A 47,951-nucleotide genomic window follows, 5' to 3' on the forward strand; every position below is an offset into this window, starting at 1 on the left:
TGGAGATGCTCATACAGCAGAAGGATTTGCATCATTTTACGAAGGACTCAAGAGACAGCTTCCATCGGGTGTATCTATTGGCGTTGTTCGCATGGATAAAGGGTTTACAGGAGAGAAAGTGTTTGAAACGCTAGAGACGGACGCGCAAGACTACGTCATCAAGATGAAGTGGACAAAGCCCTTAGCGGAGATTGCGACGACGCTCAAGTGGAAGTGCCTCACCCCGAACGACGACACTCAACATATAGACGTGGCTTCGACGACGTATCAGGCAACGACATGGAAGAAGCCACGACGGGTGGTCTTCGTTAGAAAGCTGGACATTGATCCACAAGAAGTCCTATGTGCGGATTGGTTCTGGGAGTACGAGGCCATTGTCACGACGCTCGATTGGGATGCGGAAGATGTGTGGAGATTCTACAACTTTCGAGGCAACGCAGAAAACCACATCAAAGAAGCGAAATATGGCTTTGCCATCGACCAGTTCTCAAGCCGAGATTTTGGCGCAAATCAGGCGCAGCACAGTTTGAAGCTGTTGGCGTACAATCTGATGCTACTGTACAAGCATACGGAATTGAAGCCGGGTGTGCGAAACTGGACGGCCAACCGGTTACGCCGCTCCCTTATGTTCCTGCCTGGTCTTCTCGTGCATCATGCCAGACGATGGTCTATCCGCTTACCCAAACATACACAAGAACGCACGGAAAAGATGTTGCTCGCTGTCACATAGTCAAGCGACAACAGAATGCAGAGTAGGATGCCCGTTTGGGGAGGGGGGAGTTGTGCTTTCGAGCGGATGAACTGCTTGAAATTCACCGAGATCGGAGACTATAATTCCAAAATATTCATTGGAAACCTAACGAGACTCCATCAAGCAAAAACCGTCGAAATCCGGGATAATGTTTGTCGTATGCGGAATCGACCTAATGGGTTAACGGGTCAGTTACGCTTCAAGTGCCGACCGACTATCCATCAATTGCATCCGTAGACCCGTGACTTAAGCGATGAATACCTTCCGAATCGACCGTGGATAGGTTTGAACGAATAACGCGCAGTTTTGTATGTTCGGTACGTCTTGTCTCGGTCGAGGCCCTATCAACTCGGCCCCACATCCTCCGTCGCAGCCATCGCAGCCTTTTAATCAGGGTGTCGCGCGTTCGAGTCGCGGATGGCTCACCATTGAAAACCGCGCGGTTGCGCGGTTTTTTGCTGTGTAGAGGGGCGGGGAAGCGGTAGGGATTGTGTTTTGGTGCAACTTTGGTGCAACTGGGATGGGCGGATGCGAAAAGTTGTGGGAGTGAGTTTGGGGGTGTGGTGGGGAGAAGAGTTTACTTCGTTCGAGTGTATTGCATCGGACGGTCATGTCAAACATGAAAAACTGCGAATGAGCTAGAATGAAGGAGAAAACGAAAGATCATAGAGAGAGCAATGTTGAGCTGGGGTGCAGTAATCCAGCATCAGTTTTTATACCAAATTGAGCACGAATCCCTTGCTTCGTGGCTTACTCCAGGGCATATTATATTCAAACAATCGTTTGAAGGAAGTGACTTAAGATGCCAAAACGACACATGTGCTAGATCGAATGTGTGGACATGTCGAAAGTGGAACGACTCCGTTCTGTTATTCCACAGACCGACTTGCTGTCAGTGATTTTTAAGGCACTGGCAGACTCAACACGATTAAAAGTAGCATTTGCTCTTGCGAATGATGAATTATGTGTTTGTGAGGTCGCAGCACTGCTTGACACAACTGTTCAGAATGCATCTCACCATTTAAGATGGCTTAAACGTTCAGGACTTGCCTCATATCGTAAAGATGGGAAACTTGTCTATTATAGATTGTTACCCGCAGCATTCACGATTTTGAATTCGATTCAACAATGGCAAGGGGGTGGAAATGTTGTCGGTGCAAGCTATGCAGGTTAAAAAGGGCATCAATATTGAAATCGTCAGTATTTTTTGGATGATCGTAGAAGCAGCAGTAGCAATTGGAGCAGGTATCGTGGCTCACTCACTAGCTCTCACTGCATTTGGTGCCGATAGTATTATTGAATTAGTAGCAGGAGGAATCCTGCTGTGGCGTCTTTATGTCGAGTCAAATGGTGCGAGTATTGAGCGGGTTGAGCAAGCTGAGAAACGTGCCTCTTGGGTTGTTGGAGTCTCTTTACTTGCATTGGCTATATACATTTTCGTGATGGCTGGATACGATCTCTGGACACGTTCAGGTTCAGAAACCAGCATGCTTGGATTGGCGCTTGCAGTTGCTTCCGGCATCATCATGCCTTACCTTTCTCGTGCGAAAAAGAAAATTGGCACGCAAATTGGTAGCAAGGCACTTGGAGCCGACGGTTCCTGTAGTATCGTTTGCGCTTATATGGCTTGGACACTAATTGTAGGACTCGTTCTAACCGCATTTTTAGGCTGGTGGTGGCTAAATGCATTGGCAGGACTTGCGCTCGTGTATTTCATTGTGAAAGAAGGTATAGAGGCGATACAGGAAGCCCGTGGTGTTGAGGATGCTTGTGGTTGTTGTCATTAAAGTGCTCAGTATCTTCTGTCGCTATTGGGCGCGAATGCGACAGAAGCCTAGTCTCGGAAAATCGTATAAATACACGGAATGCGGTATATTCACAAACGCGTTTCTTAATGTTAGCGTAGGAAAAAACAAAGATTCGAATCCATAAATTGTCTTAGCGTTGGTTTTGCGTCATTTTGTTGGCGGTACCCCAGATAGGTGAGAAACCCCTTCCGGACGCACGAACGCAGTCCGTTGACGTTCCACGACATCAGTTTCAATGTTTCTACCTCCAGGCAAGTTCTCGCTATCACCAGCGCAATTGTACCACAGGCCAGCGCGTGTGCCAGGGATGCTCGCGCAGTCTTAGACGTGCACTTCGCGGCATGGTCTCAACCTGTATGCCCACAGAGCGGCGGCGGCTCGAAAGCCAACGGCGATCCAGAAGGTGCCGCGCAGGCCGATGTCGCCCGCCAGCAGACCGCCTGCTACAACGCCGAGCACAACCGCCGTGGAACGCGCCACATGCCAGGCAGAATTGACCCGGCCCATTTGCGAGTTCTCGATGAGAGTCTGTCGCAAACTCGTGGCGTGGATGTGATAGAGGGTGTCCGCGCCGTCGCCGAAAATTTGTTGACCGAGGACAAACAAAATCACAAGCCAATCGGGACCGGCTGCGAGGGGCAACAGTGCGGTACCCATCAAGCCGACCCAACTGACTGCGATCAAGGTGCCTCTGATCCCCAAATGGCGCGCGGTGCGGCCGGCCAACGCGGCTGCCGCGAGAGCGCCGAGGCCGCCCACCGCGTACAAGATTCCCTGTATACCAGGCGCGACACCGAGCCCGCGGCTGACCAGTAGCATGTACACGGTACTGGATATGCCGCTGTAAGCCCCGAGAAGGACGCCCATCGCGGTCAAGGTCACGAGTTGCGGGTCAGCGTTTAGCGTCGTCAAGCCTTGGACGAGTTCTGTTCGCCAGTGCACGCGTGTCTGGCGCGACTGTGTCGTCTTGGGTGCTGTGGTTGCGGTGGCTCGAATGGTCAGCAGAGACCAGGCGGACAGGACATACGTCATCGCATCTACTGAAAGGGTCCACGCGCCTCCTGTACTTTCAAATAACAAGCCCGCCACGGCGAAACCCATGACTTCGGCCACAGAACCTCCTGCCGAGAGGTAGCGATTGGCCGTAACGAGATCGCGGCCCGGCACGAGTTCTGGAAGATAGGCTTCGTAGGCGACGTCAAAACTCACAGTGAACAAAGACATGAGGCCCGCGACGACCACGACCAAGAGAAGCGTCAGGTGGTCAAACGCAATCGCCAGCGGAACCGTGAAGGCCAGACAGGCGCGTGCGACGTCCGATACTACGAGGATGAGTCTGCGCGCGAGTCGGTCCACCCAGACTCCGACGAAAAGGCCCACCAAGGCACCCGGCACCATTTCGGCCAGTCGGACCCAAGCTATGTCCAGCGCCGACGCCTTCAGGATGTAGATGACAACAAACGGCAAAGCCAGGCGGCCAATCAGGGTGCCGAACCAAGAGACGGTTTGACCGAGTAGAAGTTTGTAGAATGACGGCGACATCATGGCCATGGTTATAGACTCTCCTCAAACGATGGGTGCTGCAGGATAACCGACTGAAAGTCGAGATCGTCCGAATGTGGCAAGACACGAAACGACCGAACCGAGAAGTAGGGCTCCAGTTGTGACACCAGGTCCTGCGCTCGAAAAAAGGAAAAGAAATGTTTGGGATCGTAGTGATCACGTTCGCAAATCCCCTCGGAGTTGTTCCGGCCATAGACACCCATGTAAAACAGGCCGCCGGGCTTGAGGATGCGTCAGATCTCCTGGAGGACCGCAGGAAGTTGTGCCTTCGGCGTGCAGAAGAGAGTTGAGAGCCCAGATCGCATCAAACGCTTCGTCTGCGAGACTCATCGCACAAAATTCTATCACGGATGCATCCAAGCCCTTGTCGCGACACAATTGTACATGCCGACTCGAGAGATCGATGCAGCGAACCGCCAGCCCGTGATCGCGAAAAAACTGGGAGTCGTGGCACGGTCCTGCGCCGATCTCCAGGAGCGTATGTCCGCCTCGACTCCGTACGCGTTCCAGAAATTCTTCCCGTTCTTGCAACTTCCAGGGGGCTTTCACAGCTGCCTCTCGTGTCGTCGCCTGCAGGTCATACGCGATAACCAGTTGTTCCTTGATCCGATCCATGTCTGAGGGTTCCACTCTCTCGTAGTCTTGTGGACTGAGGTGTTCACTCGCTTGCATGATAGTATACTATACACTACGGTTGACACGGATTGTCCACCATGGGGTTGAGAAGGTGGATGTCAAATGGGGATGAGAAGCACTACGGGGTCCAACCAACAAAACGCGGATTTACCCCTTGTTTGCCGGTCCGGTTTGACCGCGTCAATCAGGAGTGACACGAACTCCAGCCGCCCTTTTTGATTTCGCGGATCATAGCGCAGCGTGCGGTAAATGAGCCCTTGTGCGGGATCCCAATCGGTGGAGTGAAAAGCGCCCGTTTCGTCACAGTACTCCAGCCATCGGACTTCGAACCCGGCTCGCGCAAATACGTCGGTCAGCGTCCGGTAGTTGTACACGACCTTGTGACTGGCCGCCGGGTGATCGGGGATGTCCGGGGGACCGCCCACTTGCACGATGTGCTGATAGGCCGCGTTGGGGAAATAGCCATCGGGCACCGCGCAGCGCACGTATCCGCCGGGCTTCAGAAATTCAAAGCAGATGCGAGCCGCCCTTGTTCCCTCGTCCTCGGTCAGGTGCTCCCATACATGCTCGGCCAGGATGGCCGTCAGCGATCCGGGAGCAAACTGGCGTAGCCAGTCATCGCGCCGAAGAAGGTTCAAGTCGTCTTCCTGGGTGGAAAACCAGCCTGGGTTGTTGTGCGCATAATCGCCAGCGCCGATTACGACGCGAATGTCACTGCTGTTTGTCATTCCTGACACCTCTTACAGCATTGTATCACGCGACAATGGCCTCTTCGGTCAATGTGTCTGCCGTGACCGTCCACAGTCTACTGCTGCTGACCCACGTTCCACACGGCGTTGGCCAATTCCTCTATTGTGCGCGCCAGAGCGAAAGCTGGGCTTGTGGCATACAGATCCTTCACGACACAACTCTCATACAACCAGGTATAATCCATCGCGCGCTATGAAAAATCACACAGCCACTGGGAACAGATCACCAGACCCCACGAGTGGAGCAGGGTGCACGAATGAATCCACAGTCAGTCGATCATACACGGCTTTTTCTGTGATCGCAGATCGCGAGCCCTGGAAAAAGTGGGTGAAGAACTTCACCACAAAGTGCTCATCGACGACAAATGGGGCTCAGGAATACGCATTTGGGGCAATCGGCATGTTCGCGTATTGGAAATGTCGTTTGTTCCCCAATGGCGCCTTTTTCTCATGGATGTAGCCACGCTGTTGCAATACGAATCGGCAATGGCCAACCGTCAGCGCCGATTATGCGGAACAGCTTCGGCAAGCGATCCAGGATCCTCAATACGTCAGTCCCTTTCGCTAAGAATCATCTATCGACCACGTCGAATCGACGGATTCCTACACATGGAAATCATTTCAATCGGTCCAAGAGACAGGGAGGAAGTGTATCGAGAAGCGACAAGGAAAGTCTTGCGTTTTCGTCGCGAGGCAAGAATAGCACTTCAGCGCCTCTGCGGTAAATCGTTCGAACGGTGATGTGAGACGTGTCCCCTAATTTGCTGGCGGTCTACACGTTCGGTTCATGCGATCTTGATCAAAAATTCTCCGAATTACTTTCATGCTCCGATGACTGCAGCCACTCTTCCCATCTTTCAGTCAGCTTGAGCCGTCTTTGCCGGTGTACGTCCGAATCTCCGCATTCAACCATCTGAAATGGAGGGTCAGGCATGAAAAATTGGTTGGTCACCTGTCTCAAGGATAGGATACGTCCCCAAAAGTGTATGTCGCGGTCTTCCACTGCTTCATTTCGGAGACCTGTGACGAGAGCGGAAACGAATAGAGACAGTTTAGTCATTCCTGAAATTTGAATGGCCAGCAAACTGACATCAGGATCCTCATCTTCAAACCTTTTGATGATGGCTTCTACATAATGACCCCGAAGAGCGGGGCGACATAAAATGTGGTACAGCGCGGCGGAACGAACCCGGGCGTCTCTGTCCTGCAAAGCAGACGTCAAATAGGAGTCATCGAGTTTGTACTTTCCTTGTGCTGATTTACACAGCGCAGTAGCGCGAATGATTGGCGACGCGTTCGAAAATCCGTCAGAAAGCAGGCGCAACCCATATGGCCAAAATGGCGTAGCCAGGGAGAGCCAAAAACGTACGGGCAAAATCCGACATCAGCAGAATCGTTTTTCGATTGAACCGATCCGCCAGGATCCCGCCAATTGGCCCCATAACGAGATAGGGAAGCGTCCGCACAGCCAAGGTCAGGCCTACGGCCAAGCCGGATGCTGTGAGGGCAGGAGCAGTCTAAGCAATGCGACACTGTTAAACCAGTCACCCAATCCGCTGATGAGGCTGGCGGATAACAAGCGACGGTAGGGTACTTGAGATCGCAAGAGGTAAATGACGTCTTTCATCGACCAGAGTCCGGCTTAGATTCGCTACCAATCCTCCAGTACACGCCATTCTCCCGCAACATCAGCTTATTCCCGATAAATTCACGGCGGATGGTAGCGAAGTCGGGATGGTGGCGTTTGAGGGTCTCGTTGACCTCCGACTCCGGATAGCGCACATCCCACTCAAACTTCTGTACAAGCCATTTCAATATCACCAGTCGCTTTTTCCGGCTCGCCGGAATCTCCTTGAGCTGCTCGCCGATGAGGAAATCGTTCAGCACTTTCTGTTCCCAGGCGTCACCCTCGGCGGTTGCCATCGCAGCCAACTTTTCCGGCTGGAGGAGGCGATTCAATCTACGAAGAGATTCGTTCTGAAACTTGTAAAAATGAACATTCCCGTCAGCACGCATGCTGACCAGTCCCAACTCCCGAAGCCGACTTAAATGATGAGATACCGTAGGGGGTTTAAGGCCTGTATAAGCGGACAGTTCATCGACACTGGTTTCGTGTTGGGTCAGAATTCCAAGAATGCGGATCCGGCTCTCGTCTGCCAGTGCCTTAAGTAACTGTATAAGAACTTGACTGTCTTTATCGGTCATGGACGATACCTCCGAGACGAATGTATGTTGATGATTACAAATATATATGAATGATGAAATTCGATCAATGTCGAATGTCTATGTAATGTCATACAGTATCGACAACGGAGCAGGGACGTAGCAAGCGAGGTGAACATCTTGGCGAGTACCACTTTCCCCATGGGTGGAGACGACAACCAGTGCGGTAATGTGGCGGGGAAGCCTCACGGCACTTGATGGTGTCACAAAGAGGTCTAATCCCTGGCGTCGTCAAGAAAATCTCGTCAGCGAATTAGAAAATCATGAAATTACAAAGAATTCCTTGGTACGTATAAGAGAATTGGCGACCTTAGAACCGGAAACAAGAGTGGATCCGATGACAGTGGAGAAGTAGTGGGTGATGTCGAAGTGAGCATCTCAACTAGGGGTCAAGCAAATACTTTCCGCCACCTGGGTGTATACTAACGGTAAATCTCACCAGAGAGGATGATTCAACCGTGAACTCCAACAACGGCGGCCACAAACACACCAACCGCCTCATCCACGAGAAATCACCATACTTACTCCAACATGCCCATAACCCGGTCGACTGGTACCCTTGGTGCGACGAAGCGTTCCGCATCGCTCGCAGGTTCAACCGGCCCATCCTTTTGTCCATAGGCTACTCGTAGCCCTGCGGGGCTACGAGTGGCAATATACGGTAATGGAGTAATATATGGACCTGTCACTGGTGTCATGTCATGGAGCGAGAATCTTTTGAAGATGAGGTAGTTGCGGAGCTTTTAAATGAGAGGTTTGTCGCCATCAAAGTCGACCGGGAGGAGCGTCCCGATGTCGATCACGTTTACATGACTGCTTGCCAAGCGCTTACGGGCGAAGGTGGATGGCCCTTGACCGTGCTGATGACGCCGGATCGCAAGCCATTTTTTGTTGGAACATACTTCCCCAAGACGGCTCGATACGGACGTCCGGGCTTCGTGGATATTTTGCAAAGAATGGGAAAGATGTGGGACGAGCAGCGGGAGCGGTTGTTGGAGAACGCAGATCGACTGGTGTCCGCCCTTTCGGAGCGAAGCGAGGGAGCCCGAGCGAGTGGTGGTGCATCGGTCGATCCGTTGATGTCCGAGCACATTCTGTCTTCTTCCGAATGGTCCGGCGGCGAGGTGGAGATAGGCTTGACAGACATGCGCTCGGCCTACGACGAACTTCGCGCGGAGTTTGATTCAGAGTTCGGGGGATTTGGATGGGAACCGAAGTTTCCCATGCCGCACAATCTGCTTTTCTTGCTTCGCTATGGTGTCTTGGCCCGGGAGCCGGAGGCAGTTTCTATGGTGGTTCGCACTCTGGATGGTATGCGGCAAGGTGGTTTGTTCGATCACGTTGGGTTTGGCTTCTCCCGCTATTCTGTGGACCGACGCTGGGAGATTCCCCACTTCGAGAAAATGCTCTACGATAATGCCTTGCTTGGACTGGCTTATGCCGAAGCCTTTCAGGTTACTGGGATGCCTCGATTCAAAAATGTGGCGGAAGACGTGTTGTCTTATGTGAAACGGGAGTTGACGTCTCCTGATGGAGCGTTTTATTGTGCGCAGGATGCGGATTCTGAAGGGGAAGAGGGAAAGTTTTATGCCTGGACGCCGGAGGAGATTTGCGCGGTTCTGGGGAACGAGGCTGGCAGTCGCGTCATGAGGCATTTTGGTGTCTCAAAAGGTGGTAACCTCGACGGACGTTCGATATTACATACGATTCGCCGCGCGGATTCCACAGATGGGAAAGAGTCTCTTTCCCCCGCAGCACCGATGCTTCTTGAGGAAGAGTGGGAAGCGTATCGCCAGAAGCTATTTGTGGCGCGAGAACGACGGATTCATCCGGCGTTGGATGACAAAATTTTGACAGCCTGGAACGCACTCATGATGGTCGCCTTGGCGACGTCCGGACGACTGTTTGAGCAGCAGGAGTACGTGAACCGTGCGGCGAGCGCAGATGCCTTTTTGTGGCGGCACATGCGGCGAGGCGATGGGCGCCTCTTGGCAAGGTACCGCGATGGAGAGGCAGCGCATCTCGGGTGCTTGCATGACTATTCGTTCTATGCTTGGGCTTTGATGGAATTGTATGATGCCACGCTTCATGTCGACTATGTGGTGCGTGCAAACGCTTTGCTGGAGGAGATGCTGCATTTGTTTGCCGATCCGTTGGGAGGATTTTACCTGACGGCGAGCGATGCAGAGGCACTGTTTGTACGTCCGAAAGACACATCGGACGGCGCTCTTCCGTCCGGCTATAGTGTGGCGGTTGCGTGCCTCTTCAAAATGGGCCGGATGACTGGCAACGATGCGCTCACCGAAGCGGCGCGCCGCGCGGTCCGAGTTGTGTTGCCAGAGATGCGGCAGTACCCGAGCGCGCACACGTTTCTTTTCTCTGCACTGTGCAGCGAAGTGTATCCGGGAACTGAATTGGTCGTGGTTGGGCCATCGGAGGATTCGCGTACGATAGAAATGCTTCGCATTTGGCAGCGGGCAGGCATACAAAATGGCACCCTTCTTCACTGGGACGCATCGCAACGACCCTCGATATTTGACCGTTTACCAGAGTATCCGATGGTCGACGGTCAACCTACAGCTTATCTCTGTCGGAATTTTGCTTGTCAGGCGCCAGTCACCGAACCGTCTCGTCTTGCCGCCGACGTCAAGAACTTGTTTCTTTAACGTGGGCTTATTTCGGGCATTCTAAACAAGTGTTGTGACGTTGAACAGAGCCGGAATGGAAAGGGGCATGGATGTGAATTCAGACAGGCAACAACAGCGAGCGATGGAGAAATCCTACGAAGCCATTAGTCCATTCGAATTTAAGAACAAGTTGATAGAGTTGGCCAATGACGGGCAGGAAAAGAGTGCACATGCACTGCTGAATGCGGGCCGTGGTAACCCCAATTGGATTGCCGCAACCCCCCGTGACGCATTCTTCCAGTTGGGACAGTTTGCCCTGATGGAGAGTCGGCGAGTCTGGAAGGAAGGGCACCTTGCTGGCAAGCCCAAGAAGGCTGGGATAGCAGAAAGAATGCATCAGTTTATGGCGGATCGGCCCGATGATTTAGGCATTTCATTCCTGAGACAAGTCGTCGCTTACGGAACAACCAAGCACGGCTGGAAGGAAGAAGATTGGGTGTTCGAGTTGGTCGACGGTATTGTTGGAGACAACTACCCCGTGCCCGACCGCATGTTGCACTTTGTGGAGACTGTGGTTCACGACTACTTGATGAAGGCCATGTGCCGCGGCAACGCTTCCTGTGGGTCGTTTCATCTGTTTGCGGTCGAAGGCGCAACGGCCGCCATGTGTTATATTTTTGATACGCTCCTGAAGAATCATCTCCTACATCGGGGTGACAAAGTGGCTATCATGGTTCCAATTTTTCCTCCGTATGTAGAAATCCCGCATCTTCGCGAATACGACTTCGAGGTTGTGGAGATTGTGGCTAGCGGTCGAGCTAGCGATGGGCAGCACACGTGGCAATATCCGGATGAAGAGTTGGATAAATTGGCGGATCCCGCTGTCAAAGCCCTTTTTCTGGTCAACCCAAGTAACCCTCCTTCAGTTGCGTTGGCGAAGTCGTCGATGGACCGTCTGGTGCGGATTGTGCGAGAGTCGAATCCAGGCTTGATTGTGGTCTCGGATGATGTCTATGGGACATTTGTGGATGACTACGAGTCACTTTTGGTGTATCTGCCGGAAAACACGATTGGCGTGTATTCGTTCTCGAAGTACTTTGGCGTGACCGGATGGCGACTTGGAGTTGTGGCGGTGCATCAGAATAGCCGTCTTGATGAGGCGCTTCGAAATCTACCGCGAGACACGGTTCAAGAGTTGAATCAGCGGTATGCATCGCTGACTCAGCATCCGGAAGAGATGCTTTTTATCGACCGACTGGTGGCGGACAGCCGTCAAGTGGCGCTGAATCACACGGCTGGACTGTCTACGCCACAGCAGGTACAGATGGCACTTTTTGCAATCTTTGACTTGGTGGACGATGGTGGCTATCGACAACAGACGAAGGACATTTGCCGGCGCAGAATGCGACTTTTGTACGATGGGCTGGGATTGCCAGTGCCTACGCTCGATCACGCAGCGAGCTATTATACAGAGTTTGATTTAGCAGACTGGGCGAGGAGCAAACACGGCGAGGATTTCACACGTTTTTTGCAAGAACATTATGAGCCCGTGGACATTTTGTTCCGATTGGCGGAAAAATCATCCATCGTGCTGTTAAACGGGGGAGGGTTTCATGGACCTGCCTGGTCGATTCGTGTTTCGCTCGCCAACTTGGACGACGAGGCGTACACGCAGATAGGACATTACTTGCATGAAACTTTATTAGAGTATGTCTCTGAGTGGCAAGAACAGAAGGACAGAAAATAGTCGTCGGGACGAGACGCAGAAGCATCGTGAAGGATGAGATTAACTGCAGAGAGGGCTCGGGCGCTATGGCGAGCAACGAGCCCTGTTCTAAAATTGACCAGTATCTCTCGCGCTTTAGTCGGGCATAATCCAAACTATTTTTTGGATGCGTACGAAGAAAGTCGACTTGCCTTCCGGTTCTTGCAAGACAATATGGTCTGGTTTGACGGCGTTCAGTCGGCCACGAAGAGTGCCGTGACCCGTGTTGACCACAAGAACTTTTCCCATTACCGATTGCAACGTTTGGACGACGTATGGGTCGACCATGTAGCGAGGCGTGGACATTGGTGCTTGGTGGGTTGCCGCCTCCGTGTGCGCTCGAACGGGGACAAAATAGGGATTCTCCCATGGCTGTAGGTAATACGGAGATTCATTGGGTGGATACCCCATGTCTGTTTCCTCCTTCATTGGGTGAGTGCATTGGGTGAGTGCATTGGGTGAGTGCATTGGGTGAGTGCATTGGGTGAGTGCCCTATATTGTATGCGGATGCCCACCATGGGTATGGGCAGGAGCGGATGGATGTGTATTGTGTCTATATGGTGCGTTGCCGCGATGGCTCACTTTATACAGGTTTCACGGCAGATTTGGAAGAGCGTATTCGGCAACACAATGAGAGCCCGCGCGGTGCAAAGTATACGCGCTCACGGCGACCGGTAGAGTTGGCTTATGCGGAAGTGCAAGCGACGAAAGTGGCGGCCATGGCGAGAGAACGCGCCATCAAACGTTTGTCGAAAGAAGAGAAGGAGCGGCTGGTCGCCTTGGCACTTCAGAAAAGGGTCGACGAGGTCGATGGCCGCTAGAGAGACCAAGATAACGCAAAGTAAGCGAACAGCCATCGCTCGTTTTGGAGCAGATGGCTGTTCTTCAAGTCGGAAGGGAGATAGTCTGCACCGAATGCGCCGACGCGCATTCGAGTTTAACTTACTCCGCTAAGCGGACGAATTCCTCGGCGTCGTTGACGGCAAGTTGAACGGCCCGATTCCAGAAATCGGGTTGCGTCAGGTCGGCGCCGAGGTGTTTTGCAGCGAGATCTTCCACCCGCATCTGTCCTGTATCGCGTAGCAGTCCGACGTAGCGGTCCGCAAACGAGTCTCCTCCTGCTTGCGCCAAGGCGTAGATGCCGGTGCTGAAGAGATATCCGAAGGTATAGGGGAAGTTGTAAAACGGCGTACCCGTGATGTAAAAGTGTAGTTTTGAGGTCCAAAAGTGTGGATGGTAGGAGCCGAGAGCGTCCCCATAAGCTTCTCGCTGAGCCGCTACCATGAGTTCGTTCAAGCGCTCGGTACTGACGATGCCTCGTTTCCGTTCTTCGTAAAAGCGCGTTTCAAACAGGAATCGCGCGTGAATATTCATCAGCATACTGATACTGCGTCCGACTTTGTCTTCGATTAAGTTAAGACGCTCTTGCGGCGAATTGGCCGACTGGACGGAGGCGTCGGAAACAATCATTTCAGCGAACGTCGATGCGGTCTCCGCGACGTTCATTGCGTAATTGGTCAACAGTTGAGGAAGACCGCGCATGACGTGTTGATGGTAGGCATGCCCCAGTTCATGCGCGAGCGTGGCCACGTTTGACGCAGTGCCGGAGAAGGTCATGAAAATGCGCGTCTGTGCGCTCACCGGGAAACTGGTACAAAAGCCTCCCGGACGTTTTCCTGGACGGTCTTCGGCTTCAATCCAGCGCCGTTCGAAACATTGGTCTGCAAAGTCGGCCATTTGAGGGCTGAAACTCCGAAAATGATGAACAATGAATTCGCGCGCCTCTGCAAATGTGAATGATTTCTCACTGTTGCCAAGCGGCGCGTCCACATCTGGCCAATTCAAGCGAGGTACGCCGAGACGTTTCGCCTTCGCTTTTAGAACGCGTACGAAAGGCTCTTTGTGCTCTTCAATCACTTTCCACATGGTTTCCAGAGTTTCGTGACGCATGCGATTGATTTCGAGAGGTTCGCGTAGTACAGAGTCCCATTGGCGCTCCTTGTACAGCGCGAGGCGAAAGCCAGCCAAGTGGTTGATGGCAGGCTGGCAGAGGTCTGCTTCTTTCGCCCACGTCTCTTCCCACTTTGCAAAGAGTGCAGCGCGATCCGCTTGTGAGGCGGACCGGAGCCGATTGCTCGCTTGACCCATGGACAGGCGGTCCACTTTTCCGTCTTTCTCCACTTCCATGTGCATTCGGCCCACGATGGTGTCGTACAGTTCCCCCCACCCGTTGTAGCCGTCGACCGATAGTGACGCAACCAGGGCTTCCTGTTCTGCAGGAAGTTTGTCGGCGGCACGCTGACGGCGCTCCGTGATAGCGAACGCGACTTCAGCAATTCCTGGGTGGTTAAGAACATCAGCCATCTCTTGGTCGCTTAGGTGGAGCAAGATGGCATCGTACTGGGTGAGCGCAGCCTGAAAGGCGGCGCGCGATTGATTGAGATGACCTTGTAGCTGCCGGGCGGCAGTGTCATGAACATTTTGCGCCGTCAGGCAGGAAATAAAAGCACCAGCTTCGCGAATACGGCTGGCGATATCTTGAAACTGATGTGTGGCCGTGACAAAGCCGTCGAGTTGAAATGCTTTTGCCTGCTCGCGAATGTGCTGATGGAAGGCCGCAACATCCTCGTCCAAGACGGTCAGAAAGGTGGTGAATTCGGCAGAGGCACTGCCTCCCTTGAAGATTACATCGAGATCCCACGTCATGTCCGTGCTCATGGTCTAGTCTGCCTCCTTCTCTGCTGTCCATTATAGCGAATTGGCGAGGCACTTTCTGGGATGCGCGAGGGATTTGCCCATCCTGCCGCGAGGGTTGGAAGCTCAGATGGCACCGTCGTGATAAAATGAGGGAGGAAGGGAAGCAGCGGAGGTGTATGGAATGGAGCAAGGAGATTCGGCACTCACTGAGAACCAACCGTCGTCGGAAGTCGCGACGTTTGCAGGGGGATGTTTTTGGTGCATGGTCAAACCGTTTGAGGAGTGGCCGGGAATTTTTTCGGTCACGTCTGGCTACACCGGTGGTCATGTCGTCAATCCAACGTATGAGCAGGTGTGTTCGGAGAGAACGGGTCACTATGAAGCGGTGCAAATTCGCTTTAATCCTAAAGAGTTTCCGTACTCTAAACTGTTGGAGGTGTATTGGCAACAGGTCGATCCGACCGATGCAGGGGGACAATTTTATGACCGTGGTCCGTCCTATCGCACGGCCATTTTCTATCATTCAGAAGAACAACGCTTGGCCGCAGAGCAATCGAAAGCGGAGTTGGCCGCGAGTGGCAGGTTTCATCGGCCGATTGTGACGGAAATTCTTCCGGCGGCCCCGTTTTATCCGGCGGAAGACTATCATCAGCAGTACCACCGCAAAAATCCTGGCCACTATCAGAGGTATCGGCAGGCGTCGGGGCGCGACGCATTCATTGACAAACACTGGTAGTCGTCTCGCTTCGATGGGTAGGGTGAACATGAATATTGTGTCTGTAGAATCCCTGACGAAGAGCCACGGGGAGAAAGTGCTGTTTGACAAGATTTCGTTTGGCATCGACAGCGAAGACCGGATTGGGTTGCTCGGTGTCAATGGGACGGGCAAATCCACTTTGCTGAGGGTCATTGCTGGCCTTGACACTCCAGATGCTGGGTCGGTCACGGTTGGAGGTTCGGTGAACATTCACTACATGCCGCAGGAACCTTGGTTTGCAACAGATCGGACGGCGCTTGCGGCTGTACTCGATGGCGATTTGCCTGCTATGCGACTGTTGCGCGAGTACTACGAGGTCTTGGAACGGACAGAGGCATCTCCGGCGGATAGCAAGGCGGCACAGCAGTTGATAGGTCTTCAAGACAAAATGGAACGATTTGGGTCTTGGCAACTGGAATTTGAGGCAAAGCGCATTCTAAGCCATGTGGGAATTTCCAATCCCTCGCTGATGACGTCGTCGATGTCTGGAGGTCAGCGCAAGCGGGTGGCGCTGGCGAGGGCCTTGATTCAACCTTGCCAGCTGTTGATTCTGGACGAACCCACCAACCATCTTGATGAGGAAACGGCTCACTGGCTTGAATCGTATCTACAAAACCGCAAAGGTGCGCTGTTGATGGTGACGCATGACCGTTATTTTTTGCAGCGTGTGACCAATCGCATTTTTGAATTGGACCGGGCCCATCTTTATTCCTACGTGGGGGGTTACGAAGCGTTTCTTGCCGAAAAGTTGAGCCGCGAAGAAGGGCAGAGGGCAACCGAAGCCAAACGACAAAATTTTTTGCGGACGGAATTGGAGTGGATTCGCAGGGGGCCACGAGCGCGCGGAACCAAACAGAAAGCGCGTACGGACAAGTTTTATGAAGTACTGGAAGCGGTTCCGGAAAACACACCTGCGGCGGTCGAGATGGCCTCTGTAAGTTCGCGTTTGGGCAGAAAAGTCATCGAACTCTCCCATGTTGCGAAAAGCTATGGAGAGCGGCTCCTGTTTTCGGATTTCTCTTACAGCATGGTGCGTCAGGACCGCATCGGCATCGTTGGCCCGAACGGAGTCGGCAAGTCTACCTTGTTGCGTCTCATGGCAGGAAAAATCGCGCCGGATGTCGGTGAGGTAGAGATCGGATCGACCGTGCGCATCGGTTACTTCGCTCAAGAGTTGGACGATTTGAATGACCGGCAGCGCGTCCTCGATTATGTTCGAGAAGAGCATGAATCGATAGAGTTGACGGACGGTAAACGCGTCAGCGCGAGTCAGATGCTCGAGCGTTTTTTGTTCCCGGGGACTTCTCAGTATGCGCCGATTGGCAAACTTTCGGGTGGCGAACGGCGGCGCTTGGTGTTGTTGAAGATTCTGATGTCTGCGCCGAATGTGCTTTTATTGGACGAGCCGACGAACGATCTCGACGTCAGCACGCTATCGGTTCTCGAGGCGTTCTTGGACGATTTTTCGGGTGCGGTGGTCGCAGTCTCTCACGACCGCTACTTTCTTGACCGTGTTACCGACAAATTGTTTGTGCTGGATGGTAGCGGTCGCGTGGAAGAGACGTTGCAAAGTTATTCGGAACTTCTAGCGCGCTTTGCGGGCGTTGCTTCCAACCGAAGTGAGCCGCAGAAGTCTTCTTCCGGAGCGCCTCTGCCGACGTTGCCTGAGGAGAAACAGAAAGAGGCGGGGCCTCTACGACGTAAACTGACTTATGCAGAACAGATGGAATATCGGGATATGGAAGCGAACATTGCGCAGACGGAAAGTCTTTTGGCGGAAGTTCAACAACAGATGGAACGTCACTCTGGTGACTATGTGACGTTGCAGAAACTGTTTGATGAACAGACCACTTTGAATGAACAGTTGGATCAACTTCTCGAACGATGGACATTCCTTCAAGAATTGCAGGAGAGGGTGTAGGAGCGTCTATGGCGGTCTTTGTCGATGCGGATGCTGCTCCGCGAGATGTGGTTGCATCTACTCGAGAGTTGGGGCGTCACTATGGAATTCCGGTGTGGGTCGTGAGTTCTGTCAATCATCAACTGACAGGCCCCGACTGCATACAGGTAGATGCCCATCCGCAGGCGACAGACCTGGAAATTGTGAAGCGTCTGAATGGGCAGGTTCGTGCCCTCGTGATTACCCAAGACTATGGGCTAGCGGTCCTCGCGCTGGCGAAAGGGGCCCAAGCACTGTCCCCCTGCGGACGGGAGTATACGGCGCAAAATATTGACCTCCTGCTCTTCGAGCGAGAACTGCATGCCCACGAACGGAAAGTTTCTGGAAAAAGTCGTGGCCCGCGAGCGCGGACGGAGGCAGATAGAATAGAATTCAAGAGGGCGCTACAGCGAGTTCTCTCAGAGTGGGCGACCCAGCAAAGAAAATAGTGGAAAACAGATAGAGGGGGAAACGTTGTATGCGCAAAGGACTTCAGACCAAGCTCATCCACTTACCAGATTCTCGCGAGGAAGGGCATTTGCTTGGCAGTATTTCACCACCCTTGTTTCAGACCTCGACCTTTATTTTTGATTCCGCGGAATCGGGCGGTCGGCGCTTTGCTGGAGAGGAAAGCGGTTACATTTATACGAGACTGGGCAATCCGACCGTTCGGCTATTTGAGGAGTCCATCGCTGAGTTGGAAGGGGGAGAAGATGCTGCTGCTTTTTCGAGTGGCATGGGTGCTATCTCTGCCGTGATGCTCGCCCTTGTCCATTCGGGCGACCACGTGCTCGTGTCGCAAGGAGTCTATGGATGCACGTATGGACTGCTGGAGTTTTTAAAAAATCGATTCCAGGTCGATTACACGCTGGCGGATTTGACCGATGAATCTTCCATTCGCGCCCAGGTTCGCGAAAATACGCGCGTTATCTATGTGGAGACGCCTATCAATCCAACGATGGAGTTAGTCGACTTGGCTGCCTCTGCTCGTGCGGCCAAAGAAGTGGGTGCGCGATTGGTTGTGGACAACACATTTGCCACGCCCGTCTTGCAGAGGCCGATAGAGCACGGGGCAGATGTCGTGGTGCATAGCGCCACGAAGTATCTTGGCGGACACGGAGACGTCATTTTCGGATGTGCCGTGGGGACTGCAGAGTTTATCGGGGAGGTCCGGCGCACCACTCAAAAAGATTTTGGAGGGATTGCTGCTCCGTTTGACGCTTGGTTGGTGCTGCGTGGAATGAAGACGCTCGGTCTTCGCATGGACCGTCACAATGCTTCCGCAAAGGCCGTTGTGGAGTGGCTGCAAAAGCATCCTGCTGTAGAACAAGTGTATTACCCTGGATGCACGAGTACCGCTCAAAACCTGCTCTTTCAACGCCAGATGCTTGGAGGTGGCGGGGTTGTCGGCTTTGTTCTGAAAGGCGGGCTGGAGGGTGGCATTCGATTCATGAACGCATTGACGCTTTGTAAGCGAGCAGTTTCCTTGGGAGAAGTGCATACGCTCGTGGAGCATCCGGCGAGCATGACACATTCGGGCATTCCCGCCGACGTGCGCCACCAGATGAAGATTGCAGACGGACTGATTCGCCTCGCGGTTGGGTTGGAAGACGTCGAAGATATTCTGGCGGATCTCGATACGGCCCTTCAAGCTTCGCAACGATAACGCCCGATAACCGGGCTCTCCCGCCAACCGATATCGGATGCCTTGGGCATAATTCTCTGTAACTCGGGGGATATGGATACGGATGGAGGGGGCGTTGTGCATGCAACAGGCAAAGCTGAAGGGAAGTTTGCGGAGGATACCTTCGCGAGAAGACTCTTCTTCGACTAAGTCCGGATTGGGCATTTTTGGACTCGTCATGATTGGGATAGGCGGTATTATTGGTGCTGGTTTTTTCCTTGGATGCGGTGTTCCGATTCAAGCGGCTGGTCCGGCGGTCCTGATTTCTTTCTTGGTCGGCGGTTTGATGACCGCGCAAGTGACAGGGGCCTTGACGTCCGTCGCCGTCAAACACCCGGTGATTGGCTCGTTCAAAGTATACGCGGACGATTACATCGGCCCTTTTGTGGGATATTTGCAGGGGTGGATTTACTATCTCACGGGCGTTTTAACCATTGCGAGCGAAGCCGTGGCGATGGGGGTGTTTACGAAGGTCTGGTTTCCTGAGATACCTTTATGGGTTTCCTCGTTGACGTACTCGGCCATTATTGTCGTCATCAACGCGTTTGGTGTCCGCAGCTTTGACCGGGTGGAGTCGTTTATGACGGTGGTCAAAATTTCTGCGCTTGTGGCCTTTATCCTCTTTGCCGCATTTGTCTTGCTGCACGGCCCGGTAGTTAGCAGTACCAGTTCCGCCACTGCCAGCGGATCGTTCGGTGGTAAGTTCTTTGCGCATGGGGTCAGCGGCATTCTTCGGTCGATGTTGATTGTCATCTTTGCCTATGCGGGCATTGGGGTGTTTGCGACGGCTGCAGTCGACGTGAAAAATGGACAGAAAGTCGAGCGCAGTGCTGTCTGGACGGTGGTTTTATTGACCGTGCTGTACGTTCTGTCCATTTTTTTGCTCCTGTCTATTGAGTCGTGGACCAAAATGTCCACGGCCACGAGCCCGTTTGTTTTGGCTTTGATGCATAACGAAGGTTCTTGGCTCGCTGAGGGCATTAACGGTGCGATTTTAATGGCATCGTTCAGCGTCATGGCGGGTTCCGTGTTTTCTTCCACGCAGATATTGGTCAGTCTTGGTCAATCGGGCGAAGCACCTCGTCTGGTGAACCATGTCTCCAAGCGCGGTATTTCCTACGGAGGCTTGGCCATCACCGCTGCTGGGATTGGGGTGGCCATTGGCGCTGCCTATGCGCTACCATCGAGCGTCTACAACTTTCTCATCAGTGCATCGAGTTTCATGACATTTTTCTATTGGGCCGTGATGCTTTGGACGTTTTTGAGATGGAGAAAAACGCAGGAAGGACGCACAGCGCGTATTTCTCGACTTGCTTTCGGTGCACCTTATTCCACTTACCTGACGTTGGGACTATTTGTCCTTTTGACCATTTACGCACTGTTCGAACCAAGTCAGAGAATTGCCTTCTACGCATTTCTGGTGCTTGTCGCCTTGCTGGTCATTGGGTACTGGTTTGTGCGCGCGTCCCGCAAGTCGGCGTGATGAGACAAAATTTTTGTCAATTCCGAACATACCTCTCTTCTTAGGCGACGGATTTGTCGTTACAATAAGGTCGATAGGGAGACGAGGAAAGTAGGGAGAAAGATGGATAGGTGGCTGTTTAGTTCCATTTCGGAACTGCAGAAAGGTATGGATGCGGGAGAACTGACGGCGACCGCTCTGGTCGAATTGTTTTTGAAACAAATTGCCGCATGGAATCACCGCGGACCCTGTCTCAACGCAGTCCTAGAGATCAATCCGGATGCCTGGTTTGCGGCTGAAGCTCTAGATGCAGAGAGGAAGCAACAAGGACCGCGGGGGCCCCTCCATGGCATCCCGATTCTCTTAAAAGACAACGTTGATACGGGCGATAAGATGCATACGAGTGCTGGTTCCTTGGCGCTTGCAAACTCGTATGCGACCCGTGATTCGGCTGTTGCAGCGAAATTGCGGGCTGCTGGTGCCATCCTGCTTGGCAAGGCGAATATGACCGAGTGGGCTAATTTCATGACGGATGGCATGCCGAATGGGTTTAGTTCGCGCGGGGGACAAGTTCTCAATCCTTATGGACCCGGACGATTCGATGTAGGTGGTTCCAGTTCTGGCTCGGCTGCTGCAGTGGCAGCGAGTTTCGCGGTGGCCGCTATCGGTACGGAGACATCCGGGTCCATACTCAGCCCGTCCAGTCAAAATTCGCTGGTTGGTCTCAAGCCCACGGTGGGGCTCATTAGTCGTCGCGGTATCATCCCCATCTCCTTTAGTCAAGATACGGCAGGTCCTATGGCCAAGACGGTGGAGGATGTGGCATGGCTGCTTGGCGAGTTAGTTGGAGAAGACGTGGACGACATAGCGACATTGGTAGGGCGCGGCAAAGTGCGAAGGGACTATAGTCAATGCTTGACGCCAGATGGCCTGCAAGGTGCGCGTCTCGGTGTACCGGTCGACGTAGGTCATGAGGAGATGTCACCGGGACAACAGCATCTGTTTCAGACGGCGCTTCGAGCTTTGACCGAAGCAGGAGCGGAATTGACCACGCACCTGTCTCTCTCCGCTGCGACAGCGAATCGACAATATACAGTCTTGACGTATGAGTTTAAAGCATCCCTGAATGCTTATCTCGCTAACTTGTCGCGAGACGTTTTGGTGCATTCGCTGGCAGAAGTACTACAATTTAACGCAGCCCATGCCGATGTCGCTCTGAAATATGGACAGAGTCGGCTTGTAGCCAGCGACCAGGTGTCTGGATGTTTGACGGAACCGGAGTACATTGAAGCCCGTTTGGACGACTTGCGCTTGTCTCGCAGGGAAGGACTCGATGTGTTCTTCGCACAACACGGGCTGGATGCGGTCGTGTTTGCCAGCACCTATGGCGCGGCCATCGGTGCCAAGGCCGGTTATCCTTCGCTGACGGTCCCCGCGGGTTACGAAGATTCGGGAGAACCGTTTGGTATCACGTTCTGTGGCCCAGCCTTCAGTGAAGCTACGCTGTTGAAAATTGGGTATGCCTACGAACAAGCGACTCATTGCCGTGTGGCACCTCGATTACAAGTGTGACAGGGTAAAGTTTGAGAAGACGAGCGAATTCTCATCTAGAGAACAAATGACCATTGGACGAGAGTGGCGCAATTGGGCACGTCGTGCAGGCAAGTCGCCGGATTTTCCACTTGTCGTCAGGTCGAGGTGCGGCCAGCTTTTCGCAAGAGGAGACCGATGAATAGGATGGTCGCAGCGATTAGACATTGAAACGTGGGAATGGATGCGTCGTCGAGAGAGATTATCCAATGCCGAATCCACGGAATTTCTGTGGTCATAGATGCGGCAGCCCAAGCCATCATGCCAGCACCGAGCGGGCGTATCCATCGCTGCTCGGCTAATTTTTTGGACAAAAACAGGGCGGTGACATAAAAGACAGGGAACGTAAAAATGGAATATACAGTGAGCAGTCGATATTGTCGATGAACCGCTGAGCCAAACCAAATGATATTGTCAATATTCCCAAAGTAGGTTATCAACCAGAGCGGAACTACGCGAAAACCTCGGGGGCGTGAGCGTAGCGGTGGGGCGGTCAACGTGCGAATGGACATGAAGGCGAGGATGAAGATAGAAGTCACTTGAAAGATGAGGTGGTGAGCTATGAGGTGGATGGCTCCGACGCTGACAATTTGAGCTGCGACCAGAAGAATGCCGAGGGATGCGAGCAACCCGTATGGACGCGGGTTATGCTCGTCCGACACCATAATTCCAGCCAACAGAGCGTTGTCTATGGCGGTGACCATCGCGATGATGAGAATGGTTGCATGAATGTTCACGGATGCACCTCTTTTGCCAAAACGCACGCAAAGGTCAATAGTTGACTGTATGCCCGTCAGTGGACAAACATGAGGATTGAACCGGGCACGGTGGACAGGACAAATACCGCTCCGCGCTTCGGCTGCGGCTCATACACTGGGGATAGATTCTCGATTGGCGCGGGCTGACGAGGTAGGCGCCGAGCTATCGAGATCTCCATTTGGCTGTGTGGCTGTGGCGAAGGGAGGGAATCTCATGGCAGGTGTAACGCGGGCGCAGGTCATGCCGCACATGGGTCGGCACGTGTCGGTGCGCACCATTGATGGGCAACTTCATCACGGGATATTGCACTCTGTGACCGATGAAGGGATTTATTTGCGGCCAGTGCAGCGACCGGTGCGGTTGACAGATGGTGAGGAGGGAACTTCTGAACTCCTTAGCGAGTTGCCGCAAGAAGCTGGCGATGAAACGCTTGTCTGGTGGCCGTTTTTGTTCTTTCCTTGGTTCTGGTTGGCGTGGTTCTGGTAATGGCGAGTGGGGACCGCTGTTCGTGTTCGGCGCTCTGAGTATCGAAGAGATGGATGTCTCTCCGGTACTCTTTTTTATGTCGAAACTCAGGGGCGGCGCTCGTTTCCGGTTCATGTTATACTAATGCGATGATGAATTTGTGAGATGAGGAGACGAAGAGATGATTCGCGTAAAGGACCTGTCGGTGTCCTTTGGTAGCCGCATATTGTTTGAAGGCGTCAACCTGAGTTTCGATGAAGGAAATCGATATGGACTGATTGGTGCAAACGGCTCCGGGAAGTCGACGTTTATGAAAATATTGGTGGGTGAGTTTGAACCCAGCACTGGCTCTGTCTCTATCGCTCCTGGTCTCAGGGTGGGTGTGCTTCGTCAAGACCATTATCAATACGACGAGTGCACTGTACTGGATACCGTTCTCATGGGATACCCGGAGTTGTGGGAAGTGATGCAGGAACGCAATCGCATGTACGCTCTGCCGGAAATGTCAGAAGAAGACGGCATGCGCGTGGGCGAATTGGAAAGTCAGTTCGCGGATATGGATGGGTACTCTGCGGAGTACTTTGCGGCGGAGTTGCTCGAGGGTCTCGGCATAGGGGTGGAACATCACCATCAACCCATGAGTTCTTTGAATGGCGGATTCAAATTGCGCGTGTTGTTAGCCCAAGTGCTCTTCGGACGACCGGATGTCCTGTTGTTGGACGAGCCTACAAACCATTTGGACTTGGATACCATCCGCTGGCTGGAAAGTTTCCTGTTGACGCATCGCGGGACGATGGTCATCATCTCCCACGACCGGCACTTCTTAAACACCGTCTGCACTCACATGGTGGACGTGGACTATAAGGAAATCTCGATGTTTTCTGGGAACTACGACTACTTCGTGGCGGCCAGTTCTCTAGCCCGTGAACAGCTGTTGGCAGAGAATGCGAAGAATTTGGAAAAAATCGCGGAATTGAAGGAGTTTGTCGCACGGTTTTCTGCCAATAAGAGTAAAGCAAAGCAGGCCACCAGCCGACAAAAGCAAATTGACAAGATTGAAATTCAAGAAGTTCGCCCGTCTTCCCGGGTATCTCCCTATATCAAATTCGTGGCGAAACAGCCGCTTGGAAAACAGGTTGTGGAGGTCAGTCATCTCAGCAAAGCGTTCGACCAGCAGACCGTGTTTCACAACTTGGCGTTTCAGGTAGTGGGTGGAGACAAGGTTGCTCTCATTGGGGCGAATGGTATTGGAAAAACGACCTTGTTGAATGTACTCCTGGGAGAATTAGCCCCGACGGAAGGAACGGTTGAATGGGGTACGTCGGCACTTCCAACATACTTTACGCAAGACCACAACGACACGATTCCTAAAGACACCACCGTTTACGACTGGCTGTCCTCGTTTGACGTGGAGACGGACCAGCAGACCATCCGAAGTATCCTTGGCCGAATGTTGTTTTCTAAAGATGAAGTGCACAAGTCGACGGCAGTGTTGTCCGGGGGCGAGACAGCTCGGTTGATGATTGCAAAGATGCTGTTGCTGCAAGGGAATGTCCTGGTGCTGGATGAACCAACTAACCACTTGGACCTGGAGTCGATTGATGCGTTGACGAAAGCGCTCCAGGAGTTTTCTGGAAGTGTACTCTTCGTGTCCCACGCTCGCCAGTTGGTCAGTGACGTAGCCAACCGCATTTTTGAACTAACGGGGCATGGTCTGATTGACTTTCGGGGTACCTATGAGGAGTATCTTGAAAAACGCGATGCTCTGATGGAAGCTGTGTCCGTTGCCAAGTAGGTCCTTTGTGGGAATTGTGAGGCGAGCGATTTGGCGGATGGACTCCATTTGTATCAACCGTCAGCCATGGGATCCTGCGTTTCGAGAATCGGCAGCACAAACTGCGACTTGTGTGTTTAGCACAAGTCGCAGTATCTTTAGAGGAACGATTCGCTAGCGGGATCGGCCGAGAGTTTGAGAGGAGGCTTGGCAGATGCCTATCAAATTGCCGACAGCTTTGCCCGCAAAGGCGGTGCTGGAGCGCGAGCATATCTTTGTGATGGATGAGGACCGTGCTTTTCATCAAGACATTCGCCCGCTACGCATTGCCATTTTGAATCTCATGCCGCGCAAGGAAGCCACGGAAACGCAGTTGTTGCGCCTTCTTGGCAATACCCCTTTGCAATTGGAGATTACCTTGCTGCGAATGGCTACGCATGAACCGAAAAATACCGCCTTTGAGCATCTTGCACTTTTTTATTCGACGTTTGAACAAATGGAAGATAGCAACTTAGATGGTTTGATTATCACCGGGGCTCCGATAGAACATTTGGACTACGAAGAAGTGGGTTACTGGCCGGAGTTAGCGCGCATCTTTGATTGGAGTAAGGAACACGTGACCTCCACCATGCATATCTGCTGGGGCGCGCAGGCGGGGTTGTACCACCACTACGGCATTCCTAAGTATCCTTTGGAGAACAAAATGTTTGGCATCTTTCAGCATCAAGTCCTCACGGAGACACCGCTGGTGCGCGGGTTTGATGAAGGGTTCATGGCCCCGCACTCGCGACATTCAGAAGTGCGCGCAGAAGATATTCGCCGCCATGATCAATTGGAAATTTTGGCGTCATCCCGAGAAGCCGGAGTCTATGTGGTCGCCAATAAGAAGGGAACGCAAATTTTTGTCATGGGCCACTCCGAATACGATTGTCTGACGCTGGCAGAAGAATACCATCGGGACCGCGCGCGCGGATTGTCGGTTGATGTGCCAAAGAACTATTTTCCATCGGACGATCCGACACAAAAACCACTGCACAACTGGCGCTCGCACGCGTATCTGCTCTACTCTAACTGGCTCAATTACTGTGTCTATCAGGAGACCCCGTATCACTGGGCTCAACATGTCAAAGCGGTGGAGCGTGCATAGGAGATGTCGGAGTTTGTGGTCCGTTCGCACCTTCACTTTGACCATGTGGTTCACGTCGTCGAACTTCCAGAGGAAGTCGCTTTGCAGTGTGAACAGCGCTTTGGCTTTGTCACGGCGGCGGGGGGAGAGCATCCCGGCTTTGGGACGTACAACCGGCTTGCTTATTTCGGGTTGTCGTATCTTGAGTGGGTAGGTTTGAAATCTGCGGAAGTGGCCCGGGAGAGCGTCTTTGGTCGGCACGTATTGCACGGGCTGGCCAATGGAGGTGGGTCGCGGTGGTTTGCATTTCGAACTGACCGCATGGATAGCGTGGTGGCGGCATGGAGCAGACAAGGCTTAACTTACGTGGGCCCAGTTGCGGCCTCACGAACGCGCCCCGATGGTCGCGTGTTACGCTGGAGAATGCTCTTCCCGAGGCGCCAAACCGCAGGATTAGAGCTGCCGTTTTTGATTGAATGGGAAGAGGACGACGAGACAAGATGGGCCTCTTTGGCCGGCACCAACAAGGGTGGGGTGCGGACCTTCGGCAATTCTGCTCGCATTGTGGCGCTCACCCTCGGCCTTTGGAATGTGGAACTGTATCAGCAAGATTTCGAGAGGTATTTCAACACGTCCTCGACTTTGCGGAAAGAAAGTACGAGGACAGCCGATTCGACTGGTTTAGTCCTAGACTGCGGTGGAATTTCTCTGTTTCTTCGCGCGCTCGATGGCTCTCCTTCGGACCGGCGCGACGAGGGTATGGGTGATGCTTCTGTGGCTCGGGAGCGGATAACTACAGTTCACTTTAGTGATGGAGAACAAGGTAGTTCGAGCCAGACGCTGTCGGCTCTGGGGCATGCGTCAGACTTCTTTGGTTCGAGGTATTGCCACGCGGAACCGTTCTCAAAGACTGCGGGGGTCTACTCGCTTTAGCCAAAGGACAATTCGATGGCTCGCACGCAGCGGAGGAGCCGACGCCACTTGTCTGTCCACGGGCTAGCAGGCTGTTGCCAAATTGCTCGGTACTCCCAGCCCATCATCATCAGGAGTGCGTCGGCAAGTTGGCAGAGGTACTGAAGTCGAAAGGTCGGCGAGGAGGTGTCCCATCCGGCCTGCTCGAGTGTCTGGCAGTAGAGTGTGTAAATGCTTTCGGCACCTTGCTTTTCAGGGAAATCCTGTACGAGGGTGGCAATGTCACGGGCTGGAGAGGCGTAACGAGCCGCCTCCCAGTCTACGAGCCGTAGCTGGTCGGTGTCTTGGACAATCCAATTGCCGCGGTGCGGGTCTCCATGAGTTATGGTCTTGCGGCCATCTAAGGAGCGCTGAAAGAGAGGTTCTAGTGCGTACCATCGTTGGCGAAAGCGGCGCGCCTCGCCAGTTGCAGCGTGTACGCCAGAAACGTCTTCAAGCGCTTTTGCTTCGTGTTCGATGATAGCAAAAGAGGACTCGCGCCATTCACTGCATTCCGCGTATGTCAGGCTTGGCAAGTAGCCGGCGCGGTGCCACTGTAGAGCGGACGATTCGTGACGGCTATGAAGTTCCGCCAGTGTTACAGCGCAGCGTTGAAACCACGAGAGCGTATGAGCTAGGGATTGACGGCGGCATTGGTTGGTAAGCGAAGGGCCACCATGAACGCTGAGAATTCCGGGAGTCTCTGCGCCTTCAAAGACGTGTACAATGTGCGGTGAGAAGTTTTGTAAGTGGGGAAGTACATGTTTCGCCACGGTTTGTTCCGTATGTTGCGCCATCGTTAACTCCTTGTATACCCACGCTCTCTCTTCGAGTCCCCGCACAACCGTGCATTCGTGAACGGTCGCTTGGTGCGTGCCTTCCACGAGCCGCCAATCGGTCAGTGTCCATCCGGAGCTGTTCAGCCAATTCCTCAAACATTCCGGAATGATATCGGTCATGTTCGCTTCCATCCTCGTTTGAGCCCTCACGGCCGCAAACTGCGGTCGTTTGGCAATAAAGTGCATGCGCAGGAGACGTGCATTGGTGAACCGAGCAAGAAAATGTTTCTATCGTGCACGGACTCCCGGTGTCATGTGGTATACTGAGAAGATTCCAATAGAACGATGTCCTAGTTGTCCGCAGGTTGGTTAGAACAGTACAAGAGGAGGTTGAAAGACATGCATGCGTTGCTCATCGTCGTGCTCGTACTCCTCAGTTTGTTGGTCATATTCTTCGCTATTATCGCGTTTGTCGCGCTGTCTGTCTACTTTACCTTGCAACCGATTCTCGATATCTTAGGGAAAATTGCAATGGTCGTGGGCTTCGCGGAGTTTGGTGAGCGACTGTTGTCTCGGCGTGCTCGAAAACGAGCACAACGGCAGCGTTCCGATAGCGCACGATATCGTCAGTAGTCTTTTCAGTCGCTGAGGAGGATACTGTTGGACGCATCAATCAAGTCACGACGCACAGATACGGCCTCTCCACTCGTTGAAGAAGAGAATGCTCGACTGCAAAAGATTTTAAGAGAAGTAGACATCATGGTGGAAAAATGGGCAACTCTCCCCAAAGAATTTTCGGAAGACAGAAATGAACCTCAGACGGCAGATGAAGTCGCGAGTTTGGCAGTCGACCGAATTCGCGAACGACAATTGGAAGACTTGCGCGTGGTGGCCAGAGAGCCATACTTCGGTCGCCTTGATTTTCAAGAGGATGGGTCTTTGCGACCGGAAGTATTCTACATTGGCAAACGTGGTCTTAAGGCGCCAGAGACAGGCGAGCAACTTATCATGGATTGGCGTGCTCCGGCTGCCAGCCTTTTTTATTCGGCCAGCGGACAATCAAAAAATTCTTACAATGCACCCCAGGGTATCATTGAGGGGACAGTCCACCGCAAGCGCAACATCGTCGTTCGCGAGCGAGTACTCGAACGAGTGGTGGACAGTTATGTTCTCGGGGAAGATTTTCTCGGCGTACAAGACGAATTTTTGCTGTATCGATTACAGGAAGGTCGAGACCATCGCTTGCGCGATATTGTTTCGACCATTCAGTCTGAACAGGACGCCATCATCCGTGCTCCACGCCAGTCGGCCATCGTCATTCAAGGTGTGGCGGGCAGTGGCAAGACGACCGTCGCGCTCCATCGCCTCGCTTATTTGATTTATCAGCATCCAGAACAACTGGACACGCGAAGAATGGTCATCTTTGCACCGAGTGAAATGTTTGTAGACTACATTTCTGAGGTTTTGCCCGAACTGGGTGTGGGTGGCATTCAGCAGACGACGTTTGCCGCATTTGCATGGACTCAATTGAGCGGTGTTGTTCGGCGGACCGATGACGTCAAGCATCTGCCTAAGCCGCTCGATGGTCATGAAGCAGAATGGGACGGTAAAATGGATGTCGTCTTTGCAAAGAGTCGGGCTTCCTTCTTGAGGCAGATCGACGCAGTCGTTCAGGAGATTGAGCAGCGGGCCGTTCCTCAGATTGATTTTGAACCGTGGGCCGGCACAATTCTCTCCTACAACGAAGTTCACACGTGGTTTACTGTGGACTATGCTAGGTACCCGTTGGCTCATCGGATCGAGCGGACGCTTGGCCGAATCAAGCGTTGGGTAGACATTCAATACCGGGCTAAGCGAGATGACGATGTTGGCAAGGCGGTGCGCAAGCAAGCTCAATCGAGATTGCGGTCCTACAGCAAGTTGTGGCCACAGATATCCCTCATGGAGCTGTATCAATCAGCCCAGCCGATGGCCTGGGTTTCTCAACGTCGAGACGGCAAACCTGGTAGCAAAAGCCTGCCTACCGTGGCGACGGAAGATTTGGCCCCGCTCTTGTACCTACAGGCGCTCTTGTATGGCATTCGCCCCGACGCAACGTTTCAACATGTTGTGCTCGATGAAGCACAAGACGTTTCTCCGGCACAGATGCAGGTATTGCGTCTCTATTGCCCAAGCGATTCGTTTACCATATTGGGCGATCTCGCTCAAAGCATCCATACACAATCTGGCATTGAACAGTGGTCTGAATTTTTAGATCTGTTTCCAGTAGAGAAAGCGATGCAGTTTTCACTCGCCGTCAGCTATCGGTCCACGATGGAAATCATTGAAGTCGCCAATCGCTCACTGAAGGCATATCCGGATTTACCGCAGGCCACGCCCGTGTATCGAAGCGGCGAGCCAGTCATGGAAAGGCACGTCGAGGAAACGGACCGTCTGTCTGAGGCGGTGCGCGAGGTCATGCGCCTCCATTCCTGCGGATGTCGCACCCTGGCGGTACTGTGTCAGAGCGAATGGGACGTTAGATCCTATGCCGACGCAATGCAACAGGCTGGCCTTGTGACGCATGCCATCACGGCCGAGCACCACGCTTATGAGGGTGGCATCTCGGTGCTACCGGTGTCTATGGCAAAAGGTCTGGAATTTGATGGTGTGGTTTTGGTCGATGCGGATGCCACACGCTACCCTCTCACAAAGCGAAACGCCAAGCTCCTGTACGTCGCCTGCACGCGAGCGCTTCACCATCTTGCTGTGTTGTATTCGGGAGAAGAGACTTCGCTTCTGCGACCGTGACTGGTCGTGGTTTTGACGGGCAGCGCGGTCTCGGTTCGACTGTATCTTTTAGCATAGTGTCTTCAATTGTCACAAGTCTCTATGCACCTGCCCGATCTCGCTGTGAAATGGGTACATAGTCTAAAGGGAAAACACTCTGCTTTCAAGGAGGTGGATGCAATGCATCCTCTGTATCACCAGGCCGTAAGGTTGCAAGGACAGTCTGTGCACGTTCATCATGTCAGTGGTCATGTATACCATGGACTCCTGCAGTCGGTCACGCCGCATGGGATTTACTTACTCCCGTATCGCCCGGGAACTCGGTTGACGTCGTCGTCGGCGCACAAGACTCCGGTTTTGCATGCAGTAGACGGGCAGAGCGATAGCGGAGCAGTAGAACAAGACGTTTCTGCAGAATTGGTGTTTTTCCCAGCGCTATTTTTTGGTTTTGGTGCTTTGACCGGGCTCGCTGCTGGCTCTGCTCTGGCATATGCTTGGTAACTTTTTTGTTCCGCTCATTCTTGAAAAGGATGAGCGGTTTTTTGAATTTGTATCATAACACAGATGGACGATGCGTAAGGATTGTGGTACAAATATATTTAGATTCGTAAGAGACTTCTGTTTTTTCGTGAAAGGGGCTGCGGGCCGTATGGATGCTAACAAAATGGATACCCTGCTGCAAGAACAGCGGACATTTCATCCACCCGATGACTTTCAAGTCAAGGCGAATTTTAATAATCCAGACATTTACGAGTCTGCACTTCGTGACCCAGAATCCTATTGGTCGGAACAAGCGCAGCACCTCTCTTGGTTCACTCCTTATGAAAGCGTTTGCGACTGGAATCCTCCCCATGCAGAGTGGTTTTCGGGAGGGCAGCTCAATGCTGCGTACAACTGTGTCGATCGACACTTGACCGATGGGCGAAAGAACAAGGCGGCCATCATCTGGGAAGGTGAGCCAGGCGACCGCCTTGTGTTGACTTACGACATGCTCGCCCGCGAAGTCAACCGGGCAGCTCGCATGCTCAAAGACCTCGGCGTAGAACGTGGAGACCGGGTGACCATCTATCTCCCGATGATTCCTGAACTGCCAATCTCCTTATTGGCCTGTGCCAAAATTGGTGCGATTCACTCAGTTGTGTTTGGCGGATTCTCGGCCAAAGCGCTGCATGAACGAATTGTCGATGCGGATGCAAAAATTCTCATCACGGCGGATGGAGGGTATCGGCGCGGAAATGTGATTCCGCTGAAGGCGAATGCAGATGAAGCAGTCGAGGACACCGGGATCGACACAGTACTCGTCGTCAAGCGCGTGGGGGCTGCCGCGAATGCTTCGATGAAAGCCGGACGCGATGTTTGGTGGCATGAGATAAGTCAGAGCACTTCTGCTGCGCCTCTTGCCGCGGAGGCGATGAATTCTGAGGATATTCTTTACCTTCTCTATACCTCGGGCACAACGGGAAAACCGAAAGGCATCGTCCATACGACGGGCGGATATTTGGTTGGGGCCAATACGTCCATGCGCAGCGTCTTCGACCTTAAAGACGACGACGTGTTTTTTTGCACTGCAGATATTGGTTGGGTGACCGGGCATACATATCTTGTCTATGGGCCTCTGTCTGCAGGAGCCACGACGGTCATGTACGAGGGGTCTCCTGATTACCCCACGAGAGATCGATATTGGGATATTTGCGAACGGTACGGTGTGACGATTCTCTACACCGCACCCACGTCTATTCGAATGTTTATGAAGTGGGGAAGCTCGCATGTGGAGCAGCACGACCTCTCCCAATTGAGGCTACTTGGAAGTGTCGGTGAGCCCATCAATCCGGAGGCGTGGATGTGGTATCACGAGCACATTGGTCACGGGCGTTGTCCCATCGTCGATACGTGGTGGCAGACAGAAACCGGATGCGCTATGATTGCGCCTCTGCCTGGACTGACCGTCACGAAACCCGGGTCTGCGACGCGTCCGGTGCCCGGCATTGACGCGGATGTCGTGGATGAAGAAGGAAACTCAGTAGCACCAGGGAATGGTGGTTACTTGGTGATTCGCAAGCCATGGCCTTCGATGCTGCGAACCGTTTGGGGTGATGACGAACGCTTTCGAAAGACATATTTCGGGAAGTTCGACGGGGTTTATTTACCCGGAGACGGGGCCCACAAAGATAAAGATGGATATATATGGATTTTAGGTCGGATGGATGACGTCATCAATGTTTCGGGTCATCGTATCGGAACGGCGGAGATTGAAAGTGCGCTTGTTTCACACCCGGCGGTCGCCGAAGCAGCAGTCATAGGTCGCGCTGACGAGTTGAAAGGTCAGGCGATTACTGCCTTCGTGACGGTGCGAGAGGGAGTGACCACAAGCGACGAACTTGTGACGGAATTGAAAAAGCACGTTGTCGACAAAATTGGTGCCATGGCGCGTCCGGAAGAAATTCTGTTTGCGGCAGAGTTGCCAAAGACACGAAGTGCGAAGATTATGCGCCGACTCTTGCGCGATATTGCCGAAGGTCGGGTACTCGGCGACACCACGACTTTGGCCGATCCGTCCGTTGTCGATGTGTTGCAGGCGCAATACAAAGAAGCTGATTGAGCACATCTTGCTTCTCTCTGTATTCGGATTGGAGGTGATGGTCTTCCTGGCAGTTCAAGCCACACGAGAACAATCGTACTCAATGTGAATGCACTTTGTGGTAAACCGACTGATCCTACCCTTAAGCACCCTAGGCTTGTCCGCTTTGTTTCAATGCCTCATATCGTCGCTCTGCTTCCTGATAGAAATTCTCATGACTGCCCACCATAAACACAACGCACCGGTTCAGTTCTTCACGAACAACGTAAGCGGCCCGATACGCTCCACCAGGAGCGGAGAATTCAAGGCTCCGTACGCCGTTTAGCTTGCTGGATAGGGTATGACCGGCATATGGGTCGGTTTTGAGCTTTGCCAAAGCCTGCGCTGCCTTTTTCATCTCAACCCTATCCAAACTTGAAAAGTCTTTATCGGCTTTCTTGGTCAATCGGATGTCATACGTCATTCGTCGATTGAAATCCCTTCACGCTTCAGAATGTCATCGAGTGCAATGGTTTCGCCCACGTCATCTTCTCGAATTGCTTCCTTAGCCAGTGCATCAAACGGGTTCTCCGTTCGAACAATGCGTACTCCATCTTCTTCGGGCTGGAGAAAGAACACATCCCCTGGTTGTGCGTGTAGCGCCTCACGAACACTGCGAGGAAGTGTTAAGCGGCCTTTATCATCTAAACGAACCGATATTGGTTTAAGGATAGACATCATAAACCTCCCTAGTGGGATGATCCCACTACATTATACACGAATTCGATACGTTGAATACATGACCCATTAACAATCGCCAGTTAGAGGGGATGAATCCCTGTTAATGTTTTATCCCCTGGCTTTGGATGATGGACTTCTCTGCTCCGTCAAGGCCTTGCGAGCATGTCCTCGGCTAAGCCTCCAGTATTCCACGAGCCTTGACGAATGACAGCCAATTATTGACCCGTAAACAACATTTATGATATTCCATGCGGATGGTTTACCTGAGACGCTGTAGAGATTCCTTTTCGCCGTCCGAGAGGCAAATCACATTCGATCATCCCGTACCTCATTCACTGCTTTTTTCGGTCTTGCCATATGACAAATACGTGAAATTGACATCGCACGTCCCGCCGTGATACAGTGTTGCCAGTTATGCCGGAGTGGCGGAATGGCAGACGCTAGCGACTTAAAATCGCTTGCTCGAAAGGGCGTGCGGGTTCGAGTCCCGCCTTCGGCACCATTACACGACGGAATTTTGGATTTGGCGTATTGGATGGTTTACTTTTTTGAGATTTAGGGTATGATAGTATTGTACTATGCAAACTAACCTTGAGTTCCCGTACGACCGACAGCCGATGTTTCTGGGCTAGCAGTTGTCCAGGGGTGTCGGTTTTTTGCACCACGGTTACGCCGAACCACGGCTCGTTGATGCCCGTGTCGCAGGAGACTCCTTTACGGTGTTTGCAAGTCGTTAATATGCACTTTGTGAAAGTGCTCTAGGGGGTTGTTTGAATGCACGAGGGTACCGTGAAGTGGTTCAATGCTGAAAAGGGCTATGGTTTCATCGCGGTGGACGGTGGCAATGATGTGTTCGTTCACTACAGCGCAATTCAGGGCAATGGCTTCAAGAGTCTCGAAGAAGGCCAACATGTTTCGTTTGACATCGTTGATGGTCCGAAAGGTCCGCAAGCTGCCAACGTAAACAAGTTCTGATTGTCGCGCTTTTGCGGGCTGACGGCACGCCGTCAGCCCGTTTGTATGAATGACCGTGTGAAGCGTACGGAGTATTTGTGTTCGCATCGACGGACGGCGACATGGACGGCAAGTTGGTTGGAGTTAGCGGATTCATGAGTTTCACACCTGAATTTGACCAGTTGACTTCTCTTCAAATGCTGTGATATGATGCAGAGCGTTGCCTTGCTTGCGGCTGTAGCTCAGAGGGAGAGCACCACCTTGACACGGTGGGGGTCACAGGTTCGATTCCTGTCAGCCGCACCATAACCAAATCGGCAAGTATGACTTGATGGTCCGCCAGCTTTGCTGGCGGATTTTGTTTGTGCTGCATGAAGATACAGGTATGACTTCGTGTGGACACGGAGTGTGGTTTTGCCAGTGGATCGAAAAGTGACCCTTGGCGAGTGAATGAATCTGGGGCTAAATCCCATACTAAGGGTAGCAGTGGCTTTGCGAGTGGGTCGCGTTTCCAGCACAAAGTGTGGTAACCGTTGGACGAGGATGAGGTATATGTATGAAACTTCCGTTGTCACTGTGGGGCCGTGGAAGAGTCTCACACGGCGGATAAGCAGAGTGGGAAGAGCGCTGTCTGTGCAGTGTAGTAGCGGATGGCCCGCACCGGTGGTGACGCTTTCGGCGAACACAAAAGAAACCGTGGTCTGCACGTTGTTGGATTTTGCCTGCGTAGATTGGCTACTCGACTGGGGGAGAAGACGGCTCAAGCAGTTGTCTCCAGGGTGTAGTTCCGGTTTCAGAAGCTATGTGGCATTGGTCGGACTGTACGAGGGGCTGTTTGACGGTATTTCGGATTGCAGTGAAAGTTGGCGTCGCTGCCGCGCTAAGATTCGTCGTGCTCTCGAATATCAACTGGAAATGCGGAGCGTAGTCAATCTGGATGCTCTCATGACGTTTCACTGTCATCGGGAACTAAAGGCGATGGACCACTATCTCTGGATGCTCGCGGGTGAGGCAGACGTCGATGGCATCTACAGCGAATGCACAGAGATGGCGGAATTCATGCAACGCTGGCAGCGACCCTCCAATCGTGTGCACGTGTTTGTCGAAAATCACTTGCTCTGGGGTTGTGACGATTCCGGGGAATTGTTGACGATAAATGCCTTAGAGACGGGAATATGCCTCCAATCATCGGCTAAAGACCAGTTGATGGCGGCATTGCACCAGAGGCCATCTTCGACCATTGTCGTGCATCGGGTTGGTGGGGGATACTTCGGGCGACAGACGGTCGCCGAGTTGTCCGCGTTGTTTTGTCCGCGCCTCGAGTGGTGCCTTGATTGCCGAATCTGCCGGACCTTGTTCAACGCAGGCGAGGCAGACTGTTCGAGGCATTCTGCAGCGTTACAAGATGTCTGCAGCGTGCAGAGGCGTCAGTCACAGTTGTGACTTGACAATTCCCGAGAGAGCAGAGTAGCATAGATTGCAATTACAAATTGGGGCGAAGACAGAAGACGCGCTTTGCGATGGCGGACACAAAGAGACTCGGTGGCCATAGGCTGAAAGCCCCGGGCAGAAGCATCGTAAAGACACCACTTCTTGAGCGAAAGTCGGACCTTGCGGGACGGCGTCAGACGGGGCGAACGTTATACGCAGAATGAAGGCTGTGTCGAATCTGGTGGCGCAGTGAACTTGGGTGGAACCACGGGAACAACGTTCTCGTCCCTTACGGGGCGAGGCGTTTTATTTTTGTCTTTGCATGCTGTTGCCAGGCGCGGAGGCTAGTTGGTACGTCAAGCCGTCTCGAACATGGAATAAAAAGGGCGTAAACGAGGAGGAACGGAAAATGGCAGAGTGCACTGTGGTACTGAAAGATGGCAGCGAGCGGTCTGTAGAGAAAGGGACCACCTTGGCCGAGTTGGCCGCCGCTATTTCAGGCCGACTGGGCAGAGAAGCGGTCGCTGGAAAAGTGGATGGTGTGGTGGTCGACTTATCCACGCCGTTAGTTCAAGATGCGGCGGTGGAAATCCTCACCTTAAATGATGCCGAGGGACTGGCGGTCATGCGCCACTCCACTGCCCACTGCATGGCTCAGGCGGTGGCCAGACTGTATCCTGGCACCAAATTTGCCATTGGGCCGGTCATTGAGAACGGGTTTTATTATGATTTTGCCGATCACGATTTTACCCCCGACGAATTTTCCGACATTGAACGAGAGATGCAGGCCATCATCAAAGAGGACTTGCCCATTCGCCGTGAGGAAGTGTCGCGTGATGATGCGCTGCGACTCTTTGAGGAGCGCAAAGACCGCTTCAAAGTGGAAATCATACAGGATTTGCCCGAAGGTACGCAGCTGACCCTCTATCGCCAGGGAGAGTTCGTCGACCTTTGCCGCGGACCCCACTTACCGTCTACTGGCCGTATCAAAGCCTTCCGTCTGATGTCCTTGGCGGGTGCGTACTGGCGTGGGGACAGTAAACGAGAGATGCTGACCCGCCTGTATGCAGTCGCCTTTGCCAAAAAATCCGAATTAGATGAGCACCTGAAGATGTTGGAAGAAGCAAAGCAGCGGGATCACCGGAAGTTAGGAAAAGAACTGGAACTGTTCATGTTCTCCGAAGATGCTCCGGGAATGCCGTTTTATTTGCCCAATGGACTGGTGATTCGCAATGAATTAGAGTCGTTTGAACGGGCCTTGCAGGTGGAATATGGATATCAAGAAGTCCGCACTCCCACGTTGATGAATCAGCGATTGTGGGTAGAGTCGGGCCATTGGGACCACTATCGCGAGAACATGTACGTCTCCGAGGCGGACGAAGAGCTGTATGCGCTGAAGCCGATGAACTGTCCTGGGCATATGTTGATTTATCGAAACAAGCTGCGCTCCTATCGAGATTTACCACTTCGCATCTCCGAATATGGACATGTGCATCGCCATGAACTTCGCGGTACACTCGGTGGTATGATGCGTGTTCGGGCTTTTACTCAGGATGATGCGCACATTTTCTGCCGGCCTGACCAAATCGGCCAGGAAGTGGAACGAGTGCTGGCGTTGGTTGCAAAAGTGTACGGTGTGTTCGGATTCACGCACCACATTGAACTGTCGACTCGCCCGGACGATTCTCTCGGTTCGGATGAACTCTGGAATCAGGCCGAGAGCGCGTTGCAAGCTGCCCTGGATGGAGCCGGGGTGACCTATCACATCAACCCTGGAGATGGTGCTTTTTATGGGCCGAAAATTGACTTTCACATCAAGGATGCCATCGGACGGACATGGCAATGCGCCACGGTTCAGTTGGATTTTAATTTGCCGATCCGGTTTGATTTAGAGTACATCGGCGAAGATGGGAAGGCGCATCGGCCAGTGGTCATTCATCGTGCCATCTTCGGTTCTGTCGACCGGTTTTTGGGTATCTTGACGGAGCATTTTGCCGGAGCGTTTCCGCTCTGGCTCGCTCCTGTGCAGGTGCGGGTGGCCACGGTATCTCATGATTTTGCTGACTATGGTGCCGCGGTTGAGCAAAAACTCAAGGCGGCTGGCATTCGTGCTGAAGTCGACCTGCGTGGAGAAAAGATTGGCTACAAAATTCGAGAAGCGCAAGTGCATAAAATCCCCTACACGGTCGTTGTTGGGGAGAAAGAGCGTGATGCGGGGACGCTGTCTGTTCGCCGTTATGGTACTGGGGACCTAGGAACCATGAACTTCGCTGACTTTGTAGCAAAGGTCAAGGAGGAAGTCGCTTCGAAGGAACTTTTAAAGGTTTGACGAACTGCCCTAAATCGCATATACTACGTTGGAATAAGTGGAGGCGCTCGCTTCTCACCTAGCTGGTTTTGCTGGCGGGTCCAAAGTTGATTTGCAGGTTTGACGGTGCAAAGAAACGAGAGCGCGGGTGCTGAGTCCGCGCTTTTTTGATGGCGAGTTGCGGAAAATTGACCGGGGGTGACTGCAGATTAGCAAAGAAGAGTATCAAGTCAATGATGGGATTCGGGCGCGCGAGATTCGAGTGATTGACGAGGACAACAATCAATTGGGGATTATGTCCTTGCGAGATGCTCGACGTTTGGCGGAAGAACGCAGCCTTGACTTGGTGAACGTAGCGCCAACTGCGAAGCCGCCTGTCTGTCGCATTATGGACTATGGCAAGTTTAAGTACGAACAGAGCAAGAAAGAGAAAGAAGCCAAGAAGAATCAAAAAGTGATTCTTCTCAAGGAAGTTCGCATGACTCCGAACATTGAGGAACATGACTTTCAAGTCAAGTTGAAGAATGTCTTGAAGTTTCTCGAAGAGGGAGACAAAGTAAAGATTTCCGTTCGCTTTCGCGGCCGGGAGATTACGCACTCTTCAATTGGGCAGCAGCTCTTGCTCAAATTTGCGCAAGCCGCCTCAGAGAAGGCGACGGTGGAGCGTGTACCACGCTTGGAAGGTAGAAGTATGATTATGATTCTCACCCCCAAAGTCACCGTCTAACTCTGGCGCGAATTCGGTTTGTTCAGTAGCTACAGGAGGTTGTATGAATGCCAAAGATGAAGACACACAGTGGCCTTGCAAAGCGCGTCAAGCGCACCGGGAGCGGAAAATTAAAGCGCGCTCACGCGTTCGCGTATCACAAGGCAGAAACCAAGTCTTCAAAGCGCAAGCGCAACTTGCGTGGAACGACGTTGGTCTCGAATTCCGATATGAAGCGGATTAAGCAAATGGTGCCTTATCTCTAAGGTCGTCGAAGTCCCGGAGTTAAGTCAAGAGTTTTCGTAAAGCACATGGACAAGATGCCGAGCGACCCATGCAACTTGTCACATAGATGATTCTGGCAGGCACTGTGGAACCGAGTCGGTTGTACAGTCGGATGAACTGCCTTTGGATTTGAGGAGGAAGTTTGTATGGCAAGGATTAAGTCGGGCAAAGTGACCCGTCGCCGTCATAAGGCGATTCTCAAGTTGGCTCGAGGATATCGCGGTTCTAAGCATCGCTTGTTCCGTACAGCAAAACAGCAGGTCATGAAGTCGTTGGCGTATGCCTACCGAGATCGGCGAGTTCGCAAGCGTAATTTCCGGAAATTGTGGATACAACGTATCAATGCTGCAGCGCGCCAAAGTGGTATGTCCTACAGTAAATTAATGCATGGACTGAAGTTGGCAGGCGTTGAAGTGAATCGCAAGATGTTGGCTGAGTTAGCCGTCTCTGACCGAGTCGCTTTTGCTGAATTGGTGAAAGTAGCTCGCACTAAGATGGAAGCTTGAAAAGAAGAAAAGCCCGGCCGTGACGGTCGGGCTTTCCCTTGTAAAAAGAAGACTTGATAGGGTCAGCGCGGTGGGCAGGTACTTTGAGAAAGGGTTTTTGTAAATGTTCATTGATTCTCCTCAAAACCCCAAAATCAAATTGTATGCGCGCTTAAAAACGCGGAAAGAACGAGAGCGGCGAGAAATGTGCTTGGTAGAAGGAGTCCGCCTCGTTCAAGACTTGCTGGACAGCGACTGGCCTGTGGAGTGTATCTTTGTCGAGGATGCTGCAGAGCAGGAAGTGGCGCGGTTGCGTCGTCATCCGCGTTGGCCAGAGAGCGCCATTCAGGTTTCAAGTCATGCCTTTGTAGCTTTGTCAGACACCGTCTCATCGCAAGGTGTGGTGGCGGTCGCGCGCATTCCGAAAGAGATGCACACGCCCACGTATCCAAGCACTGCCTGTCTTTTGGATGGCGTACAGGACCCTGGGAATGTTGGAACTTTGCTTCGCAGTGCTGAAGCATTTGGTGTGGGTGAGTTTTGTGTGGGGCGCGGAACAGTTGATGTCTTTGCTCCGAAAGTTGCACGAAGTTCGATGGGTGGGCTGTTTCGGATTCACTCGACTGAGGCGGACAGCGCTACTTATCTGCAAGAGTGGAGATTGCGCCATCCGATGGGTGCGGTGTATGTGGCGGATGCGGATGGTCAGGACGTTTGTACGCACATCACCTTTGCTGAACCTTGGCTACTCGTTATTGGAAGCGAAGCGAACGGTGCATCTGCAAGAGTCAAGAATCTCGCAACGCACATTGTCTCGATTCCAATGCTGGGTAGAGCGGAGAGCCTGAATGCGGCCATGGCGGGCAGTATTTTGCTCTATGAAGCGTTCCGAACACGTCTTGCAGAGAATGGATTGGGGAGCAGCTTGACTGAAATGTAGGGTATACTGTGACTGTGGGTGCATAGAAGTTGCATCGATTGGACTGGTGGCAGACCCGTTCTACACTTGGAATTTTGGTGATGTTTATGAGTTGTGGACGGGAGGCGGCTACTGATGAGGCAAATATTTCGTGGTCGTTCCCTGATGGCACTGGTGACGTTGTTCTTCTGTGAATTTGTGCGAGGTGCACTCCTTTTCTATGTACTTCCCATATACATCCACGGAGTTCTTGGGTTGCCGACCATTTGGATTGGGTTCGCTATTGCTTCTCATTATCTTTTTGATACGGGCTTACGCAGTCCGGCAGGTTGGTTGATTGACAAATTTGGACCAAAGCGACCCGTTGGATTGGTATTGGCTGGCGGCTTGTTGGGTCTTTGGTTGGTGCTTCATGGAAGTCATCCGGTGTGGCTTTTGTCCGGTTGTGCGCTCATCGGTAGCGCGATGGCATTCATATGGCCTGCAGTCATCTCGGCGGTCACCAGACATCAACCCAGTGTGACCCACGCGACCGCTATGGGTGGAGTTATGATGGCATGGTTGGCTGGAGTTGGCATTGGCGCGGTCAGTATGAGCTTAGTGTTTGGCCACCGGGGAATCGGTGCATTTCATCTGTTGCTACTCGTTTGGACCCTTGGATTTGTGCTTGCTGTAAGTTCTTTGCCTATGGACGGAAATCACGACGAAACGCATCCTGCCACGTTAAGATCTGTGTTAGGTGAAATTCGCAGTGTGCGAATGCTCTTCCCTGGGATTTTTGTGCAGACTTTTGCACTAGGACTACTGTTGCCGGTATTTGCAATGTATGCTAAGTACAATTTGGGGTTGACTGGCAGTACCTACAGCGCCTTGTTGGTGGCAGGTGGCACAGCGACGGTCGTTCTGCAACTCCCGATGAGCCGATTAGTAGACCGCTTTGGGTATAAGCGGTTTCTCGTTCCGGGGTTTGTGCTCTCTGCGGTTAGTCTTCCAATTTTGGTTATGCTGCGCGTTGTGTGGGAAGTGTTTGTCGGAGTGGCGGGAATTGGAGCGGCCTACGCGTTTATTTTGCCAAGTTGGAATGCAGTCCTCACGAAAAGCGTGTCGGAGAGAAGACGAGCCTCTATGTTTGGAGTCTTTCTGACTGTTGAGGGCCTCGGCATGGCAATCGGTCCACTGGTGGGAACCACTCTCTGGAGCACGGTTGGCCCATTGGCTCCATTTTATGCGTCTTCCGTCATTTTCTTAGGAATGTCTGTATTCTACAGCGTGGCACCTTTGGATAAGCTATTCTTGCATTGACACGGGGGAAATCGCATGTGGAGAGATTCGGCTTACATGTGGATTGCACCACTAGTCGCCATGGTGGTAGCGCAAATTCTCAAGCCGATTTTGATTATGATTCAAGCGAGACGGTTTGACTGGCAACGCATGAGGCAGTCCGGGGGAATGCCTAGTTCGCATACCGCGCTTGTTGTTGCGTTGGTGGTGGAACTGTGGTTACGTTATGGCGGGCGCAACCCCATTTTGGCACTGGGACTCTTCATCGCGATTGTCGTCATGTATGACGCGGCTGGCGTGCGCTGGCAAACGGGACGCCAAGCGGCATTGTTGAACCGTCTATTGCACGACTTGAAAGGGCAAAACGCAGTACTTCCGTCGGGTGAGCGGATGAACGTAGAGACATCACGGACAGATGCGCGGGTGAGGCATATGCGCATCGTGAAGGTACCGTGGTGGTTGATGGACTGGCCTGTGCTTAATGAACATGTCGGGCACAAGCCGCGAGAGGTGCTCGGTGGTTGCGTCGTGGGCGTGGTGATCGCATTGCTGCTCCACTAAAGGATCGACGCTTCTCTCGGAAGAAGGAGAGAATGGGAGCTGAAAAGTCTTCTGTCTTGCGATTACTTTGAAGGAACGAAAGTCTTGGTTCTCGATGTTTTGGTCTAACCTGAGTGTCTCTGTAGTGTCCACTCTGCATATTTCTATCGAGAGTGACGCAACGTTTTAGACAGGGAGATGAAGCAGAATGACCAAACAGTGGTTTTCCTATGAACGACTCGGCGGCCGAAACGACCCATGCCCTTCTTCGGGGAGTGTCTTTTTTGTCGTTCCGCCGAATCAATGGCTGGTGACGCAGAGTCGCGGGTTGAAGCAGTTCTCTCCTCGACAAGCTCTTCAATACGGCGTACTCTGGCCAGACTTATGGAGCGCTTATCCTCGCAAAGCAGGGGAGGAGTGAGAGTGTGAGCAAGACACTCGGAACTCAGCACGCTTCCTATTTGCAAGAATTGCAAAGTATCGATTTTGTCCTTGTGGATTTGACTTTATATCTCGACACGCACCCGCAGGATGCAGGCGCCGTGGCGCAGTTTCAACAGTTCCAGCGCCGAAAGATGACCGTGACGTCGCAGTATGAGCGACTGTATGGGCCGCTCCGCCAGTATGGAAACAGTTCGACGGGAGAGACGTGGGCTTGGTCAAAAGGGCCCTGGCCATGGCAAATTTGAATGAGACAGTGGAGTATGGCGTAGCGATGGAACCGAGTGGGGAGTGGAGTCAAGATGGGATTTACCAGTGATACGGTAGGCGGTCGGGAAGTGTGGGTGGGGGAAAGGGACCAGTTGCGGATTGTACTCGTCCCGGAGCTAGGGTCGAAAATCGTCTCGCTACGCTGCTTCGGTGGCCGTGAATGGCTGTATCAAGGGTCACGTCCGCTCGGCAACAACGGCTATGCTTCCGCGTTTGACGAGTCGGATGGTAGGGGATGGGATGAGATGTTTCCTAACATCGATCCATGCCGCGTTCCGACCGCTCCTTGGCAAGACGTGTCGCTCCCTGACCACGGGGAAGTCTGGTCTCTTCCCTGGCAGGTGGCGTCCGTCAGTGACAATGCACTGACATTGAAAGTACATGGCATTCGTTATCCTTACGAGTTGCAGAAGAGACTTGTCTTGAAAGAGGATCACGTTGTCCGCTTTGACTATCATGTGAAAAACCCCACGCCGTTTCCCATGCCGTTCTTTTGGGCCGCGCACCCTCTACTCTCCATTCAACCTTTGGACCAGGTCGTCCTCCCGGAGGACTGCAGAGACTATGTTGTGTCCAACTCGACCTTGCCGAATGTACAACCAGAGGCCGTCTATCAGTGGCCTTATATTGGAGCATCGCAGCGGCTGGACGTGGTAGCCGAGGAGCGCAGTGGCGAAGCGCATAAAGTGTTCTTTCGCAACAAAATGCGGGTAGGTGAAGCTGCAGTTGCGTCTGCGGATGGTCGCGAACGTATTGATTTCCGATTCTCTCCAGAAGACATTCCTCATTTGGCTGTCTGGGTGAATGACGGCGGTTGGCGCCATGAGCACAATCTAGCCTTGGAGCCTGCCATTGGATTCCTTGACGTTTTGCACGCGGTGGATGGTCCCATCCCCAATGAGTACATTTTGCCTTATGGCTACAGAGAGTGGAGCTTAGAAGTTCAACTGCACTGTCCGCTTGATGGGAAGCAATAAACCTCGCAAGCAGGACTGCTCGCGAGGTTCTCGAAAAATGATTGAGTGTTACCAGGATTTCGAACCGCCCATCCCTTTGGTACTGCCCATCACCGATGCTTTGGTCGCCACACCATAATTGAAGAGGAAATTGGTACTGGCGAACCATGCTTTCATTTTACCGTCCGCACCAGGACCAATCAGCACGATGGGTTGGCTAGCGCCCGCAGGCACTTGAATGTTTGCGTTGATGGTAAAGTCGCCGTCGCTGCTCAGTTTGACTGGAGCGGTCACAATCGCTGGTGAATTGGCAAACGTCACTTCTGCGAGGACCTCTGGCACATGTGCAGTGGTGCCAGCAATCGCGGCAGGGATTGGCTTACCATTGGCGAGGTAGCCGGTTTTCGGAATGATGAGCCATTTACCGGAAGCCATCAGATGGTCGTTGGTGAGTTTCACCCATCCGTCGACCACCCATGGAGCTCCACCCGCTGCTACGCCACGAATCGTGACGTTCGGAATGTTCCCAAATAGGTCTTCTTTCAACAGGACATGCTGATGCGTGTCTGCAAATGCGATGGTCGTTGCGGTCAATGCTGCCGTCGCTGCAAATGCGATGCCCGCCCGACGAATGAACTTGGCTCTTCCTGCCATCATAGCCACCCCCATGCGTTGTCGCCCCTGTGAGGCGCATTCAAACTAGTAAACGCCGATTTGTGGGGAACGGTTTTCTCTCGAGGGAGATTCTCTGCAAATTGTTTTTCGGTCGTGTCGTATTTTTCACACAACCTCGCATTTCTCGGAAATTTGCGGCGGATCGCGGTATGATGGCGTTAGCATGGGCTTTGTTTGGAAGGGAGCGGTCTAGAGTTGTCCGATGAAGAACTCTACCGTCAAATGGTCGCGGGAGATGGACAGGCCTTGGCGCTGTTATACGACCGCTATGCGTCTCGAGTGTGGGCGGTTGCGTTGCGATTGACAGCGGATCGGACCGTGTGTGAAGAAATCGTTCAAGACGTGTTTACGCGGGTCTGGACTTCGCGCGCGTACAATCCAGACTTAGGCCTGTTTGAGCATTGGCTGATGGTGGTGGCCAGACGATTGGCGATTGATCACGTTCGCAAACAAAACCGTCGAACCGTTCATTTCGTATCCTCTAATGATAACAACGCAGCGACTCGTTCGGACGATCTCACGCAAATTCCTCTGCATGTGGACTTTGATGAGCCTTTTTTGCAGCAGGATTTGCAACGGGTCATGATGGAACTGCGATTGGAAGAGCGACAAATCTTAAAATTGGTTTATTTGGAGGGACATACGCTGTCCGAAGTGGCACAGATATTGAGTATTCCCCTCGGAACTGTAAAGACCAGGCTTCATAAAGCGCTCCGCCAAATGCGGGTTGGAATGGACGCTTGGCGTTCGGAGGTGCAACCATGACGGAAGAACATCCGTGTGTGCAGTCTAGCCGACTGGTGGACTATCTGTTGGACAACTTGAGCGAAGAAGACAGGGCACAAATGGTGCGGCACGTGAGTGACTGCCCGGCGTGTCAATTGGAGTTGGAAGAGCTCTGGTCAGTCCATCGGGAACTTTCCTCTGTGCCTCTCGACGCGGCTTTGCTCCGTTGCGCGCAAGACATAAAGGACCAAGTTCTGGCGCAGGCGTTTGCTGTACGGCCGCCAGTTTCTGACGGTCATCTGGGTGCGTTGACTCAGGGTTCTGAAGACCGTGTGAAGAGTGAGGCGTTCGAGCGCGACCATCTGTCTCAAAAGATAGAGGATGAGCGCGCCTATGTGAGGACGCGCAGAGGGCGGTTGTTCCGCTACCGGGTGTCTTTATTGGGAGCGGCTACCGGGGCTGCGGTGATGCTCATGGTTGGCATCTTTTTAGGTCATCAAATGCCGAAATTACCACGGGCGGCAACGTTGTCGAGCGGACAAGGTGCGACTCCGTCGACGATGACTCCAACCGTCTTGATGCGTGAGGAGAGTTTTAAGCCAACAGCGGCGGCTCCGGAAGCGAAGGGTACGTTGATGTTAGTACATCAAAAGGCCGGTATGATGATGATTGTGTCGGTGCAGCACATGAAACGGTTGGCACCAGATATGTGTTACAATGTCTGGCTGGTGCGCGCGGGGCATCACCAACTGGCGGGGCGAATTTGGGTCAACGCAGACGGTGCCGGTGCTGTTTCTGTCGCCCTTCCCAAGGGCGCAGAGTTTTCGTATGTAGGAATTACGATGGAGCCCTGGTCTCAAGTGGCCAAACCGACCACGCCCAAGCTCATGGGGGTGCCCCTGCACTACCCGTTGTGATGCGGGGTGCGTCATACTTCCGGTTGCGTTATAATTCCGGTTCTAGCGACTTGACTTTGGAACGCTGGACCAAAGCGTGTGCGGTGAACAGCATCGATGCTAAGACGGTACTGAACACTGCGACGAGCAAGATGGGTTGAAGGCCCGCAACGTCAAATACATTGCCGAACAAGACGGGACCAATCAACCGGCCTACGCTCCCCAACCCGCCGACCAGTCCGAGATAAAAGGCAGCATTACGGCCAGTTGTCTGAGTGATGAGGGAGGGGATGGTTGGCGATATAAGCATTTCCCCAAGGGTCGCAATGACCATTGCGACCATGAAATCTCCATAGTTAGCGTGGTTTATCCAGAGCAGTGCAAACGCGCCCGCGTAAAAAAGGGCACTGCTGGTCAGACGAGACGGCAAAGATTTGCTGATGAAGCGATTCCACAAGGTCGTGAGTGGTTGGCCGAGTAGGATGACAAGGCCATTGATGGTCCATAAAAAGCTATACACGGCGGGACTGCGGCCCTGTTGATTCAAATATGGGGCCACTCCAGAATTCCACGCGGATGTCGACAAAAAGACCAACATCGAACCCATGCCTATCAACAGGTATACCCGGTAGTCGCGCAGAAGAGCGCGATTTCCTTTCCCTCGAGGCGAGGAACTGCCGACCGACCACGGATTCACATCTTCAACATTCATTCGCCTCTCTCAGGAAAAGTACGTTTTTCTCTCATTTCCTCATTCAATCGCACCATTTCGCATTTGACCATTTCGCGTCCAGACTACAGAATGGTTCATGAGAGTGGTTTTATCCGTTGACGGGTGCATTGAACTAGACGGACGCTGCCGCCTTCAAAAATATGGTATGCACCGTTCGGATCTCCACCCGTTT

The 47,951-nt window shown here is 52.8% G+C and carries 45 protein-coding genes, 2 tRNA genes and 2 pseudogenes; 36 read left to right on the plus strand and 13 right to left on the minus strand.

The features are described 5' to 3' along the window. The 3 genes from M4I36_RS06815 to M4I36_RS06825 all read left to right on the plus strand — a co-directional run. The coding region (locus M4I36_RS06815) for a transposase (protein ID WP_258110984.1) at nucleotides 1–730 on the plus strand (730 nt) is incomplete at its 5' end. 862 nt (nucleotides 731–1,592) lie between these two features. After that, entirely contained in the window at nucleotides 1,593–1,925 is a 333-nt protein-coding gene (locus M4I36_RS06820; protein WP_258110985.1) for an ArsR/SmtB family transcription factor, read from the plus strand. After that, nucleotides 1,897–2,538 (plus strand): cation efflux transmembrane domain-containing protein, encoded by a 642-nt coding sequence (locus M4I36_RS06825; protein ID WP_258110986.1) that lies wholly within the window; start codon nucleotides 1,897–1,899, stop codon nucleotides 2,536–2,538. The genes M4I36_RS06820 and M4I36_RS06825 overlap by 29 nt, the downstream gene beginning before the upstream one ends. Before the next feature lie 342 nt (nucleotides 2,539–2,880). Here M4I36_RS06825 and M4I36_RS06830 read toward each other — a convergent pair whose 3' ends face one another. From M4I36_RS06830 to M4I36_RS06850, 5 genes are all read right to left on the minus strand, one after another. Beyond that, nucleotides 2,881–4,110: an MFS transporter gene (locus M4I36_RS06830; RefSeq protein ID WP_258110987.1), complete on the minus strand. Its 1,230-nt coding sequence runs from the start codon at nucleotides 4,108–4,110 to the stop codon at nucleotides 2,881–2,883. A 168-nt stretch (nucleotides 4,111–4,278) separates the two neighbouring features. Next, nucleotides 4,279–4,737, minus strand: coding sequence for a class I SAM-dependent methyltransferase (locus M4I36_RS06835; protein WP_258110988.1), 459 nt, complete (start codon nucleotides 4,735–4,737; stop codon nucleotides 4,279–4,281). Between the two features lie 119 nt (nucleotides 4,738–4,856). Next, nucleotides 4,857–5,486: a class I SAM-dependent methyltransferase gene (locus tag M4I36_RS06840; RefSeq protein ID WP_258110989.1), complete on the minus strand. Its 630-nt coding sequence runs from the start codon at nucleotides 5,484–5,486 to the stop codon at nucleotides 4,857–4,859. Nucleotides 5,487–6,814: 1,328 nt separating this feature from the next. Further along, nucleotides 6,815–6,979, minus strand: a complete 165-nt coding sequence (locus M4I36_RS06845; protein ID WP_258110990.1) for a hypothetical protein — start codon at nucleotides 6,977–6,979, stop codon at nucleotides 6,815–6,817. A gap of 151 nt (nucleotides 6,980–7,130) precedes the next feature. Further along, a complete protein-coding gene (locus tag M4I36_RS06850; protein WP_258110991.1) occupies nucleotides 7,131–7,712 on the minus strand; it encodes a DUF2087 domain-containing protein in 582 nt (193 codons plus the stop codon). A gap of 476 nt (nucleotides 7,713–8,188) precedes the next feature. Here M4I36_RS06850 and M4I36_RS06855 point away from each other — a divergent pair. Both M4I36_RS06855 and aspD read left to right on the plus strand, forming a co-directional pair. Then, nucleotides 8,189–10,396, plus strand: a pseudogene (locus M4I36_RS06855) (thioredoxin domain-containing protein). 67 nt (nucleotides 10,397–10,463) lie between these two features. Continuing rightward, nucleotides 10,464–12,104 carry an aspartate 4-decarboxylase gene (gene aspD, locus M4I36_RS06860; protein ID WP_258110992.1) on the plus strand — a complete coding sequence of 547 codons (1,641 nt, stop codon included), beginning with the start codon at nucleotides 10,464–10,466 and terminating at the stop codon, nucleotides 12,102–12,104. Between the two features lie 114 nt (nucleotides 12,105–12,218). Here the strand turns inward: aspD and M4I36_RS06865 are convergent, their stop codons facing one another. Beyond that, the gene (locus M4I36_RS06865; RefSeq protein ID WP_374985671.1) at nucleotides 12,219–12,533 is read right to left on the minus strand and encodes a YuzF family protein; all 315 of its coding nucleotides are present in this window, start codon (nucleotides 12,531–12,533) and stop codon (nucleotides 12,219–12,221) included. A gap of 60 nt (nucleotides 12,534–12,593) precedes the next feature. On the opposite strand from M4I36_RS06865, the gene M4I36_RS06870 reads away from it, so the two are divergent. Continuing rightward, nucleotides 12,594–12,944 (plus strand): GIY-YIG nuclease family protein, encoded by a 351-nt coding sequence (locus M4I36_RS06870; RefSeq protein ID WP_308661099.1) that lies wholly within the window; start codon nucleotides 12,594–12,596, stop codon nucleotides 12,942–12,944. Nucleotides 12,945–13,065: 121 nt separating this feature from the next. On the opposite strand, the gene M4I36_RS06875 is transcribed toward M4I36_RS06870, so the two are convergent. Next, the gene (locus M4I36_RS06875) at nucleotides 13,066–14,841 is read right to left on the minus strand and encodes a M3 family oligoendopeptidase (RefSeq protein WP_258110993.1); all 1,776 of its coding nucleotides are present in this window, start codon (nucleotides 14,839–14,841) and stop codon (nucleotides 13,066–13,068) included. A gap of 160 nt (nucleotides 14,842–15,001) precedes the next feature. Here M4I36_RS06875 and msrA point away from each other — a divergent pair. The 6 genes and pseudogenes from msrA to M4I36_RS06905 all read left to right on the plus strand — a co-directional run. Then, nucleotides 15,002–15,553: pseudogene (gene msrA, locus M4I36_RS06880) on the plus strand (peptide-methionine (S)-S-oxide reductase MsrA); the annotation flags it as partial. A gap of 31 nt (nucleotides 15,554–15,584) precedes the next feature. After that, nucleotides 15,585–17,498: an ABC-F family ATP-binding cassette domain-containing protein gene (locus M4I36_RS06885; RefSeq protein WP_258110994.1), complete on the plus strand. Its 1,914-nt coding sequence runs from the start codon at nucleotides 15,585–15,587 to the stop codon at nucleotides 17,496–17,498. An 8-nt stretch (nucleotides 17,499–17,506) separates the two neighbouring features. Continuing rightward, nucleotides 17,507–17,965, plus strand: a complete 459-nt coding sequence (locus tag M4I36_RS06890) for a YaiI/YqxD family protein (protein ID WP_258110995.1) — start codon at nucleotides 17,507–17,509, stop codon at nucleotides 17,963–17,965. Between the two features lie 29 nt (nucleotides 17,966–17,994). After that, on the plus strand, nucleotides 17,995–19,182 hold the full coding sequence (locus M4I36_RS06895) for a trans-sulfuration enzyme family protein (RefSeq protein WP_258110996.1): 1,188 nt from the start codon (nucleotides 17,995–17,997) through the stop codon (nucleotides 19,180–19,182). A gap of 100 nt (nucleotides 19,183–19,282) precedes the next feature. Next, entirely contained in the window at nucleotides 19,283–20,683 is a 1,401-nt protein-coding gene (locus M4I36_RS06900) for an amino acid permease (protein ID WP_258110997.1), read from the plus strand. 102 nt (nucleotides 20,684–20,785) lie between these two features. After that, a complete protein-coding gene (locus M4I36_RS06905) occupies nucleotides 20,786–22,234 on the plus strand; it encodes an amidase family protein (protein ID WP_258110998.1) in 1,449 nt (482 codons plus the stop codon). Nucleotides 22,235–22,350: 116 nt separating this feature from the next. On the opposite strand, the gene M4I36_RS06910 is transcribed toward M4I36_RS06905, so the two are convergent. Then, nucleotides 22,351–22,989 carry a hypothetical protein gene (locus M4I36_RS06910; RefSeq protein ID WP_258110999.1) on the minus strand — a complete coding sequence of 213 codons (639 nt, stop codon included), beginning with the start codon at nucleotides 22,987–22,989 and terminating at the stop codon, nucleotides 22,351–22,353. 235 nt (nucleotides 22,990–23,224) lie between these two features. On the opposite strand from M4I36_RS06910, the gene M4I36_RS06915 reads away from it, so the two are divergent. The 4 genes from M4I36_RS06915 to M4I36_RS06930 all read left to right on the plus strand — a co-directional run bounded on the left by M4I36_RS06915 (nucleotide 23,225) and on the right by M4I36_RS06930 (nucleotide 27,309). Further along, nucleotides 23,225–23,497 carry an LSm family protein gene (locus M4I36_RS06915; RefSeq protein ID WP_258111000.1) on the plus strand — a complete coding sequence of 91 codons (273 nt, stop codon included), beginning with the start codon at nucleotides 23,225–23,227 and terminating at the stop codon, nucleotides 23,495–23,497. Between the two features lie 160 nt (nucleotides 23,498–23,657). Continuing rightward, nucleotides 23,658–25,271 carry an ABC-F family ATPase gene (locus tag M4I36_RS06920; RefSeq protein ID WP_258111001.1) on the plus strand — a complete coding sequence of 538 codons (1,614 nt, stop codon included), beginning with the start codon at nucleotides 23,658–23,660 and terminating at the stop codon, nucleotides 25,269–25,271. Nucleotides 25,272–25,464: 193 nt separating this feature from the next. Then, nucleotides 25,465–26,397: a homoserine O-acetyltransferase MetA gene (gene metA, locus M4I36_RS06925; protein ID WP_258111002.1), complete on the plus strand. Its 933-nt coding sequence runs from the start codon at nucleotides 25,465–25,467 to the stop codon at nucleotides 26,395–26,397. Between the two features lie 3 nt (nucleotides 26,398–26,400). Then, entirely contained in the window at nucleotides 26,401–27,309 is a 909-nt protein-coding gene (locus M4I36_RS06930) for a VOC family protein (protein WP_258111003.1), read from the plus strand. Here M4I36_RS06930 and M4I36_RS06935 read toward each other — a convergent pair. After that, nucleotides 27,306–28,286 (minus strand): aminoglycoside phosphotransferase family protein, encoded by a 981-nt coding sequence (locus tag M4I36_RS06935; RefSeq protein ID WP_258111004.1) that lies wholly within the window; start codon nucleotides 28,284–28,286, stop codon nucleotides 27,306–27,308. The two genes, M4I36_RS06930 and M4I36_RS06935, sit on opposite strands and share 4 nt — an antisense overlap. A gap of 219 nt (nucleotides 28,287–28,505) precedes the next feature. On the opposite strand from M4I36_RS06935, the gene M4I36_RS06940 reads away from it, so the two are divergent. The 4 genes from M4I36_RS06940 (at nucleotide 28,506) to acs (ending at nucleotide 33,474) form a co-directional block, all read left to right on the plus strand. After that, on the plus strand, nucleotides 28,506–28,739 hold the full coding sequence (locus tag M4I36_RS06940; RefSeq protein WP_258111005.1) for a hypothetical protein: 234 nt from the start codon (nucleotides 28,506–28,508) through the stop codon (nucleotides 28,737–28,739). Between the two features lie 27 nt (nucleotides 28,740–28,766). Next, nucleotides 28,767–30,896 (plus strand): HelD family protein, encoded by a 2,130-nt coding sequence (locus M4I36_RS06945; RefSeq protein ID WP_258111006.1) that lies wholly within the window; start codon nucleotides 28,767–28,769, stop codon nucleotides 30,894–30,896. 159 nt (nucleotides 30,897–31,055) lie between these two features. Beyond that, nucleotides 31,056–31,376: a hypothetical protein gene (locus M4I36_RS06950; RefSeq protein ID WP_258111007.1), complete on the plus strand. Its 321-nt coding sequence runs from the start codon at nucleotides 31,056–31,058 to the stop codon at nucleotides 31,374–31,376. Between the two features lie 148 nt (nucleotides 31,377–31,524). Continuing rightward, a complete protein-coding gene (gene acs / locus M4I36_RS06955; RefSeq protein ID WP_258111008.1) occupies nucleotides 31,525–33,474 on the plus strand; it encodes an acetate--CoA ligase in 1,950 nt (649 codons plus the stop codon). A gap of 130 nt (nucleotides 33,475–33,604) precedes the next feature. Here acs and M4I36_RS06960 read toward each other — a convergent pair whose 3' ends face one another. Then, the gene (locus M4I36_RS06960; protein WP_258111009.1) at nucleotides 33,605–33,916 is read right to left on the minus strand and encodes a type II toxin-antitoxin system RelE family toxin; all 312 of its coding nucleotides are present in this window, start codon (nucleotides 33,914–33,916) and stop codon (nucleotides 33,605–33,607) included. After that, nucleotides 33,913–34,170: an AbrB/MazE/SpoVT family DNA-binding domain-containing protein gene (locus tag M4I36_RS06965; RefSeq protein ID WP_258111010.1), complete on the minus strand. Its 258-nt coding sequence runs from the start codon at nucleotides 34,168–34,170 to the stop codon at nucleotides 33,913–33,915. Before M4I36_RS06965 ends, M4I36_RS06960 begins: the two co-directional genes overlap by 4 nt. Before the next feature lie 419 nt (nucleotides 34,171–34,589). Between M4I36_RS06965 and M4I36_RS06970 the strand changes: the two genes are divergently transcribed. From M4I36_RS06970 to M4I36_RS07035, 14 genes are all read left to right on the plus strand, one after another. Continuing rightward, a tRNA-Leu gene (locus M4I36_RS06970) sits at nucleotides 34,590–34,675 on the plus strand. Nucleotides 34,676–34,947: 272 nt separating this feature from the next. After that, nucleotides 34,948–35,148: a cold-shock protein gene (locus M4I36_RS06975; RefSeq protein ID WP_258111011.1), complete on the plus strand. Its 201-nt coding sequence runs from the start codon at nucleotides 34,948–34,950 to the stop codon at nucleotides 35,146–35,148. A 210-nt stretch (nucleotides 35,149–35,358) separates the two neighbouring features. Beyond that, nucleotides 35,359–35,433, plus strand: a tRNA-Val gene (locus M4I36_RS06980). A gap of 246 nt (nucleotides 35,434–35,679) precedes the next feature. Next, nucleotides 35,680–36,570: a hypothetical protein gene (locus tag M4I36_RS06985; RefSeq protein WP_258111012.1), complete on the plus strand. Its 891-nt coding sequence runs from the start codon at nucleotides 35,680–35,682 to the stop codon at nucleotides 36,568–36,570. A gap of 397 nt (nucleotides 36,571–36,967) precedes the next feature. Continuing rightward, on the plus strand, nucleotides 36,968–38,887 hold the full coding sequence (gene thrS, locus M4I36_RS06990) for a threonine--tRNA ligase (protein WP_258111013.1): 1,920 nt from the start codon (nucleotides 36,968–36,970) through the stop codon (nucleotides 38,885–38,887). A 187-nt stretch (nucleotides 38,888–39,074) separates the two neighbouring features. After that, nucleotides 39,075–39,593 (plus strand): translation initiation factor IF-3, encoded by a 519-nt coding sequence (gene infC, locus M4I36_RS06995; protein ID WP_258111028.1) that lies wholly within the window; start codon nucleotides 39,075–39,077, stop codon nucleotides 39,591–39,593. A gap of 47 nt (nucleotides 39,594–39,640) precedes the next feature. Next, the gene (rpmI, locus tag M4I36_RS07000) at nucleotides 39,641–39,838 is read left to right on the plus strand and encodes a 50S ribosomal protein L35 (protein ID WP_258111014.1); all 198 of its coding nucleotides are present in this window, start codon (nucleotides 39,641–39,643) and stop codon (nucleotides 39,836–39,838) included. 165 nt (nucleotides 39,839–40,003) lie between these two features. Then, entirely contained in the window at nucleotides 40,004–40,363 is a 360-nt protein-coding gene (rplT, locus tag M4I36_RS07005) for a 50S ribosomal protein L20 (protein ID WP_258111015.1), read from the plus strand. Nucleotides 40,364–40,466: 103 nt separating this feature from the next. Next, a complete protein-coding gene (locus M4I36_RS07010; protein WP_258111016.1) occupies nucleotides 40,467–41,282 on the plus strand; it encodes a TrmH family RNA methyltransferase in 816 nt (271 codons plus the stop codon). Between the two features lie 114 nt (nucleotides 41,283–41,396). Beyond that, nucleotides 41,397–42,563, plus strand: coding sequence for an MFS transporter (locus M4I36_RS07015; protein WP_258111017.1), 1,167 nt, complete (start codon nucleotides 41,397–41,399; stop codon nucleotides 42,561–42,563). Nucleotides 42,564–42,578: 15 nt separating this feature from the next. Further along, on the plus strand, nucleotides 42,579–43,103 hold the full coding sequence (locus M4I36_RS07020; protein WP_258111018.1) for a divergent PAP2 family protein: 525 nt from the start codon (nucleotides 42,579–42,581) through the stop codon (nucleotides 43,101–43,103). Nucleotides 43,104–43,290: 187 nt separating this feature from the next. After that, the gene (locus M4I36_RS07025) at nucleotides 43,291–43,503 is read left to right on the plus strand and encodes a hypothetical protein (protein ID WP_258111019.1); all 213 of its coding nucleotides are present in this window, start codon (nucleotides 43,291–43,293) and stop codon (nucleotides 43,501–43,503) included. Between the two features lie 4 nt (nucleotides 43,504–43,507). Then, nucleotides 43,508–43,771 (plus strand): spore coat protein CotJB, encoded by a 264-nt coding sequence (locus M4I36_RS07030; protein ID WP_258111020.1) that lies wholly within the window; start codon nucleotides 43,508–43,510, stop codon nucleotides 43,769–43,771. 54 nt (nucleotides 43,772–43,825) lie between these two features. Beyond that, nucleotides 43,826–44,770, plus strand: a complete 945-nt coding sequence (locus M4I36_RS07035) for an aldose epimerase family protein (RefSeq protein WP_258111021.1) — start codon at nucleotides 43,826–43,828, stop codon at nucleotides 44,768–44,770. Nucleotides 44,771–44,818: 48 nt separating this feature from the next. On the opposite strand, the gene M4I36_RS07040 is transcribed toward M4I36_RS07035, so the two are convergent. Continuing rightward, nucleotides 44,819–45,418 (minus strand): hypothetical protein, encoded by a 600-nt coding sequence (locus M4I36_RS07040; RefSeq protein ID WP_258111022.1) that lies wholly within the window; start codon nucleotides 45,416–45,418, stop codon nucleotides 44,819–44,821. A 201-nt stretch (nucleotides 45,419–45,619) separates the two neighbouring features. Here M4I36_RS07040 and M4I36_RS07045 point away from each other — a divergent pair, with 201 nt between their 5' ends. Continuing rightward, nucleotides 45,620–46,189 carry an RNA polymerase sigma factor gene (locus tag M4I36_RS07045; RefSeq protein WP_258111023.1) on the plus strand — a complete coding sequence of 190 codons (570 nt, stop codon included), beginning with the start codon at nucleotides 45,620–45,622 and terminating at the stop codon, nucleotides 46,187–46,189. After that, nucleotides 46,186–47,067, plus strand: a complete 882-nt coding sequence (locus tag M4I36_RS07050; protein ID WP_258111024.1) for an anti-sigma factor — start codon at nucleotides 46,186–46,188, stop codon at nucleotides 47,065–47,067. The genes M4I36_RS07045 and M4I36_RS07050 overlap by 4 nt, the downstream gene beginning before the upstream one ends. Nucleotides 47,068–47,095: 28 nt before the next feature. Here the strand turns inward: M4I36_RS07050 and M4I36_RS07055 are convergent, their stop codons facing one another. Then, nucleotides 47,096–47,758 carry an MFS transporter gene (locus M4I36_RS07055; protein ID WP_258111025.1) on the minus strand — a complete coding sequence of 221 codons (663 nt, stop codon included), beginning with the start codon at nucleotides 47,756–47,758 and terminating at the stop codon, nucleotides 47,096–47,098. Nucleotides 47,759–47,951 lie beyond the last annotated feature (193 nt).

The sequence above is a fragment of the Alicyclobacillus sp. SP_1 genome (genome assembly GCF_024706985.1).
Classification (GTDB): Bacteria; Bacillota; Bacilli; order Alicyclobacillales; family Alicyclobacillaceae; genus Alicyclobacillus_I.

Coding starts and splice junctions, on each gene's coding strand:
- M4I36_RS06820 (WP_258110985.1), top strand. CDS start 1,593: ATGTCGAAAGTGGAACGACTCCGTTCTGTTATTCCACAGACCGACTTG.
- M4I36_RS06825 (WP_258110986.1), top strand. CDS start 1,897: ATGTTGTCGGTGCAAGCTATGCAGGTTAAAAAGGGCATCAATATTGAA.
- M4I36_RS06830 (WP_258110987.1), bottom strand. CDS start 4,110: ATGGCCATGATGTCGCCGTCATTCTACAAACTTCTACTCGGTCAAACC.
- M4I36_RS06835 (WP_258110988.1), bottom strand. CDS start 4,737: ATGGATCGGATCAAGGAACAACTGGTTATCGCGTATGACCTGCAGGCG.
- M4I36_RS06840 (WP_258110989.1), bottom strand. CDS start 5,486: ATGACAAACAGCAGTGACATTCGCGTCGTAATCGGCGCTGGCGATTAT.
- M4I36_RS06850 (WP_258110991.1), bottom strand. CDS start 7,712: ATGACCGATAAAGACAGTCAAGTTCTTATACAGTTACTTAAGGCACTG.
- aspD (WP_258110992.1), top strand. CDS start 10,464: ATGGATGTGAATTCAGACAGGCAACAACAGCGAGCGATGGAGAAATCC.
- M4I36_RS06865 (WP_374985671.1), bottom strand. CDS start 12,533: ATGGGGTATCCACCCAATGAATCTCCGTATTACCTACAGCCATGGGAG.
- M4I36_RS06875 (WP_258110993.1), bottom strand. CDS start 14,841: ATGAGCACGGACATGACGTGGGATCTCGATGTAATCTTCAAGGGAGGC.
- M4I36_RS06885 (WP_258110994.1), top strand. CDS start 15,585: ATGAATATTGTGTCTGTAGAATCCCTGACGAAGAGCCACGGGGAGAAA.
- M4I36_RS06890 (WP_258110995.1), top strand. CDS start 17,507: ATGGCGGTCTTTGTCGATGCGGATGCTGCTCCGCGAGATGTGGTTGCA.
- M4I36_RS06895 (WP_258110996.1), top strand. CDS start 17,995: ATGCGCAAAGGACTTCAGACCAAGCTCATCCACTTACCAGATTCTCGC.
- M4I36_RS06900 (WP_258110997.1), top strand. CDS start 19,283: ATGCAACAGGCAAAGCTGAAGGGAAGTTTGCGGAGGATACCTTCGCGA.
- M4I36_RS06905 (WP_258110998.1), top strand. CDS start 20,786: ATGGATAGGTGGCTGTTTAGTTCCATTTCGGAACTGCAGAAAGGTATG.
- M4I36_RS06915 (WP_258111000.1), top strand. CDS start 23,225: ATGGCAGGTGTAACGCGGGCGCAGGTCATGCCGCACATGGGTCGGCAC.
- M4I36_RS06920 (WP_258111001.1), top strand. CDS start 23,658: ATGATTCGCGTAAAGGACCTGTCGGTGTCCTTTGGTAGCCGCATATTG.
- metA (WP_258111002.1), top strand. CDS start 25,465: ATGCCTATCAAATTGCCGACAGCTTTGCCCGCAAAGGCGGTGCTGGAG.
- M4I36_RS06930 (WP_258111003.1), top strand. CDS start 26,401: ATGTCGGAGTTTGTGGTCCGTTCGCACCTTCACTTTGACCATGTGGTT.
- M4I36_RS06935 (WP_258111004.1), bottom strand. CDS start 28,286: ATGACCGATATCATTCCGGAATGTTTGAGGAATTGGCTGAACAGCTCC.
- M4I36_RS06940 (WP_258111005.1), top strand. CDS start 28,506: ATGCATGCGTTGCTCATCGTCGTGCTCGTACTCCTCAGTTTGTTGGTC.
- M4I36_RS06950 (WP_258111007.1), top strand. CDS start 31,056: ATGCATCCTCTGTATCACCAGGCCGTAAGGTTGCAAGGACAGTCTGTG.
- acs (WP_258111008.1), top strand. CDS start 31,525: ATGGATGCTAACAAAATGGATACCCTGCTGCAAGAACAGCGGACATTT.
- M4I36_RS06960 (WP_258111009.1), bottom strand. CDS start 33,916: ATGACGTATGACATCCGATTGACCAAGAAAGCCGATAAAGACTTTTCA.
- M4I36_RS06965 (WP_258111010.1), bottom strand. CDS start 34,170: ATGTCTATCCTTAAACCAATATCGGTTCGTTTAGATGATAAAGGCCGC.
- M4I36_RS06975 (WP_258111011.1), top strand. CDS start 34,948: ATGCACGAGGGTACCGTGAAGTGGTTCAATGCTGAAAAGGGCTATGGT.
- M4I36_RS06985 (WP_258111012.1), top strand. CDS start 35,680: ATGTATGAAACTTCCGTTGTCACTGTGGGGCCGTGGAAGAGTCTCACA.
- thrS (WP_258111013.1), top strand. CDS start 36,968: ATGGCAGAGTGCACTGTGGTACTGAAAGATGGCAGCGAGCGGTCTGTA.
- rpmI (WP_258111014.1), top strand. CDS start 39,641: ATGCCAAAGATGAAGACACACAGTGGCCTTGCAAAGCGCGTCAAGCGC.
- rplT (WP_258111015.1), top strand. CDS start 40,004: ATGGCAAGGATTAAGTCGGGCAAAGTGACCCGTCGCCGTCATAAGGCG.
- M4I36_RS07010 (WP_258111016.1), top strand. CDS start 40,467: ATGTTCATTGATTCTCCTCAAAACCCCAAAATCAAATTGTATGCGCGC.
- M4I36_RS07015 (WP_258111017.1), top strand. CDS start 41,397: ATGAGGCAAATATTTCGTGGTCGTTCCCTGATGGCACTGGTGACGTTG.
- M4I36_RS07020 (WP_258111018.1), top strand. CDS start 42,579: ATGTGGAGAGATTCGGCTTACATGTGGATTGCACCACTAGTCGCCATG.
- M4I36_RS07025 (WP_258111019.1), top strand. CDS start 43,291: ATGACCAAACAGTGGTTTTCCTATGAACGACTCGGCGGCCGAAACGAC.
- M4I36_RS07035 (WP_258111021.1), top strand. CDS start 43,826: ATGGGATTTACCAGTGATACGGTAGGCGGTCGGGAAGTGTGGGTGGGG.
- M4I36_RS07040 (WP_258111022.1), bottom strand. CDS start 45,418: ATGGGGGTGGCTATGATGGCAGGAAGAGCCAAGTTCATTCGTCGGGCG.
- M4I36_RS07050 (WP_258111024.1), top strand. CDS start 46,186: ATGACGGAAGAACATCCGTGTGTGCAGTCTAGCCGACTGGTGGACTAT.
- M4I36_RS07055 (WP_258111025.1), bottom strand. CDS start 47,758: ATGAATGTTGAAGATGTGAATCCGTGGTCGGTCGGCAGTTCCTCGCCT.